Annotated in this window: 52 protein-coding genes (1 of these 52 running past the window's edge); 15 read left to right on the top strand and 37 right to left on the bottom strand. The window is 68.5% G+C overall.

The features are described from left to right. The 13 genes from ABB34_RS02810 to smpB all read right to left on the bottom strand — a co-directional run. Positions 1-1567 carry the beginning of a CDP-glycerol glycerophosphotransferase family protein gene (locus ABB34_RS02810; protein ID WP_057639721.1) on the bottom strand. Its footprint begins 2258 nt before the window's first position, so 1567 of the gene's 3825 nt are visible here — the first part of the coding sequence; it begins with the start codon at positions 1565-1567; its stop codon lies off the left edge, out of view. A 67-nt stretch (positions 1568-1634) separates the two neighbouring features. Then, entirely contained in the window at positions 1635-2027 is a 393-nt protein-coding gene (locus ABB34_RS02805; protein ID WP_057639720.1) for an FAD synthase family protein, read from the bottom strand. An 88-nt stretch (positions 2028-2115) separates the two neighbouring features. Then, complete coding sequence (locus ABB34_RS15505) at positions 2116-3036, bottom strand: hypothetical protein (RefSeq protein WP_211258144.1); 921 nt, start codon at positions 3034-3036, stop codon at positions 2116-2118. A 121-nt stretch (positions 3037-3157) separates the two neighbouring features. Next, positions 3158-4597, bottom strand: coding sequence for a sigma-54 dependent transcriptional regulator (locus tag ABB34_RS02795; RefSeq protein ID WP_057639718.1), 1440 nt, complete (start codon positions 4595-4597; stop codon positions 3158-3160). Further along, a complete protein-coding gene (locus ABB34_RS02790) occupies positions 4590-4973 on the bottom strand; it encodes a response regulator (RefSeq protein WP_057639717.1) in 384 nt (127 codons plus the stop codon). The genes ABB34_RS02795 and ABB34_RS02790 overlap by 8 nt, the downstream gene beginning before the upstream one ends. A gap of 15 nt (positions 4974-4988) precedes the next feature. Then, the gene (gene rpoN, locus ABB34_RS02785; protein WP_057639716.1) at positions 4989-6395 is read right to left on the bottom strand and encodes an RNA polymerase factor sigma-54; all 1407 of its coding nucleotides are present in this window, start codon (positions 6393-6395) and stop codon (positions 4989-4991) included. Positions 6396-6686: 291 nt separating this feature from the next. Beyond that, a complete protein-coding gene (locus ABB34_RS02780) occupies positions 6687-7319 on the bottom strand; it encodes a response regulator (protein WP_057639715.1) in 633 nt (210 codons plus the stop codon). Between the two features lie 238 nt (positions 7320-7557). Beyond that, on the bottom strand, positions 7558-8139 hold the full coding sequence (locus ABB34_RS02775; protein ID WP_057639714.1) for a PilZ domain-containing protein: 582 nt from the start codon (positions 8137-8139) through the stop codon (positions 7558-7560). Then, positions 8136-8441, bottom strand: coding sequence for a hypothetical protein (locus tag ABB34_RS02770; RefSeq protein ID WP_057639713.1), 306 nt, complete (start codon positions 8439-8441; stop codon positions 8136-8138). Before ABB34_RS02770 ends, ABB34_RS02775 begins: the two co-directional genes overlap by 4 nt. Before the next feature lie 13 nt (positions 8442-8454). Beyond that, complete coding sequence (gene fliS, locus ABB34_RS02765) at positions 8455-8874, bottom strand: flagellar export chaperone FliS (RefSeq protein ID WP_057639712.1); 420 nt, start codon at positions 8872-8874, stop codon at positions 8455-8457. 108 nt (positions 8875-8982) lie between these two features. Continuing rightward, a complete protein-coding gene (gene fliD / locus ABB34_RS02760) occupies positions 8983-10347 on the bottom strand; it encodes a flagellar filament capping protein FliD (protein WP_057639711.1) in 1365 nt (454 codons plus the stop codon). A gap of 407 nt (positions 10348-10754) precedes the next feature. Beyond that, positions 10755-11951: a flagellin gene (locus ABB34_RS02755; protein ID WP_057639710.1), complete on the bottom strand. Its 1197-nt coding sequence runs from the start codon at positions 11949-11951 to the stop codon at positions 10755-10757. Between the two features lie 351 nt (positions 11952-12302). Beyond that, positions 12303-12806, bottom strand: coding sequence for an SsrA-binding protein SmpB (gene smpB, locus ABB34_RS02750; protein ID WP_057639709.1), 504 nt, complete (start codon positions 12804-12806; stop codon positions 12303-12305). A 51-nt stretch (positions 12807-12857) separates the two neighbouring features. Here smpB and ABB34_RS02745 point away from each other — a divergent pair, with 51 nt between their 5' ends. After that, complete coding sequence (locus ABB34_RS02745) at positions 12858-13286, top strand: type II toxin-antitoxin system RatA family toxin (RefSeq protein ID WP_057639708.1); 429 nt, start codon at positions 12858-12860, stop codon at positions 13284-13286. 3 nt (positions 13287-13289) lie between these two features. Continuing rightward, complete coding sequence (locus tag ABB34_RS02740; protein ID WP_057639707.1) at positions 13290-13547, top strand: RnfH family protein; 258 nt, start codon at positions 13290-13292, stop codon at positions 13545-13547. A gap of 25 nt (positions 13548-13572) precedes the next feature. Here ABB34_RS02740 and ABB34_RS02735 read toward each other — a convergent pair whose 3' ends face one another. Next, positions 13573-13962, bottom strand: a complete 390-nt coding sequence (locus ABB34_RS02735; RefSeq protein ID WP_057639706.1) for an outer membrane protein assembly factor BamE — start codon at positions 13960-13962, stop codon at positions 13573-13575. A 105-nt stretch (positions 13963-14067) separates the two neighbouring features. Here ABB34_RS02735 and fur point away from each other — a divergent pair, with 105 nt between their 5' ends. Further along, a complete protein-coding gene (gene fur / locus ABB34_RS02730; protein ID WP_057639743.1) occupies positions 14068-14475 on the top strand; it encodes a ferric iron uptake transcriptional regulator in 408 nt (135 codons plus the stop codon). 302 nt (positions 14476-14777) lie between these two features. Here the strand turns inward: fur and recN are convergent, their stop codons facing one another. Beyond that, a complete protein-coding gene (recN, locus tag ABB34_RS02725) occupies positions 14778-16442 on the bottom strand; it encodes a DNA repair protein RecN (RefSeq protein WP_057639705.1) in 1665 nt (554 codons plus the stop codon). Positions 16443-16608: 166 nt separating this feature from the next. On the opposite strand from recN, the gene grpE reads away from it, so the two are divergent. The 5 genes from grpE to ABB34_RS02700 all read left to right on the top strand — a co-directional run bounded on the left by grpE (position 16609) and on the right by ABB34_RS02700 (position 22603). After that, the gene (gene grpE / locus ABB34_RS02720; RefSeq protein ID WP_057639704.1) at positions 16609-17124 is read left to right on the top strand and encodes a nucleotide exchange factor GrpE; all 516 of its coding nucleotides are present in this window, start codon (positions 16609-16611) and stop codon (positions 17122-17124) included. Positions 17125-17255: 131 nt separating this feature from the next. Then, positions 17256-19184, top strand: coding sequence for a molecular chaperone DnaK (gene dnaK, locus ABB34_RS02715; protein ID WP_057639703.1), 1929 nt, complete (start codon positions 17256-17258; stop codon positions 19182-19184). A gap of 129 nt (positions 19185-19313) precedes the next feature. Further along, complete coding sequence (dnaJ, locus tag ABB34_RS02710; protein WP_057639702.1) at positions 19314-20447, top strand: molecular chaperone DnaJ; 1134 nt, start codon at positions 19314-19316, stop codon at positions 20445-20447. Positions 20448-20570: 123 nt separating this feature from the next. Continuing rightward, the gene (gene pdxY, locus ABB34_RS02705; RefSeq protein WP_057639701.1) at positions 20571-21479 is read left to right on the top strand and encodes a pyridoxal kinase; all 909 of its coding nucleotides are present in this window, start codon (positions 20571-20573) and stop codon (positions 21477-21479) included. Continuing rightward, a complete protein-coding gene (locus tag ABB34_RS02700; protein WP_245625395.1) occupies positions 21476-22603 on the top strand; it encodes a prephenate dehydrogenase in 1128 nt (375 codons plus the stop codon). Before pdxY ends, ABB34_RS02700 begins: the two co-directional genes overlap by 4 nt. A gap of 201 nt (positions 22604-22804) precedes the next feature. Here the strand turns inward: ABB34_RS02700 and ABB34_RS02695 are convergent, their stop codons facing one another. From ABB34_RS02695 to ABB34_RS02680, 5 genes are all read right to left on the bottom strand, one after another. After that, positions 22805-22999, bottom strand: a complete 195-nt coding sequence (locus ABB34_RS02695; RefSeq protein ID WP_057639700.1) for a hypothetical protein — start codon at positions 22997-22999, stop codon at positions 22805-22807. A 74-nt stretch (positions 23000-23073) separates the two neighbouring features. Further along, positions 23074-24849: an ABC transporter transmembrane domain-containing protein gene (locus tag ABB34_RS02690; protein ID WP_057639699.1), complete on the bottom strand. Its 1776-nt coding sequence runs from the start codon at positions 24847-24849 to the stop codon at positions 23074-23076. Between the two features lie 94 nt (positions 24850-24943). Continuing rightward, entirely contained in the window at positions 24944-25528 is a 585-nt protein-coding gene (locus ABB34_RS02685) for an IMPACT family protein (protein WP_057639698.1), read from the bottom strand. Between the two features lie 309 nt (positions 25529-25837). Continuing rightward, complete coding sequence (locus ABB34_RS15120; protein WP_152979479.1) at positions 25838-26683, bottom strand: hypothetical protein; 846 nt, start codon at positions 26681-26683, stop codon at positions 25838-25840. Beyond that, positions 26680-27237: an RNA polymerase sigma factor gene (locus ABB34_RS02680; RefSeq protein ID WP_057639697.1), complete on the bottom strand. Its 558-nt coding sequence runs from the start codon at positions 27235-27237 to the stop codon at positions 26680-26682. The genes ABB34_RS15120 and ABB34_RS02680 overlap by 4 nt, the downstream gene beginning before the upstream one ends. A gap of 200 nt (positions 27238-27437) precedes the next feature. Between ABB34_RS02680 and ABB34_RS02675 the strand changes: the two genes are divergently transcribed. After that, entirely contained in the window at positions 27438-30311 is a 2874-nt protein-coding gene (locus tag ABB34_RS02675; protein WP_057639741.1) for a bifunctional diguanylate cyclase/phosphodiesterase, read from the top strand. A 288-nt stretch (positions 30312-30599) separates the two neighbouring features. On the opposite strand, the gene ABB34_RS02670 is transcribed toward ABB34_RS02675, so the two are convergent. The 7 genes from ABB34_RS02670 to purB all read right to left on the bottom strand — a co-directional run bounded on the left by ABB34_RS02670 (position 30600) and on the right by purB (position 41043). Beyond that, positions 30600-31193 carry an LOG family protein gene (locus ABB34_RS02670; protein WP_057639696.1) on the bottom strand — a complete coding sequence of 198 codons (594 nt, stop codon included), beginning with the start codon at positions 31191-31193 and terminating at the stop codon, positions 30600-30602. Between the two features lie 136 nt (positions 31194-31329). Next, the gene (gene lpdA, locus ABB34_RS02665; RefSeq protein WP_057639695.1) at positions 31330-32766 is read right to left on the bottom strand and encodes a dihydrolipoyl dehydrogenase; all 1437 of its coding nucleotides are present in this window, start codon (positions 32764-32766) and stop codon (positions 31330-31332) included. A 217-nt stretch (positions 32767-32983) separates the two neighbouring features. Further along, positions 32984-34180 (bottom strand): dihydrolipoyllysine-residue succinyltransferase, encoded by a 1197-nt coding sequence (sucB, locus tag ABB34_RS02660; RefSeq protein WP_057639694.1) that lies wholly within the window; start codon positions 34178-34180, stop codon positions 32984-32986. Positions 34181-34222: 42 nt separating this feature from the next. Continuing rightward, complete coding sequence (locus tag ABB34_RS02655) at positions 34223-37054, bottom strand: 2-oxoglutarate dehydrogenase E1 component (protein ID WP_057639693.1); 2832 nt, start codon at positions 37052-37054, stop codon at positions 34223-34225. 176 nt (positions 37055-37230) lie between these two features. Further along, positions 37231-38139 (bottom strand): GNAT family N-acetyltransferase, encoded by a 909-nt coding sequence (locus ABB34_RS02650; protein WP_057639692.1) that lies wholly within the window; start codon positions 38137-38139, stop codon positions 37231-37233. A 9-nt stretch (positions 38140-38148) separates the two neighbouring features. Beyond that, on the bottom strand, positions 38149-39573 hold the full coding sequence (locus tag ABB34_RS02645) for a ribosomal protein uL16 3-hydroxylase (protein WP_057639691.1): 1425 nt from the start codon (positions 39571-39573) through the stop codon (positions 38149-38151). Between the two features lie 102 nt (positions 39574-39675). Continuing rightward, entirely contained in the window at positions 39676-41043 is a 1368-nt protein-coding gene (gene purB / locus ABB34_RS02640) for an adenylosuccinate lyase (protein ID WP_057639690.1), read from the bottom strand. A gap of 272 nt (positions 41044-41315) precedes the next feature. On the opposite strand from purB, the gene ABB34_RS02635 reads away from it, so the two are divergent. Further along, positions 41316-42710 carry a class II fumarate hydratase gene (locus ABB34_RS02635; protein WP_057639689.1) on the top strand — a complete coding sequence of 465 codons (1395 nt, stop codon included), beginning with the start codon at positions 41316-41318 and terminating at the stop codon, positions 42708-42710. An 81-nt stretch (positions 42711-42791) separates the two neighbouring features. On the opposite strand, the gene ABB34_RS02630 is transcribed toward ABB34_RS02635, so the two are convergent. The 7 genes from ABB34_RS02630 to ABB34_RS02600 all read right to left on the bottom strand — a co-directional run bounded on the left by ABB34_RS02630 (position 42792) and on the right by ABB34_RS02600 (position 47311). Beyond that, a complete protein-coding gene (locus tag ABB34_RS02630; RefSeq protein WP_057639688.1) occupies positions 42792-43238 on the bottom strand; it encodes a hypothetical protein in 447 nt (148 codons plus the stop codon). A gap of 62 nt (positions 43239-43300) precedes the next feature. Continuing rightward, positions 43301-43894 (bottom strand): DUF2884 family protein, encoded by a 594-nt coding sequence (locus ABB34_RS02625; RefSeq protein ID WP_057639687.1) that lies wholly within the window; start codon positions 43892-43894, stop codon positions 43301-43303. 31 nt (positions 43895-43925) lie between these two features. Beyond that, positions 43926-44750, bottom strand: a complete 825-nt coding sequence (locus ABB34_RS02620) for a DUF4097 family beta strand repeat-containing protein (RefSeq protein ID WP_057639686.1) — start codon at positions 44748-44750, stop codon at positions 43926-43928. Between the two features lie 38 nt (positions 44751-44788). Continuing rightward, positions 44789-45802: a hypothetical protein gene (locus tag ABB34_RS02615; RefSeq protein ID WP_057639685.1), complete on the bottom strand. Its 1014-nt coding sequence runs from the start codon at positions 45800-45802 to the stop codon at positions 44789-44791. Next, positions 45799-46698: an ABC transporter ATP-binding protein gene (locus ABB34_RS02610; protein WP_057639684.1), complete on the bottom strand. Its 900-nt coding sequence runs from the start codon at positions 46696-46698 to the stop codon at positions 45799-45801. Before ABB34_RS02610 ends, ABB34_RS02615 begins: the two co-directional genes overlap by 4 nt. Next, positions 46695-47057, bottom strand: a complete 363-nt coding sequence (locus tag ABB34_RS02605) for a GntR family transcriptional regulator (RefSeq protein WP_057639683.1) — start codon at positions 47055-47057, stop codon at positions 46695-46697. Before ABB34_RS02605 ends, ABB34_RS02610 begins: the two co-directional genes overlap by 4 nt. Before the next feature lie 2 nt (positions 47058-47059). After that, complete coding sequence (locus ABB34_RS02600; protein WP_057639682.1) at positions 47060-47311, bottom strand: hypothetical protein; 252 nt, start codon at positions 47309-47311, stop codon at positions 47060-47062. Positions 47312-47440: 129 nt separating this feature from the next. On the opposite strand from ABB34_RS02600, the gene ABB34_RS02595 reads away from it, so the two are divergent. From ABB34_RS02595 to ABB34_RS02575, 5 genes are all read left to right on the top strand, one after another. Further along, positions 47441-48010: a glutathione peroxidase gene (locus ABB34_RS02595; protein ID WP_057639681.1), complete on the top strand. Its 570-nt coding sequence runs from the start codon at positions 47441-47443 to the stop codon at positions 48008-48010. 97 nt (positions 48011-48107) lie between these two features. Next, entirely contained in the window at positions 48108-49067 is a 960-nt protein-coding gene (locus ABB34_RS02590; protein ID WP_057639680.1) for an FKBP-type peptidyl-prolyl cis-trans isomerase N-terminal domain-containing protein, read from the top strand. A gap of 22 nt (positions 49068-49089) precedes the next feature. Next, the gene (locus ABB34_RS02585) at positions 49090-50439 is read left to right on the top strand and encodes a UDP-glucose dehydrogenase family protein (RefSeq protein WP_057639679.1); all 1350 of its coding nucleotides are present in this window, start codon (positions 49090-49092) and stop codon (positions 50437-50439) included. Next, the gene (locus ABB34_RS02580) at positions 50432-50674 is read left to right on the top strand and encodes a SlyX family protein (RefSeq protein ID WP_057639678.1); all 243 of its coding nucleotides are present in this window, start codon (positions 50432-50434) and stop codon (positions 50672-50674) included. Before ABB34_RS02585 ends, ABB34_RS02580 begins: the two co-directional genes overlap by 8 nt. Positions 50675-50781: 107 nt before the next feature. Further along, entirely contained in the window at positions 50782-51429 is a 648-nt protein-coding gene (locus ABB34_RS02575) for a DUF2058 domain-containing protein (protein WP_057639677.1), read from the top strand. Between the two features lie 91 nt (positions 51430-51520). Here the strand turns inward: ABB34_RS02575 and ABB34_RS02570 are convergent, their stop codons facing one another. The 3 genes from ABB34_RS02570 to ABB34_RS02560 all read right to left on the bottom strand — a co-directional run. After that, positions 51521-52693: an MFS transporter gene (locus ABB34_RS02570; RefSeq protein WP_057639676.1), complete on the bottom strand. Its 1173-nt coding sequence runs from the start codon at positions 52691-52693 to the stop codon at positions 51521-51523. A gap of 291 nt (positions 52694-52984) precedes the next feature. Then, complete coding sequence (gene metH, locus ABB34_RS02565; RefSeq protein ID WP_057639675.1) at positions 52985-55669, bottom strand: methionine synthase; 2685 nt, start codon at positions 55667-55669, stop codon at positions 52985-52987. Next, a partial coding sequence (locus ABB34_RS02560) for a homocysteine S-methyltransferase family protein (protein WP_057639674.1) occupies positions 55666-56684 on the bottom strand: 1019 nt, incomplete at its 5' end. The genes ABB34_RS02560 and metH, both read right to left, overlap by 4 nt.

The raw sequence follows: 56684 nt of genomic DNA, 5'->3' as shown, positions 1-56684 counted from the left end.
TGATCGAGTCGCCGTGGAAGCTCTCGTACAGCACCACGTCGTCACGGACGGGCAGGGTTTCGATGAACTCGGCGTATTCGGCCTTTATGTCGCGCGCGGGCGGCGGCGGTCCCTCGGCCTGCGTGGGGTCGGGGACGATGCCGAAATCGCGCCGGAACAGGCGCGTGGCGAGAAAGGCCTGCGCCGCTTCGCTGTTGCGCCCGGCGCGGTGCAGGGCCACGCCCAGGCGGAAGTACAGGCGGGGGACGTGTTCGTCGTGGCGGTTGACGCAATGGCCGTAAGCCGCGGCGGCCTCGGCATGCAGGCCCAGCCGTTCGCAGGCCAGGCCCAGTTCGAAATGCAGCAGGGGGTCGAGCGTGCAGGTGCGCAGGCGGTCGCGCAGGGCGCGCCGCTGCGCGTCGTCGTCCATGCCCGAGGCGGCCGGGATGGCCGGCTCGCCCGGCACGCAGTGCAGCCATGCCGCGATCGCCGCATCGGCATCGCCGCAGGCATGCAGGCAGGTTCCCTGGCGATAGCGCCAGTCGGCATCCTCGCGCAGGGCCAGGGCGCGCGCATAGGCCGCGGCGGCTTCCTGCGGGCGTTCCAGCCGTTCCAGCATCCAGCCGTGGCGATATTGCCAGTCCGGCTGCGCCGGATCCAGTTCGAGTGCCGCGCCGTAGGCGGTGGCAGCGTCCTCCCAGCGGTACAAGGCTTCCAGCTGATAACCGTGCGCGAAATGCAGGCGTGCGTCGCCGGCATGCGCGGGTTGGGCCAGCCGTTCGCGGTAGGCGCGCTCGGCGCCTTCCCAATCCTTCTCCTGCTCGTGGCGCAGGCCGATGCCCAGCGCCGCCACGCCCGGTTCGGCGGCGGCGACCCGCGCATAGCAGGCTTCGGCCGCCGCCTTGTTGCCCCGCCGTTCCTCGACGCGGCCCAGCCGGTAGTGGGTGTCGGCATTGCCGTCGTCCAGCGCGAGGGCGCGGCCATAGGCGGTGGCGGCATCGTCCAGCCAGCCCAGGCGTTCGCAGGCCAAGCCGAGGGTGTGGAACCAGTCGGCATGGCCATCGTCCAGTTCGGTCGCCACGCGCAGGGCGGTGACGACCCGGCGCCAGCCGTTGCGCCGGGCCACGATGGCGCCGAGCAGGGCATGGTGCGCCGCCGTGTCCGGCTGCAGGTCGCAGGCGCGCATGGCGAACATGTCGGCCACGTCCCACAACTCCAGCGCCGCCAGGTTGCCGGCGATGCGGGCGAACACCGTGCCCGGCGCATCCAGCGCATTGAGCAGGGCCAGCGTGCGCAGGTTGAAGCGGGTCTTGCGCGCCACCTCCATTGGTTCGCCGGTGGCGCGCGTGGTTTCCGCGCCGGCTGCCTGGCCGCCGTCCAGGTAGTGCGCGACCGGATCGCGCCGGTGGTCGCCTTCCAGATGCAGGGCCTGGTACCACCATACGTCGAACCCGGGGCCGGGGTTGCGGAACTCGCGCCAGCCCTGCGAGTGGAAATGACGCCACGCCTCATCCCCTTCGACGGCGATGTCCGGGTTCTGCGTGCGGTAAAAGGCGGCGTCGAACCATGCCGGGGTCGCACCGGCCATCAAGTCGGCGTCGTGGGCTTGCGCAGATGCGGTTGCAGCGGTTTGGCCACCGGCGGCAGCGGTTTGCTCATTGCATTGCACGGATGCTGGCCTTCAGCGAGGAACTGGAGATGTTTTCGGTACGCGGGAGGTAGTGCACCCGGCAATGGCGGGCGAGGTCGTCGAAATGGCCGGTCCAGTCCGAACCCATCACCAGCAGATCGGCCCCCAGGCGGTGGATGTCGGCCGCCTTCTGCTCCCAGTTTTCCTCGGGGAAAACCTCATCGACGTAACGGATCGCCCTCAACACCTCGGCCCGGTCGGCATAGCACTGGGTGGCCTGCTTCTGCTTGACCGCATTGAAGGCGTCGCTGGACAGGCCCACGACCAGGCGGTCGCCCATCGCCCGCGCGCGGCGCAGCAGGTTGACGTGGCCGACATGCAACAGGTCGAAGGTGCCGTAGGTGAGGACGAGGGTCATTGGGGGCTGCGGCGTCCATGTTGTGGGTCATGTGCGGTCGGGCGAACGGGAAACCGGTTCCCGGCTGCGCGCCGGATGGAGGTGCGGTTCAGGCCATGTGCCGTTGAAGCTCGTCCTTGTCCAGCAGGTCGGTATTGATATTGCGGCTTTTGAGCAGTTCCAGTGTCTGCCGCATGTCATGGGTGAACAGCTTGCGGAAATGGTCGAAGCTTCGGTCGGCGAAGTCTGGCGGGGGTTCGTCGAACTCAACGTCGTTCAATGTGAAGGAAAACTCCAGTTCCGATCCAGCTTTCCTGTGCCCGGTGAGCCGTTCGACCAGTTGGCTGCGCTTTTCGTGGTCTTTCAGGCTGCTTACCGTGAGGACGGTGATGTCCTCGGGCTGGTATTTATCCAGCAGCATGCGCAGGCCCCGGTAATAGAAGCTGGAATGCAGTACGGCATGGAACGGGTACTGGTGGCGCGAGGTGAAAAAGGACAGTTCGTAATCCAGCCGCTGCAGGAAGCCGCCATTCGCCAGCCGCTGGGCTTCGACGTCGAAGTGTTTGCCGATGACGTGCGCGACCGACCGGGGGAAGCAGCGGATCCGCATGTCGCGCCGTGACTGGTACCAGTTCGCTTTGTCCGGCGGAATGGTTCCTGCCGCGCCATACAGGCGCGACAACACATGGTCTGCCCCTATCCCCTGTTGGGCGACCATTTTCTTCATCCTGTAGTCGCTCCAGGTCCGCTCGAAGGCGTTGCGCAGGCACAGGACGATGCGGGTGCCGTGCCCCGGCAGGCGCGCGGTTACCTGTGAATTGGCGAAATAGGCGACGCTGGCGTCGAGTAGCGGCGGGGAGTCGAGGGGTGGAGGGGGAGGCGGTGCATGGTTCGGCGACCCGAGGTAACTGCAAGGCTCCTTGATTCCCGGGATGGCGTAGGTGGCAAATCCATTCTTGACCAGCCAGCCCGCCAGCGCCGTGGTGCCGGCTTTTGCCACACCGACGACAAAGATGTAGTCAGGTTTCAACGTATTCATCCTTCTGTGGGCTTCCGTGGATATCCCCGACAAAACCACGGAAGCAAATACCATGCCTGCGTTGCTGCAATGAACCTGGGCGTTGCCCGGCACTCTGGTCCGTAGCGGGTCCTTACTCTCGCTCGATCCCGTACTTCCGCAGTTTCTCCACCAGCGTGGTACGGCGCAGGCCAAGCAGCTGCGCGGCATGGGCGACCACCCCTTGGGTGCGTTCCAGCGCTTCGTTGATCAGCTTCAGCTCGATGCTCGCCATGTGGTCGCGCAGGTCCAGGCCGTCGTCGGGCAGTTGGGCCGGCGATTCCGCGGCCTTGCCGTTGGCCGGCGCGGCCGACGGGGCGGAGGCGGGGAGACCGGACAGCGGGCGCTCCTCGTCCGCGCCGGTGGCCGCGGCTGCCGGCGGGTCGCCGCGGTAGCGGGCCGGCAGGTCCTGCACACGGACCAGGCCGCCGGGGTGCAGCACCGCCAGCCGTTCGACCAGGTTGGTCAGCTCGCGCACGTTGCCGGGCCATGGGTAGCCGGACAGCGCCTGCAGGGCCTCGGGGGCGAAGCGCACCTCGCCGCGGCCGGTGCGGGCCAGCTGCGCGGCGATGGTTTCCACCAGCGCGGGAATGTCCTCGATGCGCTCGCGCAGCGCCGGCACCTCGATCGGGAACACGTTGAGGCGGTAGAACAGGTCCTCGCGGAACTTGTCCTCGCCGATGCGCTCCTCCAGGTTGCGGTGGGTGGCGGCGATCACGCGCACGTTGCAGCGGATGGTCTGGTTGCCGCCGACGCGCTCGAAGCTGCGTTCCTGCAGCACGCGCAGCAGCTTGACCTGCATCGGCAGGCTCATGTCGCCGATCTCGTCCAGCAGCAGGGTGCCGCCCTCGGCCATCTCGAAGCGGCCCTTGCGCGCGCTCAGGGCGCCGGTGAACGCGCCCTTCTCGTGGCCGAACAGCTCGCTTTCCAGCAGGTCCGGCGGGATCGCGCCGCAGTTGATCGCCACGAACGGGCCGTCGCGGCGCGGCGAGCGCTGGTGGATGGCGCGCGAGACGACTTCCTTGCCGGTGCCGGATTCGCCCAGCACCAGCACGGTGGTGTCGAAGCCGGCCACCTGCTCGATCAGCTGGCGCAGCGCGCCGATGGCCGGGCTGATGCCGGTGGGGCCGCTGTCCTCGCCGCCGCTCTGGTGCTCGGCGTCCAGCCGCTTGAGGCTGGCGCGGCGCAGCAGGGCCTCCATCTGCGCGTGGCGCATGGGCTGCTCCAGCGGCCAGACGTTGGCTTCGTGCAGGCCGTAGTGGCGGGAAAAGGCCAGCGGGTCGCCCTCGGCCAGCAGCACCGGCGGCGGCATCGCGGTATCGCCCAGCCACTGGAAGAACGGCTCGGCGCGGGCCGGGTCCTCGATGGTGCCGACCACCAGCGCCATCCAGTCGCTGGCATGGTGGCGGGCGATGTCGATGTCGCCCACGTCGGTCACCCAGCGCGGGTTGAGGTCCATGAATTCCAGCAGGGCGACGCTGCGCTCGGCGCGCACCGCCTCGCTGTCGATGACCAGGATGCGCGATTCACTCATGGCCGTCCGCCTTGCGGATGCCCTCCAGGATCGGCATCACTTCCTGGATGTAGGACAGCTTGCTGACGAAGTTGTCGGCACCGGCGCGCTGGGCGTGCTCGCGGTGCTCGGCATCGTCGAAGTGGCTGGCGATGACGATGTAGGGCGGCTCGTCCTGGGTCTTGATCAGGCGCGTGGCCTGCAGCCCGCCCATTTCCGGCATCGCCAGGTCCATCAGCACCACGCGCGGGCGCAGGGCCTCGGAGCGCTCGATGGCCTCCAGCCCGTTGGCCGCGCTGCCGACGATTTCCAGCCAGTCGAGCTTGCGGAAATGGCGCATGGCCGCGTTGATGAAGCCTTCGTGGTCGTCGACCAGCAGAACGGTCAGCTTGCTCATGGGGGTCTCTCGGGTTCAGCCCGCGCGGGCCAACTGGGGACGTGCATTTTGCCGCTTCCGCGCGCGCGCCGGGGCGATGTCCAGTTGCTCACGATACTTGGCCACGGTACGACGGGCGATGTTGACCCCCTGTCGCGACAGCAGCAGGGCGATGGCGTCGTCCGCCAGCGGCCGTGCCGGCGGCTCGGATTCGATCAGCCGGCGTACCATCGCCTTGACCGCCAGCCCGGAGATGCTGGCGCCTTCCAGCCGCACCGCGAAGAAGTGCTTCAGCTCGAAGGTGCCGCGCGGGGTCTGCAGGTACTTGCCGGAGGTGATGCGCGAGACGGTGGACTCGTGCATGCCGATGGCGTCGGCCACTTCCTTCAGGGTCAGCGGCGCCATCGCTTCCTCGCCTTCGGCCAGGAACGCGGCCTGGCGTTCGACGATCACCCGCGCGGTGCGCAGCAGGGTGTCGTAGCGCATCGACAGGCCGCGGGTGAACCAGCGCGCTTCCTGCAGCATTTCGCGCAGCGGCTGGTTGGCGCCGGCGTCGCTCTCGCTCAGCACCTTTTCGTAGGCCGGGTTGATGCCCAGGCGCGGGGTGGTGCCGGGGTTCAGCGCCACGCGCCACTGGCCGTCGGCATGCCAGGCGACCACGTCGGGGATCACCGCGCTGTCTTCGTGCGGCTGCAGGGCGTCGCCGGGGCGCGGCTGCAGCGACAGGACCAGGCGGAACGCCTCGTGCACGTCGGCCTGCTCCACGCCGTATTCACGGGCGAGGGCGGCGTAGTCGTGGTCGGCCAGCAGGTTCAGGTCGCCGCCGAGCAGGCGGTTGGCCAGGTGTCGCGCCGGCACCGTGCCGGGCAGCGCGGCCAGCTGCACCTGCAGGCATTCGCGCAGGTCGCGCGCGGCCATGCCGATGGGGTCGCCCTGCAGCAGGTGCTGGCGGATGCCCTCCACGTGCGCGGCGTTGCGGTCGAAGCGGGCGCTGGCCAGCAGGGTCAGCTGCGCCAGCGGCGCGGCGAGGTAGCCGGCGTCGTCGCAGTGCTCCAGCCAGAATGCGGCGATGCCCAGGTCGGCTTCGTCCAGGTCCAGCGCCAGGGCCTGCAGGATGCGCAGGTGCGGGTCGCTGGATTCGCCGGCCGGCAGGCGCGCGGTGCGGTCCTCGTCGGCGTCGTTCCAGCTGCCGCCGGGCACGTCCCATAGCGAGCTTTCCGGCAGTTCGTCGAATGCGGCCGTTTCCAGCTGCGCATCGCTGCCGGGGATGGCCTCGGCCTCGGTCGCCTGCTCTTCCAGCTCCAGCAGCGGGTTGTTCTCCAGCGCCTGGCGGATTTCCTGCTCCAGCTGCAGGCCGTTCAGTTGCAGCAGGCGGATGGACTGCAGCAGCGAGGGCGTGAGGTGGAGCTGTTGGCCGAGTTGGGTAGCGAGCGTGGCTTTCATGCGATTCCCCGGTGACGCGTGGTTGGCGTCGGTATGGAACGCATCTTGCTTTTGCGGTGCCGGGGGCTGAATCAGTCAAACCCCTACATGCGTAGGGAAATTACCTACATTGCAGCAATGTTTTCCTCGATTGCGTCATGCATTTGACGCTTGGCCCGCGGCTTTCCCGGTGGACAGGCCCGCGCGGGAAATTTGACGCGACGGGCGACGGATTTCCTGTTTCGTGACTTGCATCACGAATTTCCCGTTGCCGCCATGCAGCCACAGGCAGCAGGCGGCCGCAATTGCGCGTCACATCAGCTCGTGCTGGTGGCGGGCGGCCAGCAGCAACAGGTCGTTGGCGCGGCGGCATCCCAGGGCTTCCATCATCCGCGCCCGGTGGGTTTCCACGGTCTTGGCGCTGATGCCCAGGTCGGCGGCGATCTCCTTGGTGCTCTGGCCGTTGCCGAGCCGGCGCAGGATCTGCCGCTGCCGCGGCGAGAGCGCGGCGATGCCGGTGGGGCGTTCGCGGCCCTGTGCCGGTGCCAGCATCCTTGCCGAGATCTGCGGGCTGAGGAAAACCTGTCCCGAGCAGGCTGCATGCAAGGCCAGTTCCAGTTCCTGCGGCGCCGCGTCCTTGACGACGAAGCCCGCCGCTCCCCGGTCCAGCGCATCGCGCACATGCTGGGTGTCGTCGTGCATGGACATCATCACCACGCGTGCCCGCGGCAGCCGGGTGCGGATGTCGGAAAGCGCTTCGAGGCCGCTGCGGCCGGGCAGGGAAAGATCGAGCAGGACCACGTCGGGGTGGTGTTGCAGGGCCAGTTCCAGTGCCTGCTCGGCATTGCTCGCTTCGGCCGCCACTTCCACCCCGGCAAAGCCCTGCAGCAACCGGCACAGGCCCGCACGCACGAGGGTGTGGTCATCGACAATCAGGACACGCACGGCAACAGGAGGGTCACGGCTGGAAGTGGTCGCACCATAGCCGAGCGTTGGCAGCGAGCCAACCGGCAATGGTCATGGGGGGGATGCCTTCGCGTGGCGTAGGCATGGGGCTTGCCCCATGCGTGGCTTTCCCGGTGAAGCCCCGTGTGGGGCAAGCCCCACACCTACGTGGGAACGAACACTCCAGGGGTGTTGTCCTTGTGGACGGATGAGGCCCTGCGTGGGGCGAGCCCCACGTCTACGTACGCCTGCTGTTGGCGATCTGCCGGCGGTGCAGGCGGAACAGGTGCCGCTCCAGTGCCATTTCCAGCGCGGTGCCGGGGTCGTTCAGGCGCAGCCACAGGTAATGGCCGCCGTTGCCGGAGGCGGCCTCGGCCAGTACCTGCACGGGTAGTTCGATGTGGTCGGGCAGCCAGTCCGCCGGCTGCAGGCGCACGATGCCCTGCGTACCGGGAGCGCTGCCGGTGCGCTGGCCCAATTCCATGCGCAGGCCGCGGCGCGACCAGCGCAGCGGACGCAGGGGCAGGGCGGTGGCGTCGGACTGGCGCAACAGCCGGCCCAGCAATACCAGCACCAGGTCCATGCGCGCTTCCAGCCGCTGTGCCTGCAGGCTGCTTTCGCCGCGTTCGTCGTTGTCTTCGGTGCTGCGCGAATCCTCCACCAGCGCGACGCTGCGCAACAGCATCTCGGCGGCGCCGGGGTGGACCACGCTGCTGCCGGCCTCGAAGCCCGCCGGCAATGCCACGTCGCAGGTCAGCGTATCGGCGAACAGTTCGGTTTCCGCCGGGTGGTGCACGACGCTGGCACCGGGTTCGTTCATGCCAGCGTTCCGGCCTGCTGGTAGGCATTGGCGGCGCGTACCGACTGCCGGCCGCTGCGCAGGTGCGCCGCGGCGACGTCGCGGCGGGCCAGCATGTCGCGGGTCAGGTCGCGCTGCAGTTCCAGCAGCTTGCGCAGGCCGTTGGCGGCGGCCTGGGTGCCACAGGTCTCGATGAATTCGCGCAGGTGGCGGTCGTGCCTGACCGCGATCAGCGCGGCCTCGGCATGGTCCTCCTGCTCCACGGCGGTGCGCAGGGCGTCGAGGTCGGCGTGCAGGGCCTGCAGGGTGGCGTCGTGATCCATGCGTGTCTTCTCCTCAGGCACCGGCCGCCACCGGCATGTGGCGCTGTTCGCCGGGGATGGCGTTCCAGGCCGATTCGATTTCGCTCATCACCGCCAGCGATTCCCGCAGTGCCTCGGCGTCGTTGTTCAGGTTGGCCTCGGTCAGGCGCTGGATGACGAAGTCGTACAGGGCCGACAGGTTGCTGGCGATCTCGCCGCCGGCTTCATGGTCGAGCGAACCGTTGAGGTGGCCGATGATGGCGCATGCCTCGCCGATCACCTTGCCCTTCATGGCCTGGTTGCCCTGGGCGAGGAAGGCCTCGGCGCGGCGCATGCGCTCGTTGGCGCCCTCGAACAGCATGGCCACCAGCTTGTGCGGGTCGGCATCCACAACCCGGGTCGAGATCCCGACCTTGCGATACTGCTCTGCGTGGTTGCGGCTGGAACCGTACATTGGGGGAGGTCTCCTGGAACCTGTCCGGCGCCGCGGGGCATGGGCGGCCGGGATGATGGGGGGCTGTTACGTATATCGGCCGCGGGGAGCGCCTACTTGAGCCGCCGGTCAGCTCTTCGCCTGCTGCAGCGCGCTCAACTGCTGGGTCAGGTAATTGCTGGTGCTCTGCATCTGCGCCACCAGCGTGTCCATCGCGGTGAACTGCGCGGTGTAGCGCGCCGAGACCTTCTCCATGCGCGCATCCAGGTCGTCCAGGTCCTTCTCCAGCTTCTTGATCTGCTTGTTGAGGGAATCGGTGCGCTGGGTCAGGGTGCCGGTGCTGTCCAGGTTGCTCTTGAGCACGCTGGACAGCGAGGAGGACAGCTTGCCGTCCTTGCCCAGCAGCGCGGACGCGGCGGCCGGGTTGTCGGCCATCGCCTTGTCGAAGGTGCTGGCGTTCAGCGTCAGCGTGCCGTCGGTGCCGATGGCCAGGCCCAGCGCCTTCATGTCGACGACGTTGGCGCTCAATTGGCTGCGCAGCTGCTGTTGCAGGCCGCGCACCAGCGAATCGCCGGTCAGCGCGGAAGCCTTGTCGTTGGTCGCGTCGTAGGCGCTGGACGACTTGAGCAGGTTGACCGAGGCGTTGTAGGCGCTGACGAAGGCCTGCAGGTTGATCTTGAGCGGGCTGTTGTCCTGGCTGACGGTCAGGGTCTTGGTGGTGCCTTCCGCGGCCTCGGTCAGGTTCAGGGTGATGCCGGGGATCAGGTCGCTGATGCTGTTGCTGCTGGACTCGCGCTCGAACCCGTCCACCCGCACGCGCGCATTGGTGGCCTCCACGATCTGGCTCAGGCCGCCGCCGCTGCCGTCCCAGGTCAACGCGGACAGGCCGCCGTTGCCGCCGCTGGCCGAGATGGTCAGGGTGCCTTCGGTGCCGGCATCGACCGCGTTGAGCACCAGGTGCTGGCCGTCGTCGGCGGTGATGATGGTGGCGTTGACCCCCTTGCCGCCGGCGGCCTTGTTGATGGCCGCGGCGATGTCGGAGAGCTTGCTGTCGGGTTTTATCTCGACGTCGAGGGTTTCGTCGCCCCAGGCGATTTTCAATGTCCCGTCGCCCACCGCGGCATCGGCGGCGAAGGCCCCCGAGCTGAGCTTCTGCGATTGCGCCAGGCTCAGCACCTCGACGTTGTAGGTGCCGGCGCTGGCCTGGGTCTTGCCGGTGCTGGCATCGGTCACCACGGTGGCGTTGAAGCCGCTGCCATCGGGTACCGTGGTCTTGTAGGCGGGGGCGTCGGCGCTCTTGATCAATGCCGCCAGCGAGGATTGCAGGCTGCTCAGCGAGCTCTTGATGCTGCCGAACGCCGAAAGCTGGGTGGTGGCGGCCGTGCCCTGGGTGTTGATGCGGTCGGCCACCGGCTTGCGCTCGTTGGCCACCAGTTGCGAGACCAGGGTGGGGATGTCCAGGCCGGAGCCGACGGCAGCAAGGGAGGTGGCCATGTGGATTCCTTCGGTGGCAAGGAGATGCCTGTAGGGACACCTCCGGATATCGGCAGGCGTCGCGGCGACTTTAGCGCGTTGCGCGTGATCCCCGGTTTGGATGCATGTTCCGTGCCATCCCCGGGCTCGCCGGCAGGTGCCGCATCCAGGCCATGTCGAGGGAGTAGGTCGGGGCTACGTCCCCGACGTTCGTGTCCCGATATTCCGTGCGACGGGGGCGTAGCCCCGACCTACCTGCTGCAAGAGCGGTGTCCCTGCGCAGGTGCCGGGCTTGCCCGGCACGGGGCCTTCCCGGTAAAGCTCCATGCGGGGCAAGCCCCGCATCTACGCGCGGTCCCGTTCCATATCCATAATGCAAAAGGCCCTGCCTTGCGGCAGGGCCCTTCTTGTTGCGGTGCAGCCCGGGATCAGCCCAGCAGGCTGAGCACGTTCTGGGTGGCGCTGTTGGCCTGGGCCAGCATGGCGGTACCGGCCTGCTGCAGGATCTGCGTGCGGGTCAGTTCGGCCGTTTCCTTGGCGTAGTCGGTGTCGCGGATGCGGCTGCGCGAGGCCGACAGGTTTTCCGAGGTGGTGGCCAGGTTGGCGATGGTGGAGCTGAAGCGGTTCTGGATCGCACCCATGTCGGCGCGCGAGCTGTTCACCGAGGTCAGGGCCTTGTCGACGATTTCCAGCGCGCGCTGGGCTCCCTGGAAGCTGGAGATGTCCAGGTCCTCCAAATGCACTTGGTCGGCGCCGGCGGCGGCAGTGGCGGCAGCGAACGACGAGAAGTCCACCGTCGCGTTGGTGCCAGTGACGGAGGCGCCGGTGACGCTGGTGAAGTCCTGGCCGGCCTTGAGCGAGGTCAACTTGATGTTGCTGCCGTCGATTTCGGCGTGCAGGCCGGTCTGGTCCAGCTTGTCGTTGAACGCCTGGACGACCTTCTTCTGGATGTCGGCGACGCTGTCGTTGTCGCCGACCTTGACGTCGTTCAGCTTGATCGCCTTGGCCTGGCCACCGGCGCTGATGTTGACGGTGATGCCGCTGATGGTGCCCGAAGCGGTGGACGCGCCGGTGACGCCCGCGCCGGTCGCGGCGTCGGCAAAGCCGGCCTTGCCCAGTTCCGAAATGCGCGAGTCGACGATGCTGTTGATGCCGATGGTCTGGCCGGCGTCGGCGCCGACCTGGAACAGGGCGCCGGTGAAGTCGCCGTTCAGCAGCTTGGTGCCGTTGAAGCTGGTCTGGTTGGAGACGCGGTCGATTTCCGACAGCAGCTGGTTGACTTCGGCGTTCAGCGCGTCACGGTCGCTCTGCGAGTTGGTGGCGTTGGACGACTGCACCGCCAGTTCGCGGATGCGCTGCAGGTTGTTGCCGATCTCGACCATCGCGCCTTCGGCGGTCTGCGCCAGCGAGATGCCGTCGTTGGCGTTGCGGGTGGCAACGTCCAGGCCGCGGATCTGGGTGCTGAAGCGCTCGGAGATGGCCAGGCCGGCGGCGTCGTCCTTGGCGCTGTTGATGCGCATGCCCGAGGAAAGGCGCTGGATGGTGGTGGCCAGGCTGGTGCCGCTCGTGTTCAGGTTGCGCTGAGCGTTGAGCGACATGATGTTGGTGTTGATGACTTGTGCCATGATTCGGATTCCTGATTTGGCGTTGGAACCGGCAGTTCGCCTGACCGGTACTGGGTGCAGTGGGGCGGGTGTAGGAGCCATAGCACCGCTGCTGATACCAATAACGGCAGCATGTCGTTCGGCTTTAGGGCGAAGTTGATGCGCCCGCGGCCTGCTCCCTCGGGGGTGGTATCGCCATATGGAAGCGGCGCGGTGGCCCAGGCCACCGCGCCGCTGTTTTTTTGGAGTTTGTCGATTGAGCGCGTAGGCATGGGGCTTGCCCCATGCGGGGGCTTTCCCATTGAAGCCCCATGCGGGGCAAGCCCCGCATCTACGGGTGCGCGGTGCTGCCCCATGCAGGGCTTTCCCGAGTCACGCGTCGCGGTTGTGCGCACGCAGGGCGCGCTGCTTCTCGCGGGCCCAGTCGCGGTCCTTGGCGGCGTCGCGCTTGTCGTGGGCCTGCTTGCCCTTGGCCAGCGCGATTTCCAGCTTGATGCGGTTTCTGCTCCAGTACATCGCGGTGGGCACCAGGGTGTAGCCGTCGCGCTCGACGCGGCCGATCAGCTTGTCGATCTCGCGCCGGTGCAGCAGCAGTTTGCGCTGGCGGCGGTCTTCGGGAACGGTGTGGGTGGAGGCCTGGATCAGCGGGGTGATCTGTGCGCCGATCAGGTAGATCTCGCCATCCTTCACGTAGGCGTAGGCGTCGGTCATGTTGCCGCGCCCGGCGCGGATGGCCTTGACCTCCCAGCCCTGCAGCACCAGCCCGGCCTCGACCCGGTCTTCCAGGTGGTATTCGTGGCGCGCGCGCTTGTTCAACGCGATGGTTTTGTCGGCCACCGCCTTCTTTGCTTTATCCTTGCCGGGTTTCTTGCTCATTCGCTTATTGTCTCCGATTCGGAGGCGTTCAGGACATCCAGCAGCAACCGCATGCCTACCATCCGCCGCAGTGCCCTGGTCGAACAACCGGCCGCGCGCATGTTCGACCTGGTCAATGACGTTGCCGCCTACCCGCGGCGTTTTCGCTGGTGCGACAAGGCGGAAATCCTGGAAGAGGGACCGGAGCGGCTGGTGGCACGGCTGGACCTGGGGTTGGGTTCGTTCCGCACCTGGTTCATGACCGAGAACGTATTGCAGCGCCCGTCCAGCATCGACATGCAGTTGAAGGACGGCCCGTTCAAGCGCCTGCATGGCCGCTGGCAGTTCCTGCCGCTGTCCGATGCCGCCTGCAAGGTCAGCCTGGAGCTGGAATTCGAGCCGGCCTCGCGCCTGCTCGGGCCGGCGTTGGCGCTGGGTTTCCAGGGGCTGGCCGACCGCATGGTCAACGATTTCGTGCGCGTGGCCGAGCAGGGGGGCTGAGCCGTGCGCGTGGAGGTGGTGCTGGCCTGGCCGGACCGTTACCTGCGGCGCGAGCTGGAATTGCCCGAAGGCTGCAGCGTCGCCGAAGCGGTGGAAATGGCGGCACTGGATGTTGCCGGCGAAACCGTCGCCACCGCCGTGCATGGCGTGCTGGCGCGGCCCACGCAGGCATTGCGCGAGGGCGACCGGGTGGAGCTGCTGCGCCCGTTGCTGGCCGACCCCAAGGAAAATCGCCGCCGGCGGGCGCGCGGCGGCGATTGAGGCCTCAAGCCCGTGCGGTGCGGGCTCAGCGGCCCTTCTTCTTGTCCTTGGCGAGGTTGCGGCCGAACTGGCGCACGCTCTTCCTGGCCAGCTCCGCGTCCTGGTTGGGGAAGTAGTCGCCTTCCCAGCGCGTGACCCGGTCGTTCTCGAAGAACACGGTGAAGTTCTTCATTTCGGTCGTGCCCAGGCGGTTGGTCCGCTGGCTGGAGGTGTAGTCCCAGCGCTGGGCATGGAACGGGTCGGGGATGGACGGCGTGCCCAGCAGCGCATTGACCTGTTGCTTGCTCTGGCCCACCTGCAACTGCGCCACGGCTTCGGCGTGGATCAGGTTGCCCTGGTAGATGGGCTGCTTGTAGATGATGCCGCAGGCGGTGGTGGACAGGGCGACGACGGCGATCAACAGGAGCTTGCGCATTAGGGACAGGCGATTGGGGAAATCCCGGCGATGATACACTCCCCGGCACCCAGCGCGATCCGACCGGAGGCAACTGGCGTTAAACCGCCTATGAACACGATGGCCATGGAATCCAATGACCTGCGCAAAGTCGGCCTGAAGGTGACGCATCCGCGGATGCGCATCCTGGCGCTGCTCGAGCAGAACACCCCGCACCACCACCTCACCGCCGAGGACATCTACCGCCAGTTGCTCGATTGCGGCGACGAGATCGGCTTGGCCACGGTCTACCGCGTGCTGACCCAGTTCGAAGCGGCCGGGCTGGTGCTCAAGCACAATTTCGAAGGCGGGCAGGCGGTCTACGAACTGGACCGCGGCGGCCACCACGACCACATGGTCGACGTGGACACCGGCAAGATCATCGAATTCGAGAGCCGCGAGATCGAGGAGCTGCAGAAGAAGATCGCCACCGACCACGGCTACGAGCTCGAAGAGCACTCGCTGGTGCTGTACGTGCGCAAGAAGCGGCGGTGAGCCTGCCTGCATGACGAAGACGACACCGGCCCCGCGCCGGTGTTTTCGTTTTCGGGAGACCGGTTTCAATCCGCGAAGGGGCCGGTGCCGAGGCCTTTTCTCCTTCCCCCTCCGGGAGACGGTGCCCCGAAGGGGCGGATGAGGGTAGGGGTGAGGCCGCGGGCAATCGAACATTGCGAGGCTTCGCCCCAACCCCCGCTCCGCGCCCCGGCCCATGCCTGCGGCATGGGCGCTACACCGCAAGCGCGCCAGTGGCGCGCAAGCCTTGCGGTGAAGCCCCAAAGGGAGAGGGTCTTTGGTTCTCAGGCTTCCGCCAGCAGCTTGCGCGCGGCCGCCCGCGCCTCTTTGCTGACCTCGGCGCCGCCGAGCATGCGCGCCAGCTCCTCCTCGCGGCCCTTGCCGTCGAGCAGTTCCACCGCGCTCTGGGTCATGCCTTCCACCGGCGCCTTGCTGACCCGGTAATGGGCGTGGCCCTTGGCCGCGACCTGCGGCAGGTGGGTCACGCACAGCACCTGCCGGCGCTCGCCGAGCGCGCGCAGCTTGCCGCCGACGATGTCGGCCACCGCGCCGCCGATGCCGGAATCCACTTCGTCGAACACCATCGTCGGCACCGCGTCCAGCCCGAGTGCGGCGACCTCGATGGCCAGCGAGATGCGCGACAGCTCGCCGCCGGAGGCGACCTTGCGCAGGGCGCGGGGTGGCTGGCCGGCGTTGGCGGCGACGAGGAACTCGGCACGCTCGGCGCCGTTGGGGTCCGGCCGCGGCTGGGCCTGGGGCTCCAGTTCGATCAGGAATTGGCCGCCGCCCATGCCCAGTTCGCCGATCAGCGCGGTGGTGGTGGCCGACAGCGCCTTGGCCGCCGCGCCGCGGCTGGCGCTGAGCAGCGCCGCCTGCGCCTGCCAGTGCGCGGCGGCGGCGTCGATCTCGCCGGCCAGCCGCGACAGGCGCTCGTCGGCGCCGCGCAGCTGTTCCATTTCGGCATCGAGGCGGTCGCGGGTGGCGGCCAGCTCCTCCATCGGCACGCGGTGCTTGCGGGCCAGGTCGTGCAGGCGGCCGAGGCGGCGCTCGATGTCCTCGAAGGCGTCCGGGTCGCTGTCCAGGTCGTCCTGCACGCGGTCCAGTTGCGCCAGGGCTTCGTGCAGCTGGATGCCGGCGGCGTCGAGCATGGCGTCGATCTCGCCCAGCCGTGCGTCGTGCTGGCTGACCCGCGACAGCTCGTGCCGCACCTGCTGCAGCAGGCCGAGCAGCGACGGGCCGTCGTCGCCGTTGAGGGTGCTGCCGGCCAACTGGCAGGCCTCGATCAATGCGGCCGAATGCGCCTGCCGGCGGTGGCTGGCGGCCAGCGCCGCCACCGCCGCCGGTTCCAGTTCCTCGCGCTGCAGCTCGCCGAGCTGGTGGGCGAGGAAGCCGAGGCGGTCGGAGACGTCGCCCTGCTGCGACAGCGCCTCGCGCTCGTCCACCAGCGCCTGCCAGCGGCCGGCGGCGGCGCGCACGGCGGCGCGTTCGGCATCGTTGCGGGCATAGGCGTCGAGCAGGGCCAACTGGCTGGGGCGCGAGAGCAATGCCTGCTGCTCGTGCTGGCCGTGGATCTCGACCAGGAACGCGGCCAGTTCCGACAGCTGCGACACCGGCACCGGGCGGCCGTTGATGAAGGCGCGCGAGCCGCCATCGGCGCGGATCACCCGGCGCAGCTGGCATTGCGCGTCGTCGTCCAGCTCGTTGTCGCGCAGCCATTGCCGCGCCGGGGCGTCGTCGGCCAGGTCGAACTCGGCCGACAACTCGGCGCGGCCGGCGCCGTGGCGGACCACGCCGCTGTCGGCGCGCAGCCCGGACAGATAGCCCAGCGCGTCGACCATCAGCGACTTGCCGGCGCCGGTTTCGCCGGAAACCACGGTCATGCCCGGCCCGAATTCCAGTTCGGTGGCGCGGACGACGGCAAAATCCTTGATCGAAAGATGTCTGAGCATGGCGGGCAGGGAATGGGGCCGCGCAAAACTAGCATGCGCATGCGGCAGGTCAATGCGGCGCAGGGTGGCCGGCGCCCGTCTCACCGGCTGCGCCGGCCTTGAAAGCGGCGGCAGCGCCCACATACGAGGCCGGGTGGGCGGCAGAACGACCGCCAGGAAACAGGAAATGAACCAAGACCACCCCGAATTCGAGACCATGCCCGGTGCCGAAGATGTCGCCGGACAGCACGAGGCGCAGGTCCAGGCCCTGCAGGCCGAGATCGAGCAGCTCAAGGGCGAATCGCTGCGCGAGCGCGCCGACCTTGAGAACCAGCGCAAGCGGCTGGTGCGCGACGTCGAGCAGGCCCGCAGGTTCGCCAACGAAAAACTGCTGGGCGACCTGCTGCCGGTGTTCGACAGCCTCGATGCGGGGCTGGCCGCGGCCGGCAACGAACCCAGCCCGCTGCGCGAAGGGCTGGAGCTGACCTACAAGCAACTGCTGAAAGTGGCCGGCGACAACGGCCTGACCCTGCTGGACCCGACCAGCCAGCCGTTCAACCCTGAGCACCACCAGGCCATCAGCCAGGTCGATGCCCCGGCGGGCGTGGCCCCGGGCACGGTGGTGACGGTGTTCCAGAAGGGCTACCTGCTCAACGAGCGCCTGCTGCGGCCGGCGCTGGTGGTGGTGGCGAAGTACGACTGACGGCGGGGCGGGGAAGGCGATTCCCGGGGCAATGCCCGGCCGTCCTCCCTTGAAAGCCCGCGGGGCGTCCTTACATCACCCACATCGGCGGCGTGGCCGCCCCCCAGATTGAATTCCAGAGGAAACCGGCAATGGCAAAGATCATCGGCATCGACCTCGGCACCACCAACTCGTGCGTGGCGATCATGGACGGCGGCAAGGCCCGCGTCATCGAAAACTCGGAAGGCGACCGCACCACGCCCTCCATCGTCGCCTACACCAAGGACGGCGAAGTGCTGGTGGGCGCCTCGGCCAAGCGCCAGGCGGTCACCAACCCGAAGAACACCTTCTACGCGGTCAAGCGCCTGATCGGCCGCAAGTTCACCGACGGCGAAGTGCAGAAGGACATCGCCCACGTGCCGTACGGCATCCTCGCCCACGACAACGGCGACGCCTGGGTGCAGACCAGCGACGGCAGGAAGATGGCGCCGCAGGAAATCTCCGCCAAGGTGCTGGAGAAGATGAAGAAGACCGCCGAGGACTTCCTCGGCGAGAAGGTCACCGAGGCGGTCATCACCGTGCCGGCCTACTTCAACGACAGCCAGCGCCAGGCGACCAAGGACGCCGGCCGCATCGCCGGGCTGGACGTCAAGCGCATCATCAACGAGCCGACCGCCGCGGCGCTGGCCTACGGCCTGGACAAGGGCGACAACAAGGACCGCAAGATCGTCGTCTACGACCTGGGTGGCGGCACCTTCGACGTGTCGATCATCGAGATCGCCAACGTCGACGGCGAGAAGCAGTTCGAGGTGCTGGCCACCAACGGCGACACCTTCCTCGGCGGCGAGGACTTCGACAACCGCGTCATCGAGTACCTGGTGGACGAGTTCAACAAGGACCAGGGCATCGACCTGCGCAAGGACCCTCTTGCTCTTCAAAGGCTCAAAGACGCGGCCGAGCGCGCCAAGATCGAGCTGTCCAGCGCGCAGCAGACCGAGGTCAACCTGCCGTACGTCACCGCCGACGCCAGCGGCCCGAAGCACCTGAACATCAAGCTGACCCGCGCCAAGCTGGAAGCGCTGGTCGAGGACCTGATCAAGAAGTCGATCGAGCCGTGCCGCACCGCGCTGAACGATGCCGGCCTGCGTTCGAGCGACATCAACGAGGTGATCCTGGTCGGCGGCCAGACCCGCATGCCCAAGGTGCAGGCGGCGGTGGCCGAGTTCTTCGGCAAGGAACCGCGCAAGGACGTCAACCCGGACGAGGCCGTGGCCTTGGGCGCGGCGATCCAGGGCGGCGTGCTGGCCGGCGACGTCAAGGACGTGCTGCTGCTGGACGTGACCCCGCTGAGCCTGGGCATCGAGACCCTGGGCGGCGTGTTCACCAAGATCATCGAGAAGAACACCACCATCCCGACCAAGGCCTCGCAGACCTTCTCCACGGCCGAGGACAACCAGTCGGCGGTGACCGTGCACGTGCTGCAGGGCGAGCGCGAGCAGGCCCGCTACAACAAGTCGCTGGCCAAGTTCGACCTGACCGGCATCGAGCCGGCGCCGCGCGGCCTGCCGCAGGTGGAGGTGTCCTTCGACATCGACGCCAACGGCATCCTGCACGTGTCGGCCAAGGACAAGAAGACCAACAAGGAACAGAAGGTCGAGATCAAGGCCGGCTCGGGCCTGTCCGAGGACGAGATCAACCGCATGGTCGCTGATGCCGAGACGCACCGCGAGGAAGACAAGAAGTTCCAGGAACTGGTGCAGGCCCGCAACCAGGCCGACGGCCTGATCCATGCCACCCGCACCGCCATCACCGAGCACGGCAGCAAGGTCGGCGGCGACGTGATCGGCAAGGTCGAGTCGGCGCTGGCCGACCTGGAAACGGCGATGAAGGGCGACGACAAGGCGCAGATCGAGGCCCGCTCGAAGGCGCTGGAAGAAGCCGGGCAGTCGCTGTACGCGGCCGCGGCGGCCGCCGAGCAGGGGGGCGATGCCGCGCAGGGTGCGGGCGCCTCCCCGGGCCCGGCGCACGACGATGTGGTGGATGCCGAGTTCACCGAGGTCAAGGACGACAAGAAGTCCTGACGTCCATTGCCCCTCTCCCGGCGGGAGGGGGGTGGGGTGAGGGTTCGGGGTTGCCATGCGGCCCCGGACCCTTGTCTTGTAGCCAACCCGCACCCCAGCCCTCCCTGGAGGGGGAGGGAGAGGTAAAGCATGAGCAAGCGCGATTACTACGAAGTCCTGGGCGTGGCCCGCGACGCCGGCGACGATGAGCTGAAGAAGGCCTACCGCCGCTGCGCGATGAAGTTCCACCCGGACCGCAACCCGGGCGACGCGGCCGCCGAAGCCTCCTTCAAGGAGTGCAAGGAAGCCTACGAAGTGCTGTCCGACGGCAACAAGCGGCGCATGTACGACGCCCACGGCCATGCCGCGTTCGAGCACGGCATGGGCGGCGGCGGTGCCGGCGGCCCGGACATGAACGACATCTTCGGCGACATCTTCGGCAACATCTTCGGCAACATCTTCGGCGGTGGCGGCGCGCGCCAGCCGCGTCGCGGCGCCGACATCGGCTACGTGATGGAGCTGGACCTGGAAGAAGCGGTGGCCGGCGTCGAGCGCCGCATCGAGATCCCGACCCTGGCCGAGTGCGGCGACTGCAACGGCAGTGGTTCGGAAGACGGCAAGGTGGAAACCTGCAACGTCTGCGGCGGCCGCGGCCAGATACGCATGCAGCGCGGCATCTTCGCCATGCAGCAGGCCTGCCACAACTGTGGCGGGCGCGGGCAGATCATCGCCAGGCCGTGCAAGACCTGCCACGGCAACGGCCGTGTCGAGGAAGACAAGGTGCTGTCGGTCAAGGTGCCGGCCGGCGTGGACAGCGGCGACCGCATCCGCCTGCAGGGCGAGGGCGAGGCCGGCCCGCCGGGCACGCCGCCGGGCGACCTGTACGTGGAAGTGCGCGTGCGCGAGCACCCGATCTTCACCCGCGACGGCGACGACCTGCATTGCGAGGTGCCGATCCGCATCTCGCAGGCGGCGCTGGGCGATACCGTGCGCGTGGCCACGCTCGGCGGTGAGGCGGAAATCCGCGTGCCCGCCGAAACGCAGACCGGCAAGCTGTTCCGCCTGCGCGGCAAGGGCGTCAAGTCGGTGCGCAGCCGTACCGAGGGCGACCTGTACTGCCGCATCCTTGTGGAAACCCCGGTGAACCTGACCGCCGAGCAGCGCAAGCTGCTGGAGCAGTTCGAGGCCACCTTCGCCGGCGAGGAAGCGCGCAAGCATTCGCCCAAGTCGGCCACCTTCATCGATGGCGTCAAGGGCTTCTGGGACCGGATGACCTCGTCCTGAGAGCCCTTCTCCCGAGGGGAGAAGGGGAAAGCCAAGGTGTGCTCTTGCAGTTCGTCGTCCCCGCATTGGTTGCGCGCGCATCCATGCAGCCGGTCGCCGTTGCCGCGGGCGTAAAATGCGGCGATGAACGATATCGACCACAGCCACCTCGTGCACGGTCGTCGGCAGCGGCCCGAGGGGCCGTCGCCGGTGGACGTGATTTCCGTGCAGTCGCAGCTGGTCTACGGCCACGCCGGCAACAGCGCGGCGGTGCCGCCGCTGCGCGCGCTGGGCATGCGGGTGGCGGAAATCCCCACCACCCTGCTGAGCAATGCGCCGTTCTACGACACCCTGCGCGGGCGCGTGCTGCCGGCCGACTGGTTCGCCGATCTGCTGCTGGGCGCCAGCGAGCGCGGCCTGCCGCAGCGCGCCGGGGCACTGGTTTCCGGCTATTTCGGCAGCGTCGCCAACGGCACGGCATTTGCCGATTGGCTGGACGCGACGCTGCCGTCCTGCCCGGGCCTGCGCTATTGCCTCGATCCGGTGATCGGCGACACCCATACCGGCCCCTACGTCGAACCGGGGCTGGAAGCGATCTTCGCCGAGCGGCTGTTGCCGCATGCGTGGCTGGTGACGCCCAACGCCTTCGAGCTGGGCCGGCTCACCGGCATGCCGGCGCTGGAACAGGACGACGCCATCGCCGCTTCGCGCAGGCTGCTCGAACGCGGCCCGCAGTGGGTGATCGCGCATTCGGTGTCCGGCGATCCCGGCGAACTGGTGACGCTGGCGATTGGCCGCGATGAAGTCTGGCGCTGGACCTCGCCGCACCTGCCGGTGGACGTGGCCGGCACCGGCGACGTGCTGATGTCGCTGCTGGTCGCCTTCCTGCTCAAGGGCCATGCGTTCGCTGATGCCGTGGGCCGCGCCATCGCCGGCGTGCATGCCGCGCTGGAGGCGACGCTGGCGCAGGGCGTGGAGGAGTTCGACGTGCTGGCCGCGGCGCCGGCTGCGCTGGGCACGCCGCACCGGTTCCGTGCCGAGCGCTTGGCGTGAGCCTGCCCGCGACCACTTCGCCGGTCATCGGCATCGTCGGCAGCGGCGGCGCCTATGGCCGCTGGCTGCGCGGCTTCTTCCAGTCGCGCATGGCGCTGGAGGTGATTGGCCACGACCCGGTCGACAGCGACTCGCACACGCCCGAGCAGTTGCTGGAACAGGCTGACGTGCTGCTGTTTTCCGCGCCGATCCGGCATACGCCGGGGTTGATCCGCGACTACATACGCCAGTCCGGCGGCCGCGAACACGGGCGGCTGTGGCTGGACGTCACCTCGATCAAGGCCGCGCCGGTGGCGGCGATGCTGGAATCGCAGGCGGCGGTGGTGGGCCTGCACCCGATGACCGCGCCGCCCAAGGCGCCGACGCTGCGGGGGCGGGTGATGGTGGTCTGCGAAGCGCGGCCCGATGCGCGCTGGCAGCCGTGGCTGGCGCAGTTGTACGCCGCGCTGGAAGCCGATTGCGTGGCGGCCACGCCTGAGCACCACGACCGGGTGATGGCGCTGGTGCAGGCCATGGTGCACGCCACCCATCTGGCGCAGGCCGGCGTGCTGCGCGAGTACGCACCGCTGCTCGGCGAACTGCAGGCATTGATGCCCTACCGCTCGACCGCGTTCGAAATGGACGCGGCGGCGATCGCGCGCATCCTGTCGCTGAACCCGGCGATCTACGAGGACATCCAGTTCGGCAACCCGCATACGGTGGAGATGCTCGACCGGCTGCTGCGGCAGCTGCAGCAGCTGCGCACGCTGGTGGGCGCCGGCGACGATGCGTCGCGCGCCGCCTTCCGCCGGCAGTTCCTGACCGGCAACCGCGAGGCGATCGACGCGGCGACCCTGCAGGAAGGCAACTACAGCTTCGAGCGGCTCGGCTACCTGCTGGCCGACCTGAGCGAGCGTCGCGCGATCAGCGTGCACCTGCCGGAGGACCGCGCCGGCTCGTTGCGCGAACTGCTGCACGTGTTCGAGCGCCACGGCATCAGCCTGGCCTCGATCCACTCCTCGCGCACGCCGGCCGGCGAGGTGCATTTCCGCATCGGCTTCGACCACGAATATGCGGCGGAAATCGTCGAAGCGGCGGTGGCCGAGATCGACCGCAGCGGCATCGGCCGGGTGCTGGAACGCTGAGCGCGCGCATTCATCCACAGCCGGTGTGGATGAACTGCGCACAAACCTGTGGATGAATGCCGGCGGCCGTTGCGGCGCAAGGCTGTCAAGAGGGCTGGTGAATTATTCGCCAGCCACGATGCAGGAGCGCACTTTGGTGCGCGGGAGGCTTTCCCGGTAATGCCCGTTCGCGCACCAAGGTGCGCTCCTGCGCAGGTTCGTTCAGATCCGCAGCGTCAGCTCGCCGTCGGCGGTAGTGAATTCGCGGGCATTGCGCCGCAGGTGGCGGCCATCGTCCAGCTCGTAACGCGGGCCGCTGTCGGCGGCATTCTGCGTGTCGCCGGGCTCGGGCTTGAACTCGATGATGATGCGGCTTTCGCCATTGGTGTCGGTGGCGGGGAACTGGCGGAACGACATGACGAACCTCCTGCTTGGCATGCAACCCGGTGTGACGGGGCGAGCATGCGCCCGGCAGCGTTAGCCGCGCGTTATCAGTCGATGAACTGCAGCCGCGCCAGCTCCGCGTACAGGCCACCTTCGCGCAGCAGCTGCTCGTGCGTGCCCTGGGCGACGATGCGGCCGTGGTCCATCACCACGATGCGGTCGGCCTTGAGCACGGTGGCCAGGCGGTGCGCGATCACCAGCGTGGTGCGCCCGGCCATCAACCGCTCCAGTGCCTGCTGCACCGCGCGCTCGCTCTGCGCATCCAGTGCGCTGGTGGCTTCGTCCAGCAGCAGCACCGGCGCGTCCTTGAGCAACGCACGGGCGATGGCGATGCGCTGCTGCTGGCCGCCGGACAGGCGCGCGCCGCGTTCGCCCAGTTCGCTGGCATAGCCTTCGGGCAGGGTACGGATGAATTCGTCGGCCTCGGCGGCGCGGGCGGCGGCATGCAGTTGCTCGTCGCTGGCTTCGAGCCGGCCGTAGCGGATGTTGTCGGCGGCGCTGCTGGCGAACAGCGCCGGCTGCTGCGGCACCAGCGCCACCTGCTCGCGCAGCGCGGTGGGGTCGGCATCGCGCAGGTCGACGCCGTCGATGCTGATCGTGCCGCCGTCCGGGTCGTGGAAACGCAGCAGCAGCGACAGCACGGTGCTCTTGCCGGCGCCGGAGGGACCGACCAGCGCGACGGTTTCGCCCGGCCGCACGTGCAGGGTGAAGCCTTCCAGCGCGGCCTGGGTGGGGCGCTGCGGATAGTGGAACACCACGTCGTCGAAGCGGATGTCGCCGCGCAGCGGTACGGGCAACATCTGTGGCGATGCTGGGGCACGCACGCCGGCCGATTCCTGCAGCAGCTCGGCGATGCGGCCCATGCCGCCGGCCGCGCGCTGCAGTTCGTTCCAGACTTCGGCCAATGCGCCGACCGAGCCGCCGCCGATCAGCGCATAGAACACGAACTGGCCGAGCTCGCCCTTGCTGATGCGCCCGCCGATCACGTCGTGCGCGCCGGACCACAGCACCAGCACCACCGCGCCGAACACCAGGGTGATGACGATGGCGGTGACCAGCGACTGGGTGCGGATGCGGCGCCGCGCGGTATCCACCGCCACGCGCACGGCGGCGGCGAAGCGGCCGGTCTCGTAGCCTTCGCGCGCATGCGCCTGCACGGTGCGGATGGCGCCGAGGGTTTCGCTGGCGAGGTTGTTGGCGTCGGCGACGCGGTCCTGGGTGGCGCGCGAGGCCTTTTCCAGCCGGCGCGCGCCGAGCACGATCGGCAACACCGCCAGCGGGATGCCGACCAGGGTGAAGGCGGCCAGCCGCGGGCTGGTGACGAACAGCATCGCCAGGCTGCCGACCACGGTGACGGTGCTGCGCAGCGCCACCGACATGCTGCTGCCGACCACGCTGCGCAGCAGCTCGCTGTCGGCCGACAGCCGCGACACCAGCTCGCCGCTGCGGTTGCGGTCGTGGAACTGCGCGTCCAGCGCCACCAGGTGCGCATACAGCTGCCGGCGCAGGTCGGCCACCACCTTTTCGCCCAGCAGCGAGACGAAGAAGAAGCGCGCCGCGCTGGCCAGCGCCAGCACCACCACCACCGCGAACACCAGCAGGAATACCTGGTCGATGTTGCCGCCGCTGTTGAAGCCGTCGTCGATCATGCGCCGGAACGCGACCGGGAAGCTCAGCGTTGCCGCCGAGGCCACCGCCAGCGCTGCCAGCCAGGCCACGAACAGGCCCATGTGCCGGCGCACGAACGGCCACAGCGCGCGCAACGTGCCGAGCTTGGCCTTGTTGCGGCCGGTGGTGGGTTCGGTGGCGGACGTGTCGGTCATCGGGGGAGTGGCTGCGTGGGAAAAGGGGGAAGTGCAGGCCGGCAATGGCCGGGAGGACGGTGGAGGGGAAAATCGACAGCCCCCTCCCGGGCGTTCACTCGTCGCTCCACCGCACCCTGTCACGGGTGGCGTCGCGCAGCCGGGTTTTCAAGTCATCGACGCGTTCGGCCGGCAGTTCGACGTGCAAGCGTGCGCCATGTTCGTCGAAGCTTTCGCCGAGCTTGTCCACCGCATGCGCGGCCAGCAGCGTGTGCACGCTGCCGAGCGCATCGAACGGGCAGGCCAGGTGCAGCCGCTTCATCGCGATCAGCGGCAGCCGTGGCGCCAGCCGCAGGCATTCGGCCGCGGCGCCGCCATAGGCGCGTACCAGCCCGCCGGCGCCGAGCTTGATGCCGCCGAACCAGCGGGTGACGACCACGACGATGCGGTCGTAGCCCTGGCCGTCGATGGCGGCAAGGATCGGCCGTCCTGCGGTACCTGCGGGTTCACCGTCGTCGCTGGAACGATATTCGCCGCCATGGCGGTAGGCCCAGCAGTTGTGGGTGGCGTCGGCGACCGATACCGACGCGACGAAGGCCAGCGCATCGGCGGCGTTGCCGATGGGGGCGGCGTGGGCGAGGAAGCGGCTGTGCTTGACTTCCAGCAGGTGGCTGGCGGGCGTGGCGAGGGTATCGGGCATCCCGGCCATTCTAGGCGAGAGCCCAGCGGCGGATTGGATGCCTTGCCATGTCCGGTCGGGAGAATGGGGCTTGCCGTGGATTCGGGGCTTGTCCTACATGGAGCATTCCCGATAAAGCCCCGTGCCGGGCAAGCCCGGCACCTACGCGGTAGCGCCCGACCGTTGGTCGTGGCGGCGGCGCTGTGCAGACAGTGCCGACCAACGGTCGGCACCCACCGGGTTCAGTGCGGAAACCCGCAGCCGTGGATGCGGGGCTTGCCCCGCATGGAGCATTACCGTGGAAGGCTCCGTACCGGGCAAGCCCGGTACCTACGAATCTTCCAGCAACGGGCGCAGGTCGCGCGGGATGCGGGCCTTCGGATGAACCTCGACGAAGCGACGCAGGCTGGCGCGCGCGCCCTCGTCGTCGCCGTCCTCGTGCCGCTGCCGGATGCGTTGCAACCATCGCCGCGGGGGCAGGGCGGCATCGGCGTCCAGGTCAGGGGATGCCGCCGTGGCGGCGGGTGCATCCAGTTTTGCCGGCGCCGGTGTTGCAGCCAGCCGTGCCGGTGCGGCACCGGCAGGGGCGGGCAGGACGATATCGGCCTGTGCTGGGCTGGCCGGCAATGGCGCGGGAGGAGCCGGCGGCGAGGGTGGCACGATTCTCGCGGAAGCCGCTTCCACCGCCCGCGACGATTCCTTGCGTGCGCGCTCGGTACGGGTCGCGGCATCGGACGCCGCGCTTGCGCGAGGAGGTGGCGCCTCTGCCGGGGCAGCCATGCGGACGGCGGGTGCCACGGGTTCGATGGCCGCTTCCGGCATCGGCACGTCGGCGGCCGGGAGCGGTGCGGCTGCCGGCGGCGGAAGCGCCTCGGCGAGCACGGGCAAGTCCAGCGGCGGCGGAGTGGGCCGCAGTTGCCATGCCAGACCCACCACCAGCACCAGCGACGCGGCCACGGCCAATGCCGGCACCACGGCGCGGCGGCGCCGATGCCGCGCATGCGGCGTGACGGAGGGCGCCGGCGCCGTGGGTCGCGTCGGCGCCGGTGCGGCCGGTTGCCGCGCCAGCTCGGCAATCGCGGCGTCGACGCGCGGATCGGGCGCCGCGGCCGCGGGGCGACCCAGCAGTCGCGCCAGCGCGCGTTCTTCGGGGCTCAGCCGATCGGGGGTGTTCATTCGTTCAACCTCGCGCGCAGCTTGTCCATCGCATAGCGCAGCCGCGACTTGACGGTTTCCCGGCCGACGCCGGTGATCTGCCCGATCTCCTCCAGGCTCAGTTCCTGCTCCAGGCGCAGGATCACCACCTCCTGTTGCTCCGGCGGCAGCTCGGCCAGCGCGCGGTGCAGCTGCAGCCGTTGCGCCTGTTCGTCGGCCAGCAGCTCCGGGGTGCGGGTATCGGCCAGCCGCGCGGTGCGCGCGTCGGCATCGTCCGGGGCGGCCGGGCGATGGCGGGCGGCGCGCCAGTGGTCGTTGAGGCGGTTGTGGGCGATGCGGAACAACCAGGTGGCGAACGCCGCCTCCGGCTTCCAGCCCGCACGGGCATGGACCAGGCGTTGCCACACGTCCTGGAACAGCTCCTCGGCCAGCGCGCGGTCGCGCAACTGCCCGAGCAGGTAGTGGAACAGCCGGGCGCGGTGGCGCGCGTACAGCTCGGCGAACGCCTCGCCGTCGCCGGCGGCATAGGCCAGCATCAGCGTTTCGTCGGTCGGTGTCTGCACGGCGGTATCCACGCGCCGCAGCCTAAGCATTCGCCGCGCCCGTGCCTAGCCGGGCATCGCCGGCGCCGGAGTACGGGTTCAGGAAATGTCGACCCGGACACCTTGGCCACGCCGCGGGGCGTTATGCTGCGGGCGGGGGGAGTTCCGGGTACCGGAACCGGATAGAGACGGAAGGCATGGCAGACGAACCGCGCCAAAGCAGTGCCGAAAACATGCCCGCACAGGCCAATGCGTCGGTCAACGACGTGGTGACGCCGCTGCATGGCCTGTTGCCTGCCGGCAGCACGGTGGCCCTTGCCTGGGATGATGCCGTGCTGGGGACCGGCTGCCGTACCAGCCCGGCCGAGGACACGCGGTTGCGCGAGGCCGCCGGCGTGCTGCTTGGCGGCGGCAAGCTGCCGGCCGGCCTGCACCAGCCGCTGTGGGAGTGCTGGACCCACGCCGAGAGCGGCGCCCGCATCGTGGTGCTGGCCGAGGTGTCGGCCACGTTCTCGGAAACGCAGCGCCGGGCATGGCTGAGCACCGCACGGGCGCTGGTCGCCGCGGTGCTGGTATCGATGCGGCAGGGACGGCAGATCGAGCAGCTGGAGCGTTCCAAGCGCCTGCAGCAGGCCCTGTTCGAGATCGCCGACCTGGCCGGCAGTGACCTTGAAATGTCGGAAATGCTCGGCAATTTCCATCGCATCCTGTCCACGTTGATGTACGCGGAAAACTGCTACATCGTCGAATGCGACGAAACCCAGAGCAGCCTGCGCTTCCTGTACTTCTTCGATACCCAGGACAGCTTCGCGCCGGACCCGGAGCAACGCATCCACTACGAGGACATGCAGGACAGCCTGACCTTCGCGGTGATGCGCAGCGGCCGGGTGATGCATGGCCCGTCGCGGGTCCTGCTCCGCGAACTGGACCCGCGGCACTCGGTGCCCAGCGGCCCGGACAGCGCCGACTGGCTGGGCGTGCCGATGTGGCGCGACAACGTCGTGTGCGGCGCCATCGTGGTGCAGAGCTACGAGCCCGGCGTGCAGTACGACGACGAGGACCGCGCGGTCCTCAACTTCGTCACCACCCACATCCTGACCGCGATGGACCGGCGCCAGGCGCACGTGCAGCTGGAACAGCACGTGCAGCGGCGCACGCTGGAGCTGGAGCACGCCAACGCCAGCCTGCGCGGCGAAATCGTCGAGCGGCAGCGCGCCGAGGCATTGCAGGCGGCGCTGTTCAACATCTCCGAACTGGCCATGAGCTGCGGCAGCCAGGCCGAGTTCCATGCCGAGCTGCACCGGGTGATCGGCGGCCTGCTCGATGCCGGCAATTTCTACATCGCATTGATCAACGAGGCCGGCGACGGGCTGGAGTTCGTCTATTCGGTGGACGAATTCAACCGCGAGCGCCCCCCGCGCAAGTTCGGCGGCGGCCTGACCGAATACACCATCCGCACCGGTCAGCCGCTATTGGCCACGCGCAGGCAGATCGACCAGTTGCTCGCCCGCGGCGAACTGCACGAGTTCGGCGCCAAGTCGCAGTCCTGGCTCGGCGTGCCGCTGTTCAGCGATGGCGAGGTGGTGGGCGTGATCGCGGTGCAGAGCTACAACCCGCAGGTCGTGTACACCCCGGACGACCAGCGCCTGCTGGCCTTCGTCGCGCACAACATCGGCAACAGCCTGGCGCGGCAGCGCGACCAGAACCGGTTGCTGCAGGCGCATGCCGAGCTGGAGCGGCGCGTGGCCGAGCGCACGCACGAGCTGGGCGAGGTCAACCAGAAGCTGCTGGCGCAGATCGGCGAGCGCATGCGCATCGAGCAGCGCCTGAGCCACCAGGCCATGCACGATTCGCTGACCGGGCTGCCCAACCGCCTGCACCTGCTGGAGCGGCTGGAGGAGGCCATCGAGCACGCGCGGCTGGGCATCGGCCCGGTATTCGCGTTGCTGTTCCTCGACCTGGACCGCTTCAAGTGGGTCAACGACAGCATCGGCCACGCCGCCGGCGACCGGATGCTGGTGGAAGTGGCGCGGCGGCTGGTCGGCCTGCTGCGTGGCAACGACGTGGTGGCGCGGCTGGGCGGCGACGAGTTCGCCATGCTGGTGCGCTGCGAGGGCGGCGCGGACGAGGCGATGGACGTGGGGCGGCGCCTGCTGCATGCGCTGGAATGCTCGATGTGGGTGGAAGGGCGCGAGTTGTTCCCGTCCGGCAGCATCGGCATTTCGCTGTGGAACCCGCATTACGAATCCGGCGCCGAGCTGCTGCGCGACGCCGACGCGGCGATGTACCGCGCCAAGGGCATGGGCCAGGACCGCTGCGTGGTGTTCGACGAGGTGATGCGCGAGCAGTCGCTGCAGAGCCTGGAGCTGGAAGCGGACCTGCGCCGCGCCATCGGCAACCGCGATTTCCTGCCGTTCTACCAACCCATCGTCTCGCTGCGGGACGGCAAGGTGGTCGGGCACGAGGCGCTGCTGCGCTGGCAGCACGAAGGACGCGGGCTGCTGCTGCCGGGCGACTTCATGCAGCTGGGCGAGGAGAGCGGCCTGATCGAGCAGGTGGACTGGCTGATCTACGAGCAGGTGGCGCACGATCTTGCGGCGACCACGTCGGGCTACATCTCGGTCAATGTCTCGCCGCGCCACTTCCACGTGCCGAAGTTCGCCAGGCGCCTTTTCGGGCTGCTGGACGCGGCCGGCGCGGATCCGTCGCGGTTGCGGGTGGAGCTGACCGAAACGGCGCTGCTGGAGGATGCGCCGCGCACGCTGCGCATCCTGCGCCAGCTGCGCGAGCGCGGCATGGTGGTGCAGCTGGACGACTTCGGCACCGGCTATTCGGCGCTGTCCTACCTGCACCGGTTCCCGATCAGCACGCTGAAGATCGACCGCAGCTTCATCTCCGGCCTGCACACCGAGGGCGGCAAGAACACGCAGGCGCTGGTGGAAGGCGTGGTGTCGCTGGCGCGCACGCTGGGCATCGAGACCATCGGCGAAGGCATCGAGAACGAGCGCCAGCGGCAGGTGCTGCTGGAAATGGGCTGCAACTTCGGCCAGGGCTACCTGCTGGGCTACCCGATGCCGCGCGAAGCGACGTTGCACAAGATGGTGTAGTGCCGGCCGCTGGCCGGCAACCGCGCATGACCTGGTTTCCTGGCGGATGCCGGCCGGCGGCCGGCACTACCGTGCCCCCGTCGGGTGGTGCCCGACCGTTGGTCGGGCATGGGCGCGCAGCGCTGGGGGCATTGCAGGCTGGCTGCCAGTGCCGACCAACGGTCGGCACCCACTGGGATAGGGGGTCAGCGCAACGCACTGCGCATTTTCTCGTCGAACCGCGCCGCGCCGCGCTATGCAAGCAACAAGGCGCCGGCCATGTTCGCCGCGTCGCCACGCGCCGGTGATTTATCGCAATGCGTTGCGCTTTTTCTCGTCGAACCACTTGTCCGCCTGCGCCGGCGAATACGCCCGCATCCACTCCAGCATCCGCGTGGGGTCTTCGCCGTGCCACAGGTCGTCGCGCTGCTCCGGGTGCAGGAAGCGCTCGGCCACCATGTGGTCGATCATGCCGATCAGCTGCGTGTAGAAGCCATCGATGTCGAGGAAGGCGCAGGGTTTCTTGCCGATGCCGAGCTGGCGCCAGGTCAGCATCTCGAAGATTTCCTCGGCGGTGCCGAAGCCGCCGGGCAGGGCGACGAAGGCGTCGGACAGGTCGAACATGCGCGACTTGCGCTCGTGCATCGAGCCGACGATCTCCAGCGTGGTCACGCCCTTGTGCGCCACCTCCAGGTCCACCAGGTGCTGCGGGATCACGCCGGTGACCTCGCCGCCGGCGGCGAGCACGCCATCGGCCACCGCGCCCATCAGGCCGGTGCGGCCGCCGCCATAGACCAGCCGCAGGCCTTCGGCGGCGATGCGCCTGCCCAGTTCGGTGGCGCGTTCGACGTAGACGGGCTTGGCGCCGGGATTGGAGCCGCAATAGACGCAGATGGATTTCATGGAGGCGGGGAACAGGGAAGGGGAAAGGGGGAATGAAAGGAACGGAGGAAGCAAAACGCCGGCATCGCTGCCGGCGTTCGTGGAGGGCAGGGCGCGGGATGTTTCATTCCCCGTGCCCTGTTCCCGCATTCCCCGCTCAGTTCGCCTTGTGGATGGCGCGCTTGCTCACCGCCATCGCCGCATCATGCACGGCTTCGGACAGGCTGGGGTGGGCGTGGCAGATGCGGGCCAGGTCGTCGGCGCTGCCGCTGAACTCCATCGTCAGCACGCCTTCGTGCACCAGCTCGCTGACGTTCGGGCCGATCAGGTGCAGGCCGAGCACGCGGTCGGTTTCGGCATCAGCGATCACCTTGACGAAGCCGGTCGGCTCGGCCATCGCCACCGCGCGGCCCACGGCGGCGAACGGGAAGCTGCCGGCCTTGTAGGCCACGCCATCGGCCTTGAGCTGCTGTTCGGTCTTGCCGACCCAGGCGATTTCCGGGCTGGTGTAGATGACGTAGGGAATGGTGTCGAAATTGACGTGGCCGGGCAGGCCTGCGATCAGTTCGGCCACCGCGATGCCTTCCTCGAAGCCCTTGTGCGCCAGCATTGGGCCGCGCACGCAGTCGCCCACCGCCCACACGCCGTCGACGCCGGTGTGGCAATGGTCATCGACCACGATCTGGCCGCGCTCGTTGACCTGCACGCCGGTGCCGTCGGCCAGCAGGCCACGGGTGGCGGCGCGGCGGCCCACGGCCACCAGCAGCTTGTCCACGGTCAGGGTCTTTTCGCCTTCACCGTCGGTGTAGGTGATGACTACTTCCTTCTTCTTGCCCTTGCCGGTGACCTCGGTCTTGCCGACCTTGGCGCCGAGCTTGATGTCCAGGCCCTGCTTCTTGAATTCGCGCGCGGCGAGCTTGGACACCTCGGCGTCGGCGGCGGCGAGGAAGTCCGGCAGCGCTTCGAGGATGGTGACCTCGGCGCCGAGGCGCTTCCACACGCTGCCCAGCTCCAGGCCGATCACGCCGGCGCCGATCACCGCCAGGCGCTTGGGTACTTCGGTGAAGTCCAGTGCGCCGACGTTGTCGACGATGGTGTCGCCGTCGAACTTGGCGAACGGCAGTTCGATCGAGTCCGAACCAGCGGCGATGATGACGTTGGTGCCCTTCAGCTCGACCTCGCTGTCGTCATGCTGCTTGACCTTGACCACGTTGCCCGGCTGCAACTGGGCGAAGCCGTAGTAGGCGGTGACCTTGTTGGCCTTGAACAGCTGCGCGATGCCGCCGGTGAACTGCTTCACGATGGCATCCTTGCGGCCGACCATCTTGCCCACGTCGATGCCGGCGTCCTTGAAGCTGATGCCGTGCTGCGCGAACTGGTGCTGCATGTTGTGGTACTGGTGCGAGGAATCCAGCAGCGCCTTGGACGGGATGCAGCCCACGCGCAGGCAGGTGCCGCCGAGGGCCGGCTTGCCGTCCTTGCCCAGCGCCGCGTCGATGCAGGCGGTCTTCAGGCCCAACTGGGCGGCGCGGATGGCAGCGTGGTAGCCGGCCGGGCCGGCACCGATGACGACGACGTCGAATTGTTCAGCCATTTGAGGTTCCTTGGTACCAAGCCCTTCTCCCTGCGGGAGAAGGTGGCGCGAAGCGCCGGATGAGGGTGTGCCGCAGTCGCAAACCGTCGCGAGTGAAGCAGGTGAACAGCCGATGGTTTGCCAGCGCGGCTCGCGGCGGCTCGTTCATCATGGTGGCGCCTGATGTGGCAGCTTGGCGCCCCCAACCCCTCCCCCGATGGGAGAGGGGCTTCGAGCTTTACAGGCCGAACAGCATGCGGCTCGGGTTTTCCAGCTGGTTCTTGATGTCCACCAGGAACTGCACCGCGTCCTTGCCGTCGATGATGCGGTGGTCATAGGACAGCGCCAGGTACATCATCGGCGCGATCACGACCTGGCCGTTCTCGGCGATCGGGCGCTCCTTGATGGTATGCATGCCGAGGATGGCGCTCTGCGGCGGGTTGACGATCGGCGTGGACAGCAGCGAGCCGAAGGTGCCGCCGTTGGTCACGGTGAAGGTGCCGCCTTGCAGGTCATCGAGGCCGAGCTTGCCGTCGCGCGCCTTCTTGGCGTACTCGGCGATGCCCTTCTCGATGTCGGCAAACGACATGCGCTCGACGTTGCGCAGCACCGGCGTCACCAGTCCCTTCTCGGTGGACACGGCGATGGAGATGTCCGAATAGCCGTGGTAGATGATGTCGTCGCCGTCGACCGAGGCGTTGACCACCGGGAAGCGCTGCAGCGCGTTGGCGGCGGCCTTCACGAAGAAGCTCATGAAGCCCAGCTTGATGCCGTGGGTCTTCAGGAAGTCCTCGCCCAGTTGCTTGCGCGCGGCGGAAACCTTGGCCAGGTTGACCTCGTTGAACGAGGTGAGCATGGCGATGGAATCCTTGGACTGCATCAGGCGCTCGGCGATGCGCTTGCGGATGCGGGTCATCGGCACGCGCTCTTCCGGACGCGCGCCGCCGGCCTTGCCGGCGCCGCCGTTGCGGGCGAAGTTGACGATGTCTTCCTTGGTCACCGCACCGCGGCGGCCGGTGCCTTCGACGTCGGCCGGGTTCACGCCTTCGGTGATGGCGCTGAAGCGGGCGCCCGGCGGCAGCGCGTCGGCCGGCGATTTGGCGGCGGCCGGTGCCGGGGCGGCTGCGGCCGCCGGAGCCGCGGGGGCGGCGGCCTTCGGCGCTTCGGCGGCAGCCGGGGCCGGCGCGGCGGCGACGGCGCCTTCCTCGATGATCGCCACGACCTGGCTGCTGGTGACGGTGTCGCCTTCCTTGAACTTGATTTCCTTCAGCACGCCGTCGACCGGGGAAGGCACTTCCAGCACGACCTTGTCGGTTTCCAGATCGAGCAGGTTCTCGTCGCGCTTGACGGCTTCACCCACCTTCTTGTGCCAGGTGGCGATGGTGCCGTCGGCGACGGATTCGGGCAGTACCGGGGCTTTGACTTCGGTGGCCATGCGTGGGCTTCCTGGTTCGTATCTATTCGTGAAAGGGGGAGGTTATTCAGCGACCTGGTCGTTGAACGGGTTGACCAATGCGTCGGCGACCAGTTGCTGCTGCTCGCGGACGTGGTCGGCCATGTGGCCGACGGCGGGCGAGGGCGAGCGCGAACGGCCGGCGTAGTGCAGGGCCTGGCCATCGGCCAGGCAGGCCTGCAGGTGGTGGCGGATCTGGTACCACGCACCCTGGTTCATCGGCTCTTCCTGGCACCACACCACGTCGGTGGCCTTGCCGTACTTCTTCAGCTCGGCGGCCAGCTGCGGGCGCGGGAACGGGTACAGCTGCTCCACGCGCAGGATGGCGACGTCGTCCTGGCCGCGCTTGGTCTGGTCTTCCAGCAGGTCGTAGTAGACCTTGCCCGAGCACAGCACCACGCGCCTGGTCTTCTTGACCTCGGCCGAGGCGTCGCCGATCAGGTGCTGGAACTCGCCGTTGGCCATCTCGTCCAGCGACGACACCGCCAGCTTGTGGCGCAGCAGCGACTTGGGCGACATCACCACCAGCGGCTTGCGGGTGGTCATGCACAGCTGGCGGCGCAGCATGTGGAAGGCCTGCGCCGGGGTGGACGGCACGCAGACCAGCATGTTCTCCAGCGCGCACAGCTGCAGGAAGCGTTCCAGGCGCGCCGAGCTGTGCTCCGGGCCCTGGCCTTCGTAGCCGTGCGGCAGCAGCAGGGTCAGGCCGGAGATGCGGCCCCACTTGGCCTCGCCGGAGGCGATGAACTGGTCGATCACCACCTGTGCGCCATTGGCGAAGTCGCCGAACTGGCCTTCCCAGATGCACAGGGTGTTGGGGTCGGTGGTGGAGAAGCCGTACTCGTAGGCCATCACCGCTTCCTCGCTGAGCAGCGAGTCGATGATGGTGGCCTGCTCCGGCGATTCCACCAGCTGCCGCAGCGGCAGGTAGTAGTTGTCGGTCTTCTGGTCGTGCAGGATCGCGTGGCGGTGGGTGAAGGTGCCGCGGCCAACGTCCTGGCCGACCAGGCGCAGGTTGTGGCCCTGGTCGAGCACGGTGGCGTAGGCCAGGTTCTCGGCGAAGCCCCAGTCGCCCGGGATCTCGCCGGCGGCCATCTTGCGGCGGTCGTCGTAGACCTTGGCCACGCGCGAGTGCAGCTCGACGCCCTCGGGGATGGTGTTGATCATCATGGCCAGCTGCTTGAGCTTGCCCATTTCGACGCGGGTATCGACCGGATCGGACAGCTTGCCTTCCAGCAGCTTCGGCCAGTCCACGTACAGCCTGCTGGTCGGGGGGGTCTTCTCGACCTTGGCCAGCTCGGTGGTGACCTCGCCCGAATCGAGCTTGTCGCGGTAGGCATCGACCAGCGCGCGGCCGCCGTCGGCCGGGATCACGCCCTCGGCCTCGAGCTTGGCCGCGTACAGCTCGCGGGTGGTCTTGTGCTTGCGGATCACCTGGTACATCAGCGGCTGGGTGATCGCCGGCTCGTCGGCTTCGTTGTGGCCCCAGCGGCGATAGCAGACCAGGTCGATGACGACGTCCTTGTGGAACTGCTGGCGGAAGTCGTAGGCCAGCCTGGCGGCGAACACCACCGCTTCCGGGTCGTCGCCGTTCACGTGCAGCACCGGTGCGCCGACCATCTTGGCCAGGTCGGTGCAGTACAGGGTGGAGCGCGAGTCGTCGCGGTTGGAGGTGGTGAAGCCCACCTGGTTGTTGATGACGATGTGCACGGTGCCGCCGACGGCGAAGCCGCGTGCCTGCGACATCTGGAACAGTTCCATCACCACGCCCTGGCCGGCGAACGCGGCGTCGCCGTGGATCAGGATCGGCATCACCTGCTTCCGCGCGGTGTCGCCGCGGCGTTCCTGGCGCGAACGCACGGAACCAGCGACCACCGGGTCGACGATCTCCAGGTGCGAGGGGTTGAACGCCAGCGCCAGGTGCACCGGGCCGCCGTTGGTGGCGACGTCGGCGGAGAAGCCCATGTGGTACTTCACGTCGCCGGCCACGGCGCGGTCGTCGTGCTCGAAGCGGCCTTCGAATTCGTCGAACAGCTTGCGCGGGCTCTTGCCCAGGGTGTTGACCAGCACGTTCAGGCGGCCGCGGTGGGCCATGCCGATCACCACGTCCTTGACGCCGTCGGCGCCGGCGCCGCGGATCACGGTGTCCATCATCGGGATCAGCGAATCGCCGCCTTCCAGCGAGAAGCGCTTCTGGCCGACGTACTTGGTGTGCAGGTAGCGCTCCAGCCCTTCGGCGGCGGTCAGGCGCTCCAGCGTGCGGCGCTTGGTGTCGGCGTCGAGGTTGTAGTTGCCGCCGGCGTTCTCGAGCCGCTGGTACAGCCACTGGCGCTGGCCAACTTCGGCGATGTACATGAACTCGGCGCCGATCGAGCCGGTATAGGTGGCCTTCAGGCGCGCCAGCAGGTCGCGCAGCTTCATCCGCGGCTGGCCGCCGACGCCGCCGGTGCTGAACTCGTCGTTGAGGTCGGCATCGGACAGGTGGTGGAACGGCAGGCTCAGGTCGGGCGGGTTGACCGGCGGGGTCAGGCCCAGCGGGTCGAGCTGGGCGCCGAGGTGGCCGCGCGAGCGGTAGGCGGTGATCAGGCGGCCGACGTTGCGTTCGCGTTCATCGCCACCGCCAACGGCGGCAGCGCCGGAAACCGCGTTCCGGGCGGCCTCGGCGATGTGGGCGATGACGGCCGAATGCGGGACATCCCCGGCCTCGCGGCCCTTGAAGCCGTCGAACCAGGTCTTCCACCTGGGGTCCACGCTGTCCGGGGAAACGAGGTACTGCTCGTACAGATCCTCGATATAGGCGGCGTTGCCGCCGGCGAGTTGCGATGACTGCGCAAACTGCTTCAGGAGATTGTCCACGATGGGGAGTCGGATTCGCTTGATTATTGCTCAGGGAACCGGCGGTACCTTGCGGGGCGGGTGCCGCACGGGCGTGATGAATCCGCCGAATTATACGCTCGCGTGGACAGGAAGGGGCAGTGACGCCTGTCCACTGTCTTAATGCTCGGCCACCGCATGTCCTGCCGGAATGACGCTCAGATGCCGAGCGCGCGCAGGCCCGGACAGTCGTGCGCACGCTCCCACATGCGCTGGAACCGTGTTTCGTGCGCGAGTGCCCGGGCCGGTGAGTCCAGCGACAGCTCGCCGTCGGGGCGTTCGCCCATTGGACGAAAGTAGCAGTCGCCGGTGTCGTTGAGGATGGCCGCCGAGGTCGCTGCGGCATCGGCCGGGTCGGCCGGCCCGCGCAGCACGAACACGCTGGGCAGGCGCTGCATCAGCGCCAGCAGCGCGGCCGGCAAGGCCTGCAGGTCGCCGTCGTGCAGCAATACCAGGGCCTGCTTGTCGTGGCGGGCGCTGGCGAAGCGGCGCAGGGCCTGCAGTACCGGCGGCTGGCCGAGCAGGGGGGCATCGCCGCCACGGCAATGCAGCAGCAGCCGGCGCCGTGCGCGGTGGGCCACGGCGGTGGCCGCGGCCGTGCCCTGGGCCGGGTCCTGCACGTGCATGGGGCCGTCCAGCCGCCGGCGCATGGTCTGGTGGACGATGCCGGCCTCCTCGAATTCCGTGCCTTCGGGCAGGAAGCCGTTGCGGACGTAGAAATTGCGGGCGCCGAGCTGGGCATGCAGCGACACCTCGTCCCAGCCGCGGCGGCCGGCTTCGGCGACCAGTGCCTGCAGCAGGGCGGCGCCGACGTCGCGGTTGCGCCAGCCGGCGGCCACCGCCATGCGGCCGATGCGCCGCTGCGGCGTCAACCGGCCGGTACCGACGACCTGGCCGGCCGCGTCCAGGGCGATGACGTGGTGGCTGAGCGGGTCGAGTTCGTCGGTTTCCAGCTCCATCGGGACCCGCTGCTCGTCGACGAACACGGCCCGGCGCAACGCGTGCAGCTGTTCGTGCCGGCACGCGTAGTCGGCAGCCTCGATGCGGATGGCGGCGGGGGCGTCCATCGCGACGGCTTACGCGCGGTCGTCCCCGTCGTCGCAGATCACCACGACCTCGACGCCTTCCTCGCTGACCTGCACGGTGTCGATGGCGGCGCTGGCCGGTTCGCCTGCGCCGGCCTCGGTGTATTCGATGACCTCGATTTCGAATTCCGGGGCGTCGGCATCCTCGTCGAACGCTTCCTCCATGACGTCCAGCGCATCCTGCTCGGCCAGCATCGCCGCCAGCGTTTCGGCATCCAGCAACTGGTAGTGGCCGCCGGCCAGCAGTTCCAGCACAGCGGCGCGGCCCTTGGCCGAGAGCCTGGCGAAGGCGGTGTCATCGAGTCGTTCGGCGGCGGCCAGCGTCTGCGCGTCCTTGACCGGCAGCGCGAAGTTGCGGCCGGAGCAATACAGCGATGCGCCACGGCTGGCGCGGCGCCAGGCCAGCCGCGCCCACGGGTGGCGTTCGAGCAGGCCGCCTTCGGCCAGCACGGTTTCCACTTCTTCCGGCGCGGGAGGCGCCTGCGAGGGCAGGATGTCGCCGGCGGCGCGGTAGGTGGTGATGAAGCGGCCGAACCAGTCGCCGAGGCGGTCCGGGTCGTTCATGCGCAGGGCATTGAGCGCGGCGACCACACGCGCCATTGCCGCCGCGTCTATCTCGTTGGGGTCGGCCGGCAGCTTCAGGTCCGGGTCCTGGTAGCGGATCGCCTCGTCGGCGTCGGCCACCAGGTCGTCCAGCCAGTCGCTGATCAGCTCGGCCGAGGACGGTGCGCGCATGCCGAAGGAGAAGGTCAGGCACGGGTCCACCGCGATGCCGTCGTGCGGCACGTTTGGCGGCAGGTACAGCATGTCGCCCGGCTCCAGCACCCAGTCGTGGGTGGGCTTGAAGCTCTTGAGCAGCTTCAGCTCCACGTCGTCGCGGAAGCCCAGCGGCGGGCGCTTGCCCTTGGTGGATTCGCTGGCGTCGATCTTCCAGTGGCGCCGGCCATGGGCCTGCAGCAGGAACACGTCGTACTGGTCCACGTGCGCGCCGACGCCGCCGCCGGTGGCGGCGAAGCTGATCATCACGTCGTCCATGCGCCAGCGCGGCAGGAAGCCGAAGTGGTCCACCAGCGCGCGCACGTCGGCATCCCACTTGTCCACGTCCTGCACCAGCAGGGTCCAGTCGTGGTCGGGCATGCCGGGGAAGTCTTCCTCGTTGAACGGGCCGGTGCGCAGCGTCCACGCGTCGGTCGCCGGGTCATGGCTGACGATGCGCGCCAGCGCGCCTTCCTCGCAGGCCAGCCCGGCGAGGTCTTCGGGCTGCACCGGGGTCTGGAAACCGGCGAAGGCGCCGCGGATCAGCAGCGGGCGCTTCTGCCAATAGTCGCGCAGGAAGCGCTCGGCGGGCATGCCCAGCATCAGGCCGGGGCGGGCCTGGACTTCGATGGGGAAGGTTTTTGGCTTGGCGGTGGCCATGGGGAAATCCTTGGATTGCGGGGTAGGAGCGCACCTTGGTGCGCGATGGGGCTTTGCCGGGAAAGCCAAGTCGCGCACCAAGGTGCGCTCCTACGGGAAAGTTCAGATGGCCTTGGCCAGTTCGGCGGCCAAACCGGTATAGCTGCCCGGCGTCATCGCCAGCAGGCGCTGCCTGGCGTCTTCCGGCAGTTCCAGCGATTCGATGAAGGCACGCATCGACCTGGCGGTGATGCCCTGGCCGCGGGTCAGCGCCTTGAGCTGCTCGTAGGGGTTGGGCAGGCCGTGGCGGCGCATCACCGTCTGCACCGCTTCGGCCAGCACTTCCCACGCCGCGTCGAGGTCGGCGTCCAGCCGCTGCGGGTTCACCTCCAGCTTGCCCAGGCCCTTGGCCAGCGAGTCCAGCGCCACCTGGGTGTGGCCGAAGGAGGTGCCGAGCGCGCGCAGCACGGTGGAGTCGGTCAGGTCGCGCTGCCAGCGGCTGATCGGCAGCTTGGCGCTGAAGTGCTCGAACAGGGCGTTGGCGATGCCGAAGTTGCCCTCGGCGTTCTCGAAGTCGATCGGGTTGACCTTGTGCGGCATGGTCGAGGAGCCGACTTCGCCTTCCTTGAGCCTCTGCTTGAAGTAGCCCAGCGAGACATAGCCCCAGATGTCGCGGGCCAGGTCGATCAGGATGGTGTTGGCGCGGCGGGTGGCGTCGCCGATCTCGGCGACGTTGTCGTGCGGCTCGATCTGGGTGGTGTAGGGGTTGAACACCAGCCCCAGCGATTCGACGAACTTCCGTGCGAAGACCGGCCAGTCCACGTCGGGGTAGGACACGACGTGGGCGTTGTAGTTGCCGACGGCGCCATTGATCTTGCCGGTCAGCTCGACCGCGGCGATCTGCCGGACCTGCCGTTCCAGGCGGGCGACGACGTTGGCGATTTCCTTGCCCAGGGTGGTCGGCGAGGCGGTCTGGCCGTGGGTGCGCGAGAGCATCGGCTGCGTCGCCTGCTCGTGCGCCAGCTTGCGCAGCGTGGCGGCGATGCCTGCGTAGGCCGGCAGCAGCACCTTTTCGCGCGCTTCGGCCAGCATCAGGCCATAGGACAGGTTGTTGATGTCCTCGCTGGTGCAGGCGAAATGCACGAACTCCAGCGCCGGGGCCAGTTCGGTGTCGTCGCGCAGGCGTTCCTTGATGAAGTACTCCACGGCCTTGACGTCGTGGTTGGTGGTGCGTTCGATTTCCTTGACCCGGGCCGCGTCGGCCGGGCTGAAGCCTTCGGCCAGCGCGCGCAGCGTGGCCTTGCCGGCGGCGGAGAAGTCGGCCAGCTCGGCGATGCCCGGCTCGGCGGCCAGCGCCAGCAGCCATTCGATTTCCACCTTCACCCGGGCGCGGATCAGGCCGTACTCGGAGAAGATCGGGCGCAGCGCGTCCACCTTGGAGGCGTAGCGGCCATCGAGCGGGGACAGGGCGAGCAGGGCAGAGTCGGTCATGGGGGCCGGAGGGTGATGACGATGGGGGCCATATTCTACGGCAGGGTCGGGCGGCTGCTCGCCGGGCCCCGAAGCCCCCTGTAGGAGCGGCGTCAGTCGCGACCGGGCATTCCCGGTATAGCCCCATCGCGACTGACGTCGCTCCTGCGGGGAGCGGGGAGGCTGGCCTCCATCGCCTCGCGCGGCACCGCGGCGTATCCTGCGCGCAGCCGCCAGCCCGGGCCTTCGCGCCGCCAGCCGCTGACTTCCTTACCCACATCAGGAGATTGCGAATGAGCGAAAAATACCGGCTCGAACACGACAGCATGGGCGAACTGCAGGTGCCGGCCGAGGCGCTGTGGGGGGCACAGACCCAGCGCGCGGTGCAGAATTTCCCGGTGTCCGGGCAGCGCATGCCGCGTGCCTTCATCCGTGCGCTGGGCCTGATCAAGGGCGCGGCCGCCGAGGTCAATGCCGGCCTGGGGCTGCTGCCCAAGGGCGTGGGCAGGGCGATCGCGGCGGCGGCGGCGGAAGTGGCGGCCGGCGCGCACGACGCGCATTTCCCGCTGGACGTCTACCAGACCGGCTCGGGCACCTCGTCGAACATGAACGCCAACGAGGTCATCGCCACGCTCGCCAACCTGGGCGGCAAGGCCGGCAAGACCCGCGTGCACCCCAACGACCACGTCAACCTCGGGCAGAGTTCCAACGACGTGATCCCCACTGCCATCCGCGTCTCGGCGCAGCTGGAAACGGTGGAAACGCTGCTGCCGGCGCTCAAGCACCTGCGCCGGACCATCGACAGGCGCGGGCGTTCGCTGGGCAAGGTGGTCAAGACCGGGCGCACCCACCTGATGGATGCGATGCCGCTGACCTTCGCGCAGGAGTTCGGCGCATGGTCGGCGCAGCTGGCCTCGGCGCAGGGGCGCATCGAGGACGCGCTCAAGCGCCTGCGCCGGCTGCCGCTGGGCGGCACCGCGATCGGTACCGGCATCAACGCCGACCCGCGCTTCGGCGGCAAGGTGGCGCGCGCGCTTTCGGCGGGCACCGGGGTCAGGTTCGACAGCGCCGACAACAAGTTCGAGGGGCTGGCCGCGCAGGACGACGCGGTTGAACTGTCCGGCCAGCTCAACACGCTGGCGGTGGCGCTGATCAAGATCGCCAACGACCTGCGCTGGATGAACGCCGGGCCGCTGGCCGGGCTCGGCGAGGTGGAACTGCCGGCGCTGCAGCCGGGCAGTTCGATCATGCCGGGCAAGGTCAACCCGGTGATCCCGGAGGCGACGGTGATGGCCGCCGCGCAGGTCATCGGCCACCACACCGCGATCACCGTGGCCGGGCAGACCGGCAACTTCCAGTTGAACGTGACCCTGCCGCTGATCGCGGCCAACCTGCTCGATTCGATCCAACTGCTGTCCAGCGTGATGAACCTGCTGGCCGACAAGGTGTTCGCCGGGCTGGTGGTCAAGCAGGAGCGGGTGCGCGAGGCGCTGGCCCGCAACCCGATCCTGGTGACCGCGCTCAACCCCATCATCGGCTACGAAAAGGCCGCGGCCATCGCCAAGCGCGCCTACAAGGAGCAGCGCCCGGTGCTGGACGTGGCGCGCGAGGACAGCGGGCTGCCGGAGGCGGAGCTGAAGCGGCTGCTGGACCCGGCGGCGCTTACCCGCGGCGGTATCCACGGGTGAGTGCCGCAGGTGCGGGGCTTGCCCCGCGCAGGGACGTTCCCGGTGAGGCTTCATGCGGGGCGAGCCCCGCATCCACGGCTTTCAGCGCACCGCGCGCAGGTTGGCCAGCGCCTCGCCGTATTCCTTGAATTCGGGAATGCCGGTGGCCAGGTCGGCCGGGAAGGGCGGCTGCCCGGGCGCGTGCTGGATCGGCACGCTGCGTTCGCCGGCGCCGTCGGTCGTGGCGGCGTCGGTCGTGGCGGCGTCGGTCAGGGTGTTCTGGCGCAGGATCTGCAGCTTGACGAAGCTGTCCTGCAGCACTTCCTGCTGCGCCGGCTTCAGCGGGATCTCGATGTCGTCCACCCGCAGGTGGCCGCCGGGCAGGATGGTCAGGTTGGGATAGGGCGCACGCCGTATCGCCACCATGCCCGCGCTGACCTCGGTCTTGGGCTTGCTGCGCTCGGCGCGGTGGGCCGCGTACTTTTCGCGGTCGCCGCAGCCGCTGAGCAGGGTGGCGCAGGCGAGCAGGACGGGTAGCAGCTTCTTCATGGCGACGGTACGGGGACGAACGGCAGGGGCGGCATTCTACCGCCGCTGCCGGGCGTCACGGCTTAGCGCAGGGTCACGCTGCCCTTGCGGCATTCCTCGATGTCGTCCTGGTCCATGGTGGCGTAGGGCTTGAACTCGGGGACGGCCGTGGCCAGTTGCTGCTGGGTGGCGAGCATGGCCGGCATCTGCTCGCAGATCTTCAGGGCGCTTTCTTCCAGCCGCTTCGCCTCGGCGTTGACCCGTTCCTCGATCTTGTCGGTATCGCCGGAGAAGATGCCCTTGATCGCCTCGCCTGCCGCGCGCATGCCGAGGTTCGCGCCCTGCACGCCGACATCGATGCCGGCTTCGGCCACCTTCACGATCTGCGTGCGGTAGTCCAGCAGCAGCTTGCGCTGGGCGTCGTCGATGGCGACCGCCTTGCCGTCGATCAACAGGTCGCCGGCCGGGGTGATTTCCGCCTTGACGCCGTTGTTGCGGGAAACGCTGATGTTCTCCGTGGCCAGCTTCCTGCGGGCCTCGTCGGTGGCCTCGCGCACCTTCTTGCCAAGCGTGGTGTCGGCGGTTTCGGTCGCGGTGGAGGAGGATGGCTGCCCGCCGCAGGCGGCCAGCGGCAGGCACAGCAGCAGGGCGAACAGGCAGGTATCGAGCTTCTTCATGGCGGCGTCCTTTGCGGGAAAGTGGAAGGGGTCAGTGCTTTTTCGGCAGGTCGACGCTGCCGCGGACGTCGCGGTGGTCGATCGAGCCGCTGCCGCGGCGGCGCACGCTCAGGCTGGCGGCGCCGCGCACGTCGAGGTCGCCCGACCCCAGCGTGCCCAGCGTCACCGCGCCCTGCACGCCGTCGAGTTCGACATCGCCCGAACCGATGCTGTCGATGCTCACCGCACCCTGCACGTCGCGCAGTTGCAGGTCGCCGGAGCCGATGCTGCCGACCTTGGCCTCGCCGCGCACGCCGCGGGCCTGGACGTCGCCGGAACCGACCGACAGCAGGTGCAGCGTGCCGACGTTGTCCAGCTCGACATCGCCCGAGCCGACCGCGACGCTTGCCAGGCCGCCGATGTCGCGCGCCTTGACGTCGCCGGAACCGACGTCGGCGCTCATCGCCCGCGCGCCGCCCAGCGTGGCGTCGCCGGAGCCGACCTTGAGCTGTACCAGCAGGGTGTCCGGCAAGGTGCCGGCGATGTCCAGCCAGGCATAGGTGCTGCCGAGGTTGAAGTTCAGCCCCGGCTGCTTGCGTTCCAGCGTGACGGTCAGTTTGTCGCCGCTCTTGTGCTGGCCCAGCGACAGCTGGCCCAGCAGGTCCTGGCTGGAGGCACAGGCGCGGCCGGACAATGCCCCCTTGGCGCCGGGGCCGGCCTGCAGGCGCAGGTCGTGGCTGTTGACTTCGAACACCACCGCCTTCACTCCTGCCAGGTCCAGTTCCAGTGCCTGCGGCTGGCTGAACTTGCAGTGTTCTTCGGCGAAGGCACTGGCCGGCAGCAGGGCCAGGGCGAACAGCAGGGGCGTGATCTTCATCGGGATTCCTCGCGGGCGTAATTGGTCGGATTTTGCGGTCAGATTTCGTCGCGGCGCTGGCGCAGCCAGATGGCGGCGGCGATGAACAACGCGCCGACGACCACGCCGATCCACAATTGCGGGCTGGCCAGGGTCGCCAACTGGTCGGCCGGGGTGAAGCCATCCAGCACCGAACGCAGCGACTGACCCTGCGTGGACTTGGCCTGGTAAGCCACTTCGACGCCAGGGAAGGTGCCCAGCAGCAGGCGGCCGACCACGTGCGCCCAGAACCAGCCGGCATCCAGCGCGAACAGCTTCATCAGCCCGAACCAGCTGACGACGACCCCGGCGAACACCGGCAGCATCACCGCCCACAGGAACGGCTTGCTCCTGGCCCATGCCGAGCACAGCAGCAGCCAGCCGACGGTAGGCAGCGCCCACAGCGCGTAGACCGGCACCCAGCACAGCATCCCGGCGATGAGGGTGAACGGGCTGGACGGCGCCCAGACCAGCGTCACCGGGTTGCCGCCGTGGGCCAGCACCACGATGCTGATGATCGCGATGAAGCCGAACATGGTGAGGATGGCCGCCAGCGTTGCCAGCACCGGCGCGACGACCACCGCGCTGGCCAGCTTGGACAGCACCGTCTGCGTGTCGGACAGCGGCAGCGACTTCCAGAACAGCACGCTGCGGTCGCGGCGGTCGTCGTACAGCGCGCCCAGACAATAGAAGAACACCACGAAGCCGAGCACCATGAACGGCCATGCCGAACTGAGCAGCAGGGTGAAGTTCATGCCTTCGCCGAGCTTGACCATGTCTTCCGGCGACATCTGCCGGGTGAGCATGCCCAGGTCCAGGCCGTTGACGTTGACGCCATCGATATGCAGGCCGCCATTGGCTGCGGCGCGGTGGGCGGCGAACAGCCCGGCGATGATCGCCATCACCGTCAGCAGCAGCGAGACGCCGCCGGCCACCAGCGGCGCGCGCAGGAAGCCGCCGCGGTTTTCCCAGTATTCGCGCTTGAGCAGCCACTTGAACTTGCCCAGAGGGGTGATGTGGTGGACGGCGTTCATGCGTAGGTTCCCTTCATGATGGCCACGAACAGGTCGGCGAGGCCGGGGTTGCGGGTTTCGCCCAGGGCGTCCAGTTGCGCGCGGGTCACGCCGGAGGGCGTGCCATCGGGCAAGGCGCCGTCGTACAGCAGCACGGTCTTGCCGAACGGCAGCGCACGTTCGTCGATGGGTCGCAGTTCGCGCGCGGCCTGCACGGTGTCGGCCGAGGCCAGCAGCTCGGTGTAGCGGCCGGACACGCTTTCCATGTCGGCCGACAGCACGATCCTGCCGTCGCGGATGAACAGCACGTCGGTGAGGATGTGCTCGATCTCCTCGACCTGGTGGGTGGTGATGAGGATGGTCTTCTGCTCGTCGAAATAGTCCTCCAGCAGGCGCTGGTAGAACTCCTTCCGGTACAGGATGTCCAGGCCCAGGGTGGGCTCGTCCAGCACCAGCACGCGGGCATCGATGGCCATCACCAGCGCCAGGTGCAACTGCACCACCATGCCCTTGGACAGCTCGCCCACGCGTTGCTTCGGCAGCAGCTTGGTGTTGGCGAGGAAGCGCTCGCAGCGGGCGCGGTCGAAGCGCGGGTGCACGCCGGCGACGAAGTCGATGGCTTCCTTCACCCGCATCCAGCGCGGCAGCACCGCCACGTCGGCGATGAAGCAGACGTCGTTCATCAACGCGTTGCGCTGGCGGCGCGGGTCCATGCCCAGCACCTGCAGCTCGCCCTCGAACGCGGTCAGGCCGAGCATGGCCTTCAGCGCGGTGGTCTTGCCCGCGCCGTTGGGGCCGATCAGGCCGACGATGCGCCCCGGCGCGATGGTGAAACTGGTGTCGTCCAGCGCCGGCTTGCGCTTGTAGGCCTTGCGCAGGCCGCGGGCGGAAACGACGGTTTCGGCAGTGGCGTTCATTGTTTGGTCCCCGATGGCAGCAAATCGTCCAGGCTCAGCCCCAGGCGCTGGATGCGCTCCAGCACGCCGGGCCACTCTTCGTTGAGAAAGCGCTCGCGCTCGCTGCCGCGCAGCTTGCGCGCGGCCTCCTCGGTCATGAACATGCCGAGGCCGCGGCGCTTCTCGACCAGGTTCTCGTCGGCCAGTTCCTGGTAGGCGCGCGAGACGGTGATCGGGTTGAGCTGGTATTCGGCGGCCACCTGGCGCACCGAGGGCAGGGCGTCGCCCGGCTTGATGATGCCGTCCAGCATCATCGCGATGACCCGGTCCTTCAGCTGGCGGTAGATCGGAGCGCCATCGCTCCAGTGGATGTCGCTCATGGTCAGCTCCGTGGGTTCAGCGGACGTGCGAACGAGAAATAGGGCAGGGACAGGCTGGTGCGCACCCGCCGCGCGTGGCGCCGGGCCTTCTCCGGCAGGTCGGCCTCGGCCTCGGCCGCTTCGCCGGCAAGGCCGGCATCGGGCGTCGGCGCGGCGCTGCGGCCGGCCGGCATGGACAGGGTGCAGCCGAGCAGCAGCAGCGTACCGGCGGCGGCAAGCGCTGGCAGGGCAGGGCGACAGTGCTTCAGGTCCATTGCGATCCCCGTACAGGGTGTCTGGTGTTGTATGCAACTATAACACCGATACGCCGACATGCAACTCCCCTGTAACCCAACTGATGGCCTAGTCTTTGCCGACGCCGATGGGCAACCGGGAGAACACAGATGGCACTTCGAAATTTCCTGCTGGGCATGGCGATCGCCGGCCTTTTCATGGCGCCGGCCCATGCCGGGGACCAATCCCTGCTGGACCGCGACTACCGCCCGCTGGCCGGCAAGGAGCCGGTCAACCTGAACCATGACTATGGCGGCAAGGTACTGCTGGTGGTCAACACCGCCTCCAAGTGCGGCTATACGCCGCAATACGAAGGGTTGGAGGCGCTGCACCAGGAACTGGGCGGCCGCGGCTTCGCCGTGCTCGGCTTTCCTTCCAACGACTTCAAGGGCCAGGAGCCGGGCACCGAGGTGGAGATCCAGGAGTTCTGCACGCTGACCTACGGGGTGAAGTTCCCGATGTTCGAGAAGGTGCACGTGGTCGGCGACGATGCCACCCCGCTGTACCGCGACCTCACCCGCCTGACCGGCGTCGCGCCGGGCTGGAACTTCCACAAGTACCTGATCGCGCGCGACGGCCGGGTGGTGGCGCAGTTCCCGAGCAAGGTGCGCCCGGACGATGCCGGGCTGCGCGCGGCGATCGAGCGCGAGCTTGCGGCACCGGCCCCGCACCAGCATTGAGCGGTGCCGCGCGCACCTCGACATCACCGGCACGCGTGCGACAATGGCGCCCCTCGCGCCGATGGCGGCGTTTGTTCACTTCCAGAGAATGCAGCGAATGAAGATGGGAAAGCGTGGCGCCACGGCGTCGCTTCTGATTCTGGCAATGGCCGCCACCGGTGTCGCCATCGCGCAACAACCCGCCGCCCCGGCGGCCACCAAGGAGAAGTCCGTTTTGACCTCGGAACGTGAAAAAGTCGGTTACGCCATCGGCGTGGATGTCGCCAGTTCGTTCGAGCCGGTTGCCGCCGACGTGGATGTCGCCGCGCTGCGCCGCGCCGTGGAAAACGCCTTCGCCGGCGGCCAGCCGCTGCTGTCGCAGGAAGAGGCGCAGCAGACCGACCAGGCCCTGCGCACGACGATGATGGTGCGCGCCGGGCAGCCGGTGCCGGGCATGGCGCCGGGCAGCCAGCCGCCGCCGGTGGACCGCGAGAAGGTCGGCCTGATGCTGGGCAGCTACGCCGTCGGCCCGTCGCTGGCGCCGATCAAGGACGAGATCGACCTGGACGCGACCTTCCAGGCCATCGCCACCCTCTTCGCCAAGGGCACCCCGCTGATGGACCGCCAGCAGGCGCAGGCCACGCTGCAGGCCTACAGCACCGCCAAGCAGGCCGCCGCCGCCGGCAAGAACCGCGAGGAAGGCGTCGCCTTCCTGGCCAAGAACAAGACCCAGCCGGGCGTGGTGACCACCGCCTCGGGCCTGCAGTACCAGGTGCTGCGCGCCGGCAACGGCGAGCGCCCGGTGGCCAGCAGCCGGGTGCGGGTGAACTACGAGGGCAAGCTGCTCGACGGCACCGTGTTCGACAGCAGCTACGAGCGTGGCCAACCGGTCGATTTCGGCCTGGGTCAGGTCATCAAGGGCTGGACCGAGGGCGTGGCGCTGATGCCGGCCGGTTCCAAGTACCGCTTCTGGATTCCGTCCGAGCTGGCCTACGGCAGCGAAGGCACCCCGGGTGGCCCGATCGGCCCGGACGCGACCCTGACCTTCGACGTCGAACTGCTGAGCGTCCTGCCGTAACCCACCGGAGCCACCGTTTCCAATGCGCGTCGCTATTTTCGGCACCGGTTATGTAGGTCTCGTCACCGGGACCTGCCTGGCCGAAGTGGGGCATGACGTGGTCTGCGTCGACATCGACCCGGCCAAGGTCGATGGCCTGAACCGCGGCATCGTCCCGATCTACGAGCCGGGGCTGGAACCGATGGTGAAGGCCAACCACGCCGCCTCGCGGCTGGCCTTCACCACCGACGCGGCCGCTGCCATCGCGCATGGGCAGGTGGTGTTCATCGCCGTCGGCACGCCGCCGGACGAGGACGGCAGCGCCGACCTGCAATACGTGCTGGCGGTGGCCCGCACCATCGGCCGCCACCTGCAGCGGCCGACCGTGGTGGTCAACAAGTCGACGGTGCCGGTGGGCACCGCCGACCGGGTGCGTGCGGCGATTGCCGGCGAACTGGCCGCGCGCGGCGCGGAAATCGACTTCGACGTGGTTTCCAACCCCGAGTTCCTGAAGGAAGGCGATGCGGTGGCCGACTGCATGCGCCCGGATCGCATCATCGTCGGCGCCACCGACCCCGGGTCGGTGGCGGTGATGCGCCGCCTGTACGCGCCGTTCAACCGCAACCACGACCGCGTGGTGGAGATGGACGTGCGCTCGGCCGAGCTGACCAAATACGCCGCCAACGCGATGCTGGCGACCAAGATCAGCTTCATGAACGAGATCGCCAACATCGCCGAGCGCGTCGGTGCCGACGTCGAGCAGGTGCGCCGGGGCATCGGTTCGGATCCGCGCATCGGCTGGCACTTCATCTATCCCGGCGCCGGCTACGGCGGCTCCTGTTTCCCCAAGGACGTGCGGGCGCTGGCGCGCACTGCCATGCAGCATGGCCACGTGCCGCGGCTGCTGGATGCGGTGGAGGCGGTCAACGATGCGCAGAAAGGACACCTGTTCGAGCTGATCCAGCGCCACTACGACCGCGGCGAGGACGAAGGCGTGCGTGGCAAGACCTTCGCGGTGTGGGGGCTGGCGTTCAAGCCCAATACCGACGACATGCGCGAAGCCTCCAGCCGCCGCCTGCTGGCGCAGTTGTGGGAAGCCGGCGCGCACGTGCGCGTCTACGACCCCGAGGCGATGCAGGAGGCGCGCCGCATCTTCGGCGAGCGCGGGGACCTGATGTTCTGCGAAACCGCCCACGATGCGCTGGAAGGCGCCGATGCATTGGTCGTGGTCACCGAGTGGAAGCAGTTCCGCAGCCCGGATTTCGCGCGCATCGCCGCGGCACTGGGCGACGACGTGGTGTTCGACGGCCGCAACCTGTACCGGCCCGACGAGATCGAAGCGGCCGGGCTGGCCTATTACGGCATCGGCCGGGGGCGTTCACTGCATGTCTGAGTTGTTTCCAAACGAACGCGAGCAGGCGCTGGAAGCGCGCCTGGTCGAACTGGAAATGCGTGTTTCCTTCCAGGAGCATGCACTGGCCGAGCTGAGCGAAGCGCTGGCCGACGCGCGCCTGCAGGGCAGCCGCAACGCCGACGTGCTGCGCGTGTTGCTGGAAGACCTGGGCAAGGTGCGCAACGCACTGTATTCCGCCGATCCGGCGAGCGAGCCGCCGCCCCCGCATTATTGACGCCGCCTTGATTGGTGGCCGGGGCCGGGCTGGCGGGCGCAGGAGCGGCCCGTCCGCAAAGGCTGCCGCCACCAATCGTCACCTATCCCATCAGCCGACACTGCACCATGAGCGACACACTCCGCGACCAACTGCTCGGGTTGGGCTTCAAGTCCCCCCCCAAGCCTGAACGCAAGCCTGAAGCGCGCCGCGACAACCGCCCGCAGGGCAAGCATGGCCAGCAGCCCGGCAACAAGCAGGGCGGCAAGGCCGGCCACGGCGGCAAGCCGGGGCAGGGGGGAAAGCCCGCGCGTGGGGGGCAACCGGCCCCGCGCAAGCCACGCTCGCAGGAAGACATCGACCTGGCCAAGGCCTATGCGATCCGCGCGCAGCGGGAAAAGGACGAGCGCATCGAGGCCGAGCGGCAGAAGCAGGAAGAAGCACGCCTGCGGCGCGAGGCGCGTGCGAAGCTGGACGAGCTGGTCAAGGACAAGGGGTTGAACGACCCCGCCGCCGACATCGCCCGCCACTTCCCGTATGGCGGCAAGATCAAGCGCATCTACGTCACCGCCGAGCAGCTCAGGGCGCTCAACGCCGGGCAGCTGGGCGTGCTGCAGCAGAACGGGCGCTACGTCCTGGTGACCGCCGAGCTGCTGGCCGAGGCGGAGCAGGTCTTCGCCCCGGCCGTGGCGTTGAAGGTGGACCCCGACGCCCCGGCCGGGGACGATCCCTACGCCGATCCGAAGTACCAGGTTCCCGACGATCTGGTCTGGTGAATTCGCTGGAAGCAAGCCCTCCATCGTAGGTGCCGGGCTTGCCCGGCACGGGGCTTGGCAGAGAAAGCCTCATGCGGGGCAAGCCCCGCATCTACGATTGCTTTCTTTCGGGCACGAAGCAGAAGGCGATCAACGCGCCGGCCAGGGCAAAGCAACCGCCGGCGATGAAGGCCACCTTGCCGTCGCCGAAGTGCCACAGCTGGCCGGCGATCAGCGCGCCGAGCACGCCGCCCAGCCCGGACGAGAAACCGTAGAACAACCCTTGCCCGTGGCCGTTGAGGTTGCCGGGGAAATAGCGCGCCAGCAGTTGCATCGCCGAGGCGAAGAACGCGGCGAAGCCGAGGCAATGGGTGGCCTGCGCGGCCAGCATCACCGGCAGGTTCTCCGGCCACAGCGCGGTGGCCCACCAGCGCAGTGCGGCGCTGGCCATCGACACGATCAGCAGCCAGCTGGCGTCCCAGCGGCGGAAGAAGCCGGCGATCAGGAAGAACACCGCCACTTCGAACACCACGCCCACCGTCCACATCAGGCCGAGCATCGCCGCGCCGTAGCCGTGGTGCTCCATGTAGATGGAAAAGAACGTGTAGTACGGCCCGAACGAGAGCTGTTCGAGGAAGGCGGCGACGAAGAACGCCAATACCGGCGGCCGCCGTACGATCGCCCAGAAGCCCTGCACGTGCGCGGCATGGGTGCCGATGTGGCGGGCGTAGCGGTTGCAGAAGGCCGCGCCGGTCATCAACACGAACAGCGGCAGCATCCACCATGGCAGCCCGGCGGCGCCGTGGCGTTCGATCAGCCAGCCGAACAGCATCACCACCGCGATGAAGCCCAGCGAGCCCCACACCCGGATCATGCCGTAGCGGTGGCTGTCGCTGCCCAGGTGGGTGAGGGTGATCGACTCGAACTGCGGCATCACCGCGTTGTAGAAGAAGCAGAAGCCCACCATCACCGCGTACAGCATCCACTGCGGTTGCGGCGGCAGGAAGCCGGCGAAGCTGACGACGGTCAGCACGCAGCCGATGCGCAGCCAGCGGATCGGCCGCGGCGACAACGCCGCCAGCGAGGTCCAGGTGCTGGGCGCGATGACGCGGGTCGCGTACCACAGGCTCATCATCACGCTGATCGCGGTCACGCCCATGCCACGCGATTGCAGGTACAGGCTCCAGTACGGGGTGAATGCGCCCAGCGCGGCGTAGTAGAAGAAATAGAAGCTGGACAAGCGGGCGACGGGGACCGGCGACCGTGGGCTGGCAACGGAAGTCATGGGCGTGCGCGTGGGGCGCGGGAGGACAGGGCGCGGTGTCTTGCCGCGGCGCCTATTGTGCCCTGTATGGCCGGGTCCAAACGGATCGGGTGGATGGATGCAACGGCGGCGGGATCCCTTGCCCCGTCGCCCGTGGCCGCCGTCTGCGGTGCCGGGGTCAGGGCGTCGCTTCGGCGTTCCAGGCCGCGACCTTGGCCTGGGCTTTAGCCACCGCGGCAATGGCAGCGGTGCGCCACCGCAGGGCGCACCGCATCGCCACGCCCGAATGCCGCCGCATCTGCGGGGCGGGTTTCATTCGGGGTCGTAATCGAGGTTGGAGGCCAGCCACCTCTCCGCCTGCGCACGGTCCACGCCCTTGCGCCGCGCGTAGTCGGCCACCTGCTCCTTGGACACCCGGCCGACCACGAAGTACTGGCTCCGCGGATGGCTGAAGTAATAGCCGGACACCGCCGCCGCCGGCAGCATCGCGAAGCCTTCGGTCAGGATCATGCCGGCGTTGCGCTCGGCGTCGAGCAGGTCGAACAGGGTGCGCTTCTCGCTGTGCTCGGGGCAGGCGGGGTAGCCGGGGGCGGGGCGGATGCCGCTGTATTTCTCGGCGATCAGCGCCTCGTTGTCGAGCGCTTCGTCCGCCGCGTAGCCCCAGAATTCGGTGCGCACGCGGTGGTGCAGGCGTTCGGCCAGCGCTTCGGCCAGACGGTCGGCCAGCGCCTTGAGCAGGATCGCGTTGTAGTCGTCGAACTCGGCGCGGAAGCGCTCCAGGTGCGGCTCGATGCCGAGGCCGGCGGTGACGGCGAAACCGCCGACCCAGTCCTGCTTGCCGCTGTCTTCGGGCGCGATGAAGTCGGCCAGGCAGAAATCCGGGCGTTCGGCCGGCTTGTCCACCTGCTGGCGCAGGAAGTGCAGGGTGGTGGGACTGGAGGTGGCGTTGATGACGACGTCGTCGCCGCGGCTGTTGGCCGGCCACAGCCCGAACACCGCCTTGGCGGTCAGCCACTTTTCCGCAATGACCTTGTCCAGCATGGCGCGCGCATCGCGGTACAGCTCGCTGGCCTGGGTGCCGACAATTTCGTCGCTGAGAATGGCCGGGAACTTGCCGGCCAGCTCCCACGCGCTGAAGAACGGCGACCAGTCGATGAACGGCAGCAGGTCGTCCAGCGGCCAGTCGTCGAACACGTGCAGGCCCGGTTGCTTCGGCGCCGGCGGATCGTACTGCGACCAGTCGCAGGTGAAGCGCTGGCCGCGCGCATGTTCCAGCGACACCAGCCGCTTGGCGTCGCCGCGGTTGCGGTGGCGCTGGCGGATCTCGGCGTAGTCGGCCTCGTTGGCCGCCACGAACGGGCCGCGCAGCTCCTCGGAAATCAGCGACTGCGCCACGCCGACCGCGCGCGAGGCGTCCTTCACCCAGATCGTCGGCGATTTGTAGTGCGGGTCGATCTTCAGCGCGGTATGCGCGCGCGAGGTGGTGGCGCCGCCGATCATCAACGGGATGCTCATGCCTTGCCGCTGCATCTCGCGCGCGACGTGGCTCATCTCCTCCAGCGACGGGGTGATAAGGCCCGAAACGCCGATCAAATCGGCGTTTTCCGCCACCGCGGTGTCGATGATCTTCTGCGCCGGCACCATCACCCCGAGGTCGATCACCTCGAAGTTGTTGCAGGCCAGGACCACGCCGACGATGTTCTTGCCGATGTCGTGCACGTCGCCCTTGACCGTGGCCATCACGATCTTGCCATTGCTCTTGCCGACGTCGCCGGTACGCAGCTTCTCGGCCTCGATGAACGGCAGCAGGTAGGCCACCGCCTTCTTCATCACCCGCGCGGACTTGACCACCTGCGGCAGGAACATCTTGCCGGCGCCGAACAAATCGCCGACCACGTTCATGCCGTCCATCAGCGGGCCTTCGATCACGTCCAGCGGGCGCGTGGCCTGTTGCCGGGCTTCCTCGGTGTCTTCCTCGACCCACGCGTCCAGCCCGTGCACCAGCGCGTGCGCCAGCCGCTCGCGCACCGGCTTTTCGCGCCAGCCCAGGTCCTCGACCTTTTTCTCGCCTTTCTTTCCCTTGTAGCGTTCGGCGATTTCCAGCAGGCGCTCGGTGCCGTCCTTGCGGCGGTTGAGGATCACGTCCTCCACGCGCTCGCGCAGTTCCGGGTCGAGCTGGTCGTAGATCGGCAATGCGCCGGCGTTGACGATGCCCATGTCCATGCCGGCCTTGATCGCGTGGTACAGGAACACCGAGTGGATCGCCTGCCGCACCGTCTCGTTGCCGCGGAACGAGAACGACACGTTCGACACGCCGCCGGACACGTGGCAATGCGGCAGCGTCTGCTTGATGATGCGGGTGGCCTCGATGAAGTCCACCGCGTAGTTGTCGTGCTCCTCGATGCCGGTGGCGACGGCGAAGATGTTGGGGTCGAAGATGATGTCCTGCGGCGGGAAGCCGACCTGCTCGACGAGGATGCGATAGGCGCGGGTGCAGATTTCCACCTTGCGCGCGCAGGTGTCGGCCTGGCCTTCTTCATCGAAGGCCATCACCACCGCGGCGGCGCCATAGCGGCGCACCAGCCTGGCGTGTTCGATGAAGGCCGCTTCGCCTTCCTTCATCGAGATCGAGTTGACCACGCTCTTGCCCTGCAGGCACTTCAGGCCGGCCTCGATCACGCTCCATTTCGAGGAGTCGACCATCACCGGGATGCGGGCGATGTCCGGCTCGGACATGATCAGGTTGAGGAAGCGGGTCATCGCCTTTTCGGAGTCGATCAGGCCCTCGTCCATGTTGACGTCGAGGATCTGCGCGCCGCTGGCGACCTGCTGCCGCGCCACGTCCACCGCTTCCTCGTAGCGTTCCTCCTTGATCAGCTTCTTGAACTGCGCGCTGCCGGTGACGTTGGTGCGCTCGCCGACGTTGACGAACAGCAGGTCGGGGGTGATGACCAGCGGTTCCAGCCCGGACAGGCGGGTATGCGGTTGCGTGCTCATGCGGCCTGCTCCTGCGCCTGAGGCAATGCGCGCGGCGGTACGCCGGCCACCGCCTCGGCAATCGCCTTGATGTGCGCCGGGGTGGTGCCGCAGCAGCCGCCGACCAGGTTCAACAAGCCGGAGGTGGCGAACTCCTTCAGCGTGGCGGCCATTTCCTCCGGCGTCTCGTCGTATTCGCCGAAGGCGTTGGGCAGGCCGGCATTCGGGTGGGCGCTGACGTAGCCGCTGGACACCTGCGCCAACGTTTCCACGTGCGGGCGCATGTCGGTCGCGCCGAGCGCGCAGTTGAAGCCGATCGACAGCGGCTGGCCATGCGCGACCGAGGCATGGAAGGCTTCGGCGGTCTGCCCGGACAGGGTGCGGCCGGAGGCATCGGTGATGGTGCCGGAGATCATCACCGGCAGGCGGCCGCCGCGCGCGTCGAAGGCTTCCTCGATGGCGAACAGCGCGGCCTTGGCATTGAGCGTGTCGAAGATGGTTTCCACCATCAGCGTGTCGGCGCCGCCGTCGATCAGGCCGTCGATGGCCTCGCGGTAGGTGCCGCGCAGCTCGTCGAAGCTGGTGTTGCGGAAGCCGGGGTCGTTGACGTTGGGGCTGATCGAGGCGGTGCGGCTGGTCGGGCCGAGCACGCCGATGACGAAGCGCGGCTTGTCCGGCGTGAGTGCCTCGATGGCGTCGCAGCATTGCCGCGCCACCTGCGCGCCGGCCTTGTTCAATTCGTAGACCAGGTGTTCGAGGTGGTAGTCGGCCTGGCTGACCGAGGTGGCATTGAAGGTATTGGTCTCGACCAGGTCGGCGCCGGCCTCCAGGTATTCGGTGTGGATGCCGGCGATGACATCGGGCTTGCTCAGCAACAGCAGGTCGTTGTTGCCTTTCAGGTCATGGCCGCAGCCGGGGCCGTGCACATGGGCGCTGTCGAAGCCATCGACGAAGCGCTGCCCGCGATAGTCGGCTTCCTCCAACCCGTGGCGCTGGATCATCGTGCCCATCGCGCCGTCGATGATCAGGATGCGCT

Origin of the sequence: Stenotrophomonas daejeonensis (genome assembly GCF_001431505.1) — a bacterium.
GTDB classification, from domain to species: Bacteria; Pseudomonadota; Gammaproteobacteria; order Xanthomonadales; family Xanthomonadaceae; genus Stenotrophomonas; species Stenotrophomonas daejeonensis.
This window is presented reverse-complemented; position numbering and strand designations above follow the sequence as displayed.

Bases quoted from the DNA above. Each gene is read 5' to 3' on its own strand.
- ABB34_RS02805 (WP_057639720.1), bottom strand. From the start codon at position 2,027: ATGACCCTCGTCCTCACCTACGGCACCTTCGACCTGTTGCATGTCGGC.
- ABB34_RS02795 (WP_057639718.1), bottom strand. From the start codon at position 4,597: ATGAGTGAATCGCGCATCCTGGTCATCGACAGCGAGGCGGTGCGCGCC.
- ABB34_RS02790 (WP_057639717.1), bottom strand. From the start codon at position 4,973: ATGAGCAAGCTGACCGTTCTGCTGGTCGACGACCACGAAGGCTTCATC.
- rpoN (WP_057639716.1), bottom strand. From the start codon at position 6,395: ATGAAAGCCACGCTCGCTACCCAACTCGGCCAACAGCTCCACCTCACG.
- ABB34_RS02775 (WP_057639714.1), bottom strand. From the start codon at position 8,139: ATGAACGAACCCGGTGCCAGCGTCGTGCACCACCCGGCGGAAACCGAA.
- ABB34_RS02770 (WP_057639713.1), bottom strand. From the start codon at position 8,441: ATGGATCACGACGCCACCCTGCAGGCCCTGCACGCCGACCTCGACGCC.
- fliS (WP_057639712.1), bottom strand. From the start codon at position 8,874: ATGTACGGTTCCAGCCGCAACCACGCAGAGCAGTATCGCAAGGTCGGG.
- fliD (WP_057639711.1), bottom strand. From the start codon at position 10,347: ATGGCCACCTCCCTTGCTGCCGTCGGCTCCGGCCTGGACATCCCCACC.
- ABB34_RS02755 (WP_057639710.1), bottom strand. From the start codon at position 11,951: ATGGCACAAGTCATCAACACCAACATCATGTCGCTCAACGCTCAGCGC.
- smpB (WP_057639709.1), bottom strand. From the start codon at position 12,806: ATGAGCAAGAAACCCGGCAAGGATAAAGCAAAGAAGGCGGTGGCCGAC.
- ABB34_RS02745 (WP_057639708.1), top strand. From the start codon at position 12,858: ATGCCTACCATCCGCCGCAGTGCCCTGGTCGAACAACCGGCCGCGCGC.
- ABB34_RS02735 (WP_057639706.1), bottom strand. From the start codon at position 13,962: ATGCGCAAGCTCCTGTTGATCGCCGTCGTCGCCCTGTCCACCACCGCC.
- fur (WP_057639743.1), top strand. From the start codon at position 14,068: ATGGAATCCAATGACCTGCGCAAAGTCGGCCTGAAGGTGACGCATCCG.
- recN (WP_057639705.1), bottom strand. From the start codon at position 16,442: ATGCTCAGACATCTTTCGATCAAGGATTTTGCCGTCGTCCGCGCCACC.
- grpE (WP_057639704.1), top strand. From the start codon at position 16,609: ATGAACCAAGACCACCCCGAATTCGAGACCATGCCCGGTGCCGAAGAT.
- dnaK (WP_057639703.1), top strand. From the start codon at position 17,256: ATGGCAAAGATCATCGGCATCGACCTCGGCACCACCAACTCGTGCGTG.
- dnaJ (WP_057639702.1), top strand. From the start codon at position 19,314: ATGAGCAAGCGCGATTACTACGAAGTCCTGGGCGTGGCCCGCGACGCC.
- pdxY (WP_057639701.1), top strand. From the start codon at position 20,571: ATGAACGATATCGACCACAGCCACCTCGTGCACGGTCGTCGGCAGCGG.
- ABB34_RS02695 (WP_057639700.1), bottom strand. From the start codon at position 22,999: ATGTCGTTCCGCCAGTTCCCCGCCACCGACACCAATGGCGAAAGCCGC.
- ABB34_RS02690 (WP_057639699.1), bottom strand. From the start codon at position 24,849: ATGACCGACACGTCCGCCACCGAACCCACCACCGGCCGCAACAAGGCC.
- ABB34_RS02685 (WP_057639698.1), bottom strand. From the start codon at position 25,528: ATGCCCGATACCCTCGCCACGCCCGCCAGCCACCTGCTGGAAGTCAAG.
- ABB34_RS15120 (WP_152979479.1), bottom strand. From the start codon at position 26,683: ATGAACACCCCCGATCGGCTGAGCCCCGAAGAACGCGCGCTGGCGCGA.
- ABB34_RS02675 (WP_057639741.1), top strand. From the start codon at position 27,438: ATGCCCGCACAGGCCAATGCGTCGGTCAACGACGTGGTGACGCCGCTG.
- ABB34_RS02670 (WP_057639696.1), bottom strand. From the start codon at position 31,193: ATGAAATCCATCTGCGTCTATTGCGGCTCCAATCCCGGCGCCAAGCCC.
- lpdA (WP_057639695.1), bottom strand. From the start codon at position 32,766: ATGGCTGAACAATTCGACGTCGTCGTCATCGGTGCCGGCCCGGCCGGC.
- sucB (WP_057639694.1), bottom strand. From the start codon at position 34,180: ATGGCCACCGAAGTCAAAGCCCCGGTACTGCCCGAATCCGTCGCCGAC.
- ABB34_RS02650 (WP_057639692.1), bottom strand. From the start codon at position 38,139: ATGGACGCCCCCGCCGCCATCCGCATCGAGGCTGCCGACTACGCGTGC.
- ABB34_RS02645 (WP_057639691.1), bottom strand. From the start codon at position 39,573: ATGGCCACCGCCAAGCCAAAAACCTTCCCCATCGAAGTCCAGGCCCGC.
- purB (WP_057639690.1), bottom strand. From the start codon at position 41,043: ATGACCGACTCTGCCCTGCTCGCCCTGTCCCCGCTCGATGGCCGCTAC.
- ABB34_RS02635 (WP_057639689.1), top strand. From the start codon at position 41,316: ATGAGCGAAAAATACCGGCTCGAACACGACAGCATGGGCGAACTGCAG.
- ABB34_RS02630 (WP_057639688.1), bottom strand. From the start codon at position 43,238: ATGAAGAAGCTGCTACCCGTCCTGCTCGCCTGCGCCACCCTGCTCAGC.
- ABB34_RS02625 (WP_057639687.1), bottom strand. From the start codon at position 43,894: ATGAAGAAGCTCGATACCTGCCTGTTCGCCCTGCTGCTGTGCCTGCCG.
- ABB34_RS02620 (WP_057639686.1), bottom strand. From the start codon at position 44,750: ATGAAGATCACGCCCCTGCTGTTCGCCCTGGCCCTGCTGCCGGCCAGT.
- ABB34_RS02615 (WP_057639685.1), bottom strand. From the start codon at position 45,802: ATGAACGCCGTCCACCACATCACCCCTCTGGGCAAGTTCAAGTGGCTG.
- ABB34_RS02610 (WP_057639684.1), bottom strand. From the start codon at position 46,698: ATGAACGCCACTGCCGAAACCGTCGTTTCCGCCCGCGGCCTGCGCAAG.
- ABB34_RS02605 (WP_057639683.1), bottom strand. From the start codon at position 47,057: ATGAGCGACATCCACTGGAGCGATGGCGCTCCGATCTACCGCCAGCTG.
- ABB34_RS02600 (WP_057639682.1), bottom strand. From the start codon at position 47,311: ATGGACCTGAAGCACTGTCGCCCTGCCCTGCCAGCGCTTGCCGCCGCC.
- ABB34_RS02595 (WP_057639681.1), top strand. From the start codon at position 47,441: ATGGCACTTCGAAATTTCCTGCTGGGCATGGCGATCGCCGGCCTTTTC.
- ABB34_RS02590 (WP_057639680.1), top strand. From the start codon at position 48,108: ATGAAGATGGGAAAGCGTGGCGCCACGGCGTCGCTTCTGATTCTGGCA.
- ABB34_RS02585 (WP_057639679.1), top strand. From the start codon at position 49,090: ATGCGCGTCGCTATTTTCGGCACCGGTTATGTAGGTCTCGTCACCGGG.
- ABB34_RS02580 (WP_057639678.1), top strand. From the start codon at position 50,432: ATGTCTGAGTTGTTTCCAAACGAACGCGAGCAGGCGCTGGAAGCGCGC.
- ABB34_RS02575 (WP_057639677.1), top strand. From the start codon at position 50,782: ATGAGCGACACACTCCGCGACCAACTGCTCGGGTTGGGCTTCAAGTCC.
- ABB34_RS02570 (WP_057639676.1), bottom strand. From the start codon at position 52,693: ATGACTTCCGTTGCCAGCCCACGGTCGCCGGTCCCCGTCGCCCGCTTG.
- metH (WP_057639675.1), bottom strand. From the start codon at position 55,669: ATGAGCACGCAACCGCATACCCGCCTGTCCGGGCTGGAACCGCTGGTC.